The 57,671-nt window shown below is 43.9% G+C and carries 48 protein-coding genes and 1 other annotated feature (2 of these 49 cut by a window edge); of the genes, 39 read left to right on the top strand and 9 right to left on the bottom strand.

Annotation, left to right across the window (positions count from 1 at the left end; all coding sequences use genetic code 11):
- The 14 genes from HMPREF9625_RS04655 to HMPREF9625_RS04585 all read left to right on the top strand — a co-directional run.
- Positions 1-2,080, top strand: the 3' portion of a protein-coding gene (locus tag HMPREF9625_RS04655; RefSeq protein WP_009535839.1) for a right-handed parallel beta-helix repeat-containing protein. The gene continues 146 nt to the left of window position 1, outside the view; only the last 2,080 of its 2,226 coding nucleotides appear in the window; the start codon falls outside the window, past its left edge; it ends in the stop codon at positions 2,078-2,080.
- Between the two features lie 43 nt (positions 2,081-2,123).
- Positions 2,124-2,327, top strand: a sequence feature (ribosomal protein L10 leader region).
- A gap of 72 nt (positions 2,328-2,399) precedes the next feature.
- Positions 2,400-2,897: a 50S ribosomal protein L10 gene (rplJ, locus tag HMPREF9625_RS04650; protein WP_009535838.1), complete on the top strand. Its 498-nt coding sequence runs from the start codon at positions 2,400-2,402 to the stop codon at positions 2,895-2,897.
- A 194-nt stretch (positions 2,898-3,091) separates the two neighbouring features.
- Positions 3,092-3,475, top strand: a complete 384-nt coding sequence (rplL, locus tag HMPREF9625_RS04645; protein ID WP_009428111.1) for a 50S ribosomal protein L7/L12 — start codon at positions 3,092-3,094, stop codon at positions 3,473-3,475.
- A 309-nt stretch (positions 3,476-3,784) separates the two neighbouring features.
- The gene (locus HMPREF9625_RS04635; RefSeq protein WP_009535837.1) at positions 3,785-4,051 is read left to right on the top strand and encodes an AbrB/MazE/SpoVT family DNA-binding domain-containing protein; all 267 of its coding nucleotides are present in this window, start codon (positions 3,785-3,787) and stop codon (positions 4,049-4,051) included.
- Entirely contained in the window at positions 4,045-4,245 is a 201-nt protein-coding gene (locus tag HMPREF9625_RS04630) for a type II toxin-antitoxin system PemK/MazF family toxin (RefSeq protein WP_009535836.1), read from the top strand. The genes HMPREF9625_RS04635 and HMPREF9625_RS04630 overlap by 7 nt, the downstream gene beginning before the upstream one ends.
- A 362-nt stretch (positions 4,246-4,607) precedes the next feature.
- Complete coding sequence (locus HMPREF9625_RS04625) at positions 4,608-4,901, top strand: DUF6110 family protein (protein ID WP_009535835.1); 294 nt, start codon at positions 4,608-4,610, stop codon at positions 4,899-4,901.
- 94 nt (positions 4,902-4,995) lie between these two features.
- Positions 4,996-7,152, top strand: coding sequence for a heavy metal translocating P-type ATPase (locus HMPREF9625_RS04620; RefSeq protein ID WP_009535834.1), 2,157 nt, complete (start codon positions 4,996-4,998; stop codon positions 7,150-7,152).
- 110 nt (positions 7,153-7,262) lie between these two features.
- On the top strand, positions 7,263-7,502 hold the full coding sequence (locus HMPREF9625_RS04615; protein WP_009535833.1) for a hypothetical protein: 240 nt from the start codon (positions 7,263-7,265) through the stop codon (positions 7,500-7,502).
- 231 nt (positions 7,503-7,733) lie between these two features.
- Entirely contained in the window at positions 7,734-8,129 is a 396-nt protein-coding gene (locus tag HMPREF9625_RS04610) for a metal-dependent transcriptional regulator (RefSeq protein WP_009535832.1), read from the top strand.
- A 396-nt stretch (positions 8,130-8,525) separates the two neighbouring features.
- Positions 8,526-8,735: a FeoA family protein gene (locus HMPREF9625_RS04605; RefSeq protein ID WP_009535831.1), complete on the top strand. Its 210-nt coding sequence runs from the start codon at positions 8,526-8,528 to the stop codon at positions 8,733-8,735.
- 117 nt (positions 8,736-8,852) lie between these two features.
- Positions 8,853-9,080, top strand: coding sequence for a FeoA family protein (locus tag HMPREF9625_RS04600; RefSeq protein WP_009535830.1), 228 nt, complete (start codon positions 8,853-8,855; stop codon positions 9,078-9,080).
- 10 nt (positions 9,081-9,090) lie between these two features.
- On the top strand, positions 9,091-11,301 hold the full coding sequence (gene feoB, locus HMPREF9625_RS04595; RefSeq protein WP_009535829.1) for a ferrous iron transport protein B: 2,211 nt from the start codon (positions 9,091-9,093) through the stop codon (positions 11,299-11,301).
- Between the two features lie 400 nt (positions 11,302-11,701).
- A complete protein-coding gene (locus HMPREF9625_RS04590; RefSeq protein ID WP_009535828.1) occupies positions 11,702-11,929 on the top strand; it encodes a FeoB-associated Cys-rich membrane protein in 228 nt (75 codons plus the stop codon).
- Between the two features lie 67 nt (positions 11,930-11,996).
- The gene (locus HMPREF9625_RS04585; protein ID WP_009535827.1) at positions 11,997-12,869 is read left to right on the top strand and encodes an aldose 1-epimerase family protein; all 873 of its coding nucleotides are present in this window, start codon (positions 11,997-11,999) and stop codon (positions 12,867-12,869) included.
- 352 nt (positions 12,870-13,221) lie between these two features.
- On the opposite strand, the gene HMPREF9625_RS04580 is transcribed toward HMPREF9625_RS04585, so the two are convergent.
- The gene (locus HMPREF9625_RS04580) at positions 13,222-14,520 is read right to left on the bottom strand and encodes an MATE family efflux transporter (protein WP_009535826.1); all 1,299 of its coding nucleotides are present in this window, start codon (positions 14,518-14,520) and stop codon (positions 13,222-13,224) included.
- Positions 14,521-14,803: 283 nt separating this feature from the next.
- Here HMPREF9625_RS04580 and HMPREF9625_RS04575 point away from each other — a divergent pair, with 283 nt between their 5' ends.
- The 7 genes from HMPREF9625_RS04575 (at position 14,804) to HMPREF9625_RS04545 (ending at position 22,660) form a co-directional block, all read left to right on the top strand.
- Positions 14,804-16,186: an MATE family efflux transporter gene (locus HMPREF9625_RS04575; protein ID WP_009535825.1), complete on the top strand. Its 1,383-nt coding sequence runs from the start codon at positions 14,804-14,806 to the stop codon at positions 16,184-16,186.
- An 87-nt stretch (positions 16,187-16,273) separates the two neighbouring features.
- Positions 16,274-17,623, top strand: a complete 1,350-nt coding sequence (locus tag HMPREF9625_RS04570) for an MFS transporter (protein ID WP_009535824.1) — start codon at positions 16,274-16,276, stop codon at positions 17,621-17,623.
- Positions 17,624-17,698: 75 nt separating this feature from the next.
- Complete coding sequence (locus HMPREF9625_RS04565) at positions 17,699-18,550, top strand: YitT family protein (RefSeq protein WP_009535823.1); 852 nt, start codon at positions 17,699-17,701, stop codon at positions 18,548-18,550.
- 84 nt (positions 18,551-18,634) lie between these two features.
- A complete protein-coding gene (locus tag HMPREF9625_RS04560) occupies positions 18,635-19,522 on the top strand; it encodes a YitT family protein (protein ID WP_009535822.1) in 888 nt (295 codons plus the stop codon).
- Positions 19,523-19,656: 134 nt separating this feature from the next.
- Positions 19,657-20,283, top strand: coding sequence for a helix-turn-helix domain-containing protein (locus HMPREF9625_RS04555; protein ID WP_009535821.1), 627 nt, complete (start codon positions 19,657-19,659; stop codon positions 20,281-20,283).
- A gap of 104 nt (positions 20,284-20,387) precedes the next feature.
- Positions 20,388-21,446: a putative ABC transporter permease gene (locus tag HMPREF9625_RS04550; protein ID WP_009535820.1), complete on the top strand. Its 1,059-nt coding sequence runs from the start codon at positions 20,388-20,390 to the stop codon at positions 21,444-21,446.
- Complete coding sequence (locus HMPREF9625_RS04545) at positions 21,443-22,660, top strand: pyridoxal phosphate-dependent aminotransferase (RefSeq protein ID WP_009535819.1); 1,218 nt, start codon at positions 21,443-21,445, stop codon at positions 22,658-22,660. The genes HMPREF9625_RS04550 and HMPREF9625_RS04545 overlap by 4 nt, the downstream gene beginning before the upstream one ends.
- Before the next feature lie 310 nt (positions 22,661-22,970).
- On the opposite strand, the gene hydA is transcribed toward HMPREF9625_RS04545, so the two are convergent.
- Positions 22,971-24,383 (bottom strand): dihydropyrimidinase, encoded by a 1,413-nt coding sequence (gene hydA, locus HMPREF9625_RS04540; protein ID WP_009535817.1) that lies wholly within the window; start codon positions 24,381-24,383, stop codon positions 22,971-22,973.
- Between the two features lie 335 nt (positions 24,384-24,718).
- Here hydA and HMPREF9625_RS04535 point away from each other — a divergent pair, with 335 nt between their 5' ends.
- The 3 genes from HMPREF9625_RS04535 to HMPREF9625_RS04525 all read left to right on the top strand — a co-directional run bounded on the left by HMPREF9625_RS04535 (position 24,719) and on the right by HMPREF9625_RS04525 (position 27,356).
- Positions 24,719-25,336, top strand: a complete 618-nt coding sequence (locus HMPREF9625_RS04535; RefSeq protein ID WP_009535816.1) for a DUF3793 family protein — start codon at positions 24,719-24,721, stop codon at positions 25,334-25,336.
- A gap of 166 nt (positions 25,337-25,502) precedes the next feature.
- On the top strand, positions 25,503-25,925 hold the full coding sequence (locus HMPREF9625_RS04530; protein WP_009535815.1) for a flavodoxin: 423 nt from the start codon (positions 25,503-25,505) through the stop codon (positions 25,923-25,925).
- Between the two features lie 384 nt (positions 25,926-26,309).
- Positions 26,310-27,356 carry an NAD(P)H-dependent flavin oxidoreductase gene (locus tag HMPREF9625_RS04525; RefSeq protein ID WP_009535814.1) on the top strand — a complete coding sequence of 349 codons (1,047 nt, stop codon included), beginning with the start codon at positions 26,310-26,312 and terminating at the stop codon, positions 27,354-27,356.
- 35 nt (positions 27,357-27,391) lie between these two features.
- Here HMPREF9625_RS04525 and HMPREF9625_RS04520 read toward each other — a convergent pair whose 3' ends face one another.
- Both HMPREF9625_RS04520 and hcp read right to left on the bottom strand, forming a co-directional pair.
- The gene (locus HMPREF9625_RS04520; protein ID WP_009535813.1) at positions 27,392-27,781 is read right to left on the bottom strand and encodes a DUF488 domain-containing protein; all 390 of its coding nucleotides are present in this window, start codon (positions 27,779-27,781) and stop codon (positions 27,392-27,394) included.
- A gap of 384 nt (positions 27,782-28,165) precedes the next feature.
- Positions 28,166-29,809: a hydroxylamine reductase gene (gene hcp, locus HMPREF9625_RS04515; RefSeq protein ID WP_009535812.1), complete on the bottom strand. Its 1,644-nt coding sequence runs from the start codon at positions 29,807-29,809 to the stop codon at positions 28,166-28,168.
- A gap of 298 nt (positions 29,810-30,107) precedes the next feature.
- Here hcp and HMPREF9625_RS04510 point away from each other — a divergent pair, with 298 nt between their 5' ends.
- Positions 30,108-30,854, top strand: coding sequence for a Crp/Fnr family transcriptional regulator (locus HMPREF9625_RS04510; RefSeq protein WP_009538060.1), 747 nt, complete (start codon positions 30,108-30,110; stop codon positions 30,852-30,854).
- A 78-nt stretch (positions 30,855-30,932) separates the two neighbouring features.
- Here HMPREF9625_RS04510 and HMPREF9625_RS04505 read toward each other — a convergent pair whose 3' ends face one another.
- Genes HMPREF9625_RS04505 through HMPREF9625_RS04495 form a run of 3 tightly spaced genes read right to left on the bottom strand, consistent with a single transcriptional unit; the run spans position 30,933 to position 32,337 of the window.
- Positions 30,933-31,496 carry a hemerythrin domain-containing protein gene (locus HMPREF9625_RS04505; protein WP_009535810.1) on the bottom strand — a complete coding sequence of 188 codons (564 nt, stop codon included), beginning with the start codon at positions 31,494-31,496 and terminating at the stop codon, positions 30,933-30,935.
- Positions 31,497-31,522: 26 nt separating this feature from the next.
- The gene (locus HMPREF9625_RS04500; protein WP_009535809.1) at positions 31,523-32,128 is read right to left on the bottom strand and encodes a hypothetical protein; all 606 of its coding nucleotides are present in this window, start codon (positions 32,126-32,128) and stop codon (positions 31,523-31,525) included.
- Positions 32,128-32,337 (bottom strand): DUF1858 domain-containing protein, encoded by a 210-nt coding sequence (locus HMPREF9625_RS04495; RefSeq protein ID WP_009535808.1) that lies wholly within the window; start codon positions 32,335-32,337, stop codon positions 32,128-32,130. The genes HMPREF9625_RS04500 and HMPREF9625_RS04495 overlap by 1 nt, the downstream gene beginning before the upstream one ends.
- Positions 32,338-32,754: 417 nt before the next feature.
- Here HMPREF9625_RS04495 and HMPREF9625_RS04490 point away from each other — a divergent pair, with 417 nt between their 5' ends.
- From HMPREF9625_RS04490 to HMPREF9625_RS04435, 12 genes are all read left to right on the top strand, one after another.
- Entirely contained in the window at positions 32,755-34,083 is a 1,329-nt protein-coding gene (locus HMPREF9625_RS04490) for a M18 family aminopeptidase (RefSeq protein WP_009535807.1), read from the top strand.
- 82 nt (positions 34,084-34,165) lie between these two features.
- Positions 34,166-35,593, top strand: a complete 1,428-nt coding sequence (locus HMPREF9625_RS04485) for an APC family permease (protein WP_009535806.1) — start codon at positions 34,166-34,168, stop codon at positions 35,591-35,593.
- A gap of 85 nt (positions 35,594-35,678) precedes the next feature.
- A complete protein-coding gene (ppk1, locus tag HMPREF9625_RS04480) occupies positions 35,679-37,733 on the top strand; it encodes a polyphosphate kinase 1 (RefSeq protein WP_009535805.1) in 2,055 nt (684 codons plus the stop codon).
- 6 nt (positions 37,734-37,739) lie between these two features.
- Positions 37,740-39,962, top strand: coding sequence for a spore photoproduct lyase family protein (locus tag HMPREF9625_RS04475; RefSeq protein WP_009535804.1), 2,223 nt, complete (start codon positions 37,740-37,742; stop codon positions 39,960-39,962).
- 46 nt (positions 39,963-40,008) lie between these two features.
- Positions 40,009-40,842, top strand: coding sequence for an SDR family NAD(P)-dependent oxidoreductase (locus tag HMPREF9625_RS04470; RefSeq protein WP_009535803.1), 834 nt, complete (start codon positions 40,009-40,011; stop codon positions 40,840-40,842).
- A 378-nt stretch (positions 40,843-41,220) separates the two neighbouring features.
- On the top strand, positions 41,221-42,663 hold the full coding sequence (locus tag HMPREF9625_RS04465; protein WP_009535802.1) for a carbon starvation CstA family protein: 1,443 nt from the start codon (positions 41,221-41,223) through the stop codon (positions 42,661-42,663).
- A gap of 206 nt (positions 42,664-42,869) precedes the next feature.
- Positions 42,870-43,862, top strand: coding sequence for a hypothetical protein (locus tag HMPREF9625_RS04460; protein WP_009535801.1), 993 nt, complete (start codon positions 42,870-42,872; stop codon positions 43,860-43,862).
- A 155-nt stretch (positions 43,863-44,017) separates the two neighbouring features.
- Entirely contained in the window at positions 44,018-45,454 is a 1,437-nt protein-coding gene (proS, locus tag HMPREF9625_RS04455) for a proline--tRNA ligase (protein ID WP_009535800.1), read from the top strand.
- 273 nt (positions 45,455-45,727) lie between these two features.
- Positions 45,728-46,681, top strand: a complete 954-nt coding sequence (locus HMPREF9625_RS04450) for a diacylglycerol/lipid kinase family protein (protein ID WP_009535799.1) — start codon at positions 45,728-45,730, stop codon at positions 46,679-46,681.
- A gap of 71 nt (positions 46,682-46,752) precedes the next feature.
- Entirely contained in the window at positions 46,753-48,057 is a 1,305-nt protein-coding gene (locus tag HMPREF9625_RS04445) for a CCA tRNA nucleotidyltransferase (protein ID WP_009535798.1), read from the top strand.
- Between the two features lie 199 nt (positions 48,058-48,256).
- A complete protein-coding gene (locus HMPREF9625_RS04440; RefSeq protein ID WP_009535797.1) occupies positions 48,257-49,945 on the top strand; it encodes a phospho-sugar mutase in 1,689 nt (562 codons plus the stop codon).
- Between the two features lie 86 nt (positions 49,946-50,031).
- Positions 50,032-51,213: an acyltransferase family protein gene (locus tag HMPREF9625_RS04435; RefSeq protein ID WP_009535796.1), complete on the top strand. Its 1,182-nt coding sequence runs from the start codon at positions 50,032-50,034 to the stop codon at positions 51,211-51,213.
- Between the two features lie 233 nt (positions 51,214-51,446).
- Here HMPREF9625_RS04435 and HMPREF9625_RS04425 read toward each other — a convergent pair whose 3' ends face one another.
- Positions 51,447-52,814, bottom strand: a complete 1,368-nt coding sequence (locus HMPREF9625_RS04425; RefSeq protein ID WP_009535795.1) for a peptide MFS transporter — start codon at positions 52,812-52,814, stop codon at positions 51,447-51,449.
- A gap of 325 nt (positions 52,815-53,139) precedes the next feature.
- Entirely contained in the window at positions 53,140-54,489 is a 1,350-nt protein-coding gene (locus HMPREF9625_RS04420; RefSeq protein WP_009535794.1) for a uracil-xanthine permease family protein, read from the bottom strand.
- A 489-nt stretch (positions 54,490-54,978) separates the two neighbouring features.
- Here HMPREF9625_RS04420 and xdhA point away from each other — a divergent pair, with 489 nt between their 5' ends.
- Positions 54,979-57,417 (top strand): xanthine dehydrogenase subunit XdhA, encoded by a 2,439-nt coding sequence (gene xdhA, locus HMPREF9625_RS04415; protein WP_009535793.1) that lies wholly within the window; start codon positions 54,979-54,981, stop codon positions 57,415-57,417.
- Between the two features lie 13 nt (positions 57,418-57,430).
- Positions 57,431-57,671 carry the start of a xanthine dehydrogenase subunit XdhB gene (xdhB, locus tag HMPREF9625_RS04410; protein ID WP_009535792.1) on the top strand. It continues 650 nt past the right edge of the window, so only the first 241 of its 891 coding nucleotides appear in the window; the start codon lies at positions 57,431-57,433; the stop codon falls past the right edge of the window.

The raw sequence follows: 57,671 nt of genomic DNA, 5'->3' as shown, positions 1-57,671 counted from the left end.
CGAGGCGGAAGAGGGAGTTGGAAGTGATGCGGTGCTGAAGCACTCCACGACCTACGATGAAACGGAGATGGAGGCTTCCAACCAGAGCTATGTACAGTTGACCAAGGAGGATTCTTCATTACGCTTTACGCTAAAGAAGGCGGCCAATGCCATGACCCTTCGTTTTACCATGCCGGAGAATGCATCCGGAGAGCTGGAGATTTCTGTAGAGAGAAATGGAGAGCTTCTTGGAAAGAAAACGCTGGAGTTGGACAACAGTTCTGCTTGGCAGTATGTGAAGGAAAATGATGTTTTTGATGAAAAGATAGCCGGCTCTCATTCTCGTTTTCGTTTTGATGAGAGACATTTTCTCTTGGAAAATGACAACAAGGAATTAATGGAACTGGAGGAGGGTGACGTACTCACCATCCGCAGAACCGATAAAAAAGCGGATGAACTGGGAATCGACTTTATTGAGCTGGAAGAGGCGCCTGAAGCAAAGGGCGCCCCAAGCAACAGCATTTCCATCACAGACGCTCCTTACAGCGCGGTGCCAAACGATGGACAGGACGATTCCAAAGCATTTCTGGATGCCCTGAAAGACGCGGACAAGGAGAACAAGACCTTATATATTCCGGTGGGAACCTTCGATTTTGACCGAAAGCTGGTGATAAGTGCTACGGATATGCGGATTACCGGTGCAGGAATCTGGCACACACAGCTTCATTTTACCTCTGAGGAGCAGGCCGGAGGCGGTATTGAGTTTCTGGACAGCAGTTCAAATGTTGAGATGGATAACCTATACATGGATTCCGAATTAAAGTCCCGTTTTCATCAGGAGGCAAATTACAAGGGAATCGCCGGTGTTTTGGGAGAGAATTCCAAGCTCCATGACCTCTGGCTTGAGCATTTTGAGTGCGGAATCTGGGTAGGAGACTATGTGGAAGCGGATAAGATGAAATATACCAAGAACCTGACCGTTTCCAACAGCCGTATCCGAAACAACTTTGCGGATGGGGTGAACTTTGCCCAGGGAACCAAGAATTCCAAGGTGCAGAACTCCAATATCCGTGGAAATGGCGATGACGGTCTGGCAACCTTTGCCAGCAAGGCGATTGTGAAAATCAAGGAAAAGGTCAATGGGGTAGAGCGGGTTCGTTATATCCATACGAAATCCAAGCCTGCGGAGAACAATGCCTTTTTAAACAACACGGTGGAGCTGACTTGGCGAGCTGCCGGCATTGCTCTGCACGGAGGTGCGAACCATTGCATTGAAGGAAATCTGGTGAAGGATATCACTTCCGGATCCGGACTTCGTGTCAGCACCGTTTTCCCCGGCTATAACTTTGATGACAACCAAAATATTTCTATTAAGAGAAATCTCTTGATTCAGACCGGAACTGACAACGACTTCTACGGCAATGCCCTGGCTTCTATTCATTTTGAAAAGCTTTACGGAGAAATGAAGAAGATTCAAGTCACGGATAATCGCCTGATTAACTCTCCCCACGGAAAATATTCCGCAAACTTCTATATTCCGGAAGAGGGTACAACAGAAATTACTTTAAGAAATAACGAAGTGAAAAACATTGATTTAGAGCCGATGCTGGCTGAGGAGGAGAAAAACTTCGTGCCTTTATCCGAGGAAGAAAAGCTTGCGGAAGAGCAGAAGAAGGAGGAAGAACTGAAGAAGGCAGAAGAGCAGAAGAAGGCGGCGGAGCAGCAGGCAAAGCATGAGGGCGAACAGTCCGGCCATGACGGCGCCCTGAATATCGAGCTCCACGATCAGGAAGAGATTCCGGTAACTGCAAACTTTAAGCTCTACTGGTTCTCCGGTGAAACTGAGGAAAACGGAAGAACCGTCCGTTACTGGGTGAAGAAGCTGGAAGGCATTCATCTGGACGAGTCCATGGAGTATTCCCTTGAGGACGGCACCAAGGTCTTCAACTTTACCCCGGATGACATCCCGGAGTATATCCCCATTTCCGGAACCGCCTTTGAAGAAGATTATTACTATGAAGGAGAGGACTGGATTCGTTGGGAGAGTCCGGAAGGGGTACAGTATGTGAAGATTCGGTACTGGAGCCCGAAAGAGGCATGAATCGATTTCTAAAAATTCTTGACATTTCTTCGGAAAGATGCTAGTATCTGCAAGGTATTAACCGAAGACAGCAGGTATCTATAGCTTCCATGGTCGTATATCGCAGTTTTTCTGCATCGAACGAAAAGCTAAAGGATCTAAAGAGCAATCGCCCGCCGAGGAAAGAATAAAGGATTGGCTTCAGAAATGAAGCATGGAATTCGTATTTTCATCCCCTGTCTTTGGCAGGGGATTTTTTAATTCTTACGGGAGTTTCGTGGAAACACAAAAGCCCATTCGCGTTAATACTTTCTAAAAATAAAGAAGGAGGAAACCGAAGATGGCAAAGGTTGAATTAAAGCAGCCGATTATCGACGAAATCAAGGGATTTTTGGACGGCGCTGTGGCAGCCACTGTAGTAGACTATCGTGGACTTACCGTTGCGGAAGATACAGCACTTCGTAAGGCTTTGAGAGAAGCAGGCGTGCAGTACAAGGTCTTCAAGAACACCCTGATTAAGAGAGCAGCAGAGGGAACGGACTTCGCTCAGTTGGATCCGGTTTTAGACGGACCTACCGCTCTTGCCGTATCGAAGGATGATGCTACTGCAGCAGCAAGAATTTTTGCAAAGTTTGCAAAGACCTCTCCCAAGTTGGAGTTTAAGGGCGCTGTTGTAGAAGGAAAGTTCTACGATGCAAAGGCAGTACAGGCACTGGCAGAGATTCCGTCCAGAGAAGAGCTTCTGGGAAGACTTCTCGGATCGATCAAATCCCCTGTTACAAACTTCGCTCGTGTGCTTAACCAGATTGCACAGAAGGACGGCGGAGAAGCTGCATAAGGCAGCTTAAAGAAGACGCTGAAGTGCGAATGAATGCATAGAAGTAGGGAGATTCCTGTTTTCGAGCATTCGAAAGAAAACGAATCTTTTTAGGACAAAGTCCTAAGGGCGAGACGCGGATGAAGTGATTCTCGTCAAAACCAAGGAACAGAATATTTCTGTTCGAAAAAATAATATTAATGGAGGAAAATACAATGGCAAAGTTAACTGTTGAAGAGTTTATTGCAGCAATTAAGGAACTTTCCGTAATGGAATTAAATGATTTGGTAAAGGCTTGCGAAGAGGAATTTGGTGTTTCCGCAGCAGCAGGTGTAGTAGTTGCAGCAGCAGGTGCTGGTGCAGGTGCCGGTGCAGCTGAGGAAGAGAAGACTGAGTTCGACGTTGAGCTTACTGATGTAGGACCAAACAAGATTAAGGTTATCAAGGTTGTTCGTGAGGCTACCGGTCTTGGACTGAAGGAAGCGAAGGATCTCGTTGAGGCAGCTCCGAAGGTTCTTAAGGAAGGTGCTTCCAAGGCTGAGGCTGATGATATCAAGGCTAAGCTTGAGGCTGAAGGCGCTAAGATTACTCTTAAGTAATTTATCTGAAAATGGATGTAAGAACGTGCTGCTTAAGAAACAGGACAGCCGTTCCGAAGATGAGAAGGTCAGGGTGCAAGCTCGGGCCTTCTTTTTATTCATAACGAGTATCGTGCGCAAAGCGTGCGATATCTCGTTTTTCTTTTTTGTTTTTTCTATTGTATTCCTGACGGAAAGAATGGCATACGATAAAGTGAGTTATATAATAATATATATTGGATATACAAAAAAGAACATCGAAAAAGATATAGTAGAGAACGGAAATCTCATTTCCGGATAGGCTTCATGTCATGTATACAGGAGGAAAATATGGAGAAGGCTATACATGAATACACAACATTGTCAAAATGGGGGAATTCCAAAGCAACACGAATTCCTGCAAGTGTTTTAAAGTTATTGAATATTGATATCAACCAAAAATTTTCAGTTTCTGTACAAGGTCAGTCCATTGTTTTGACACCGGAAACCAAGAAAGCAAGTAGTATTCATGAACTATTTGCCGATTGGAAGGATGATGGCCTTCGTCATCAAGAGTTGGACTGGGGTGAAGCAGAAGGAGAGGAGATGTCATGGTAGTTTCACAGGGAGATATCTTTTATGTTGATTTTAATCCCAGCCTTGGTCATAAGCAGAAGAATAGGAGACCGGCATTAGCTCTCAGTCATGATTTAGTGGCACACTTTGGCGGTTTAACCATTGTTGCACCAATTTCGTCAACAGAACAAAATTATCTCATGTATCATCTTCTAAAAACGACAAATGCAGTTTAGCTATAAAAGAGAGCAATCTGAGCCTTCCTCCCTCTTGACTTTCTCCATAATCGATGTTAAAAGTTATGAAGAACTAACCATTGTTAGCGTAGACTACATTGTATTAAAAATGGAAATAAAATACAAAAGGGTTAGCCTTGACTTAGTAATAATTCCTATTTTATACTACCGGTAAATTCATTAAACTATTGCTTCTTGGTAGAGAGAGTGAGCCGGTATAGTTGCATATAGGCTGCTTTTTTGATGAGGCAGAGTTTTGAACAGTCCTGTATATGGATTTACCAACTGTTATTATGAGGCAGCTGATAGCTCATTTTACAGAACGGAATAATTAGTAGATTGTATTTTTAAAGGAGGGTTTTATGTTTTTAGCAAATGTAGCATGGAAGAAGATTGGGATTTTTGCAGGCGGAATTCTTTTCGGTACAGCCGGAATGAAGATTTTGGGTTCCAAGGATGCGAAGAAGATGTACACAGAGGCAGCGGCAGCTGTGCTCCGCGGTCAGGACTGTGTTATGAAGGTCAGCACCAGCATTAAGGAGAACTGTGAAGACATTTATGCTGATGCAAAGCGCATCAATGAGAAGAGAGCGGAAGAGGAAGAGAAGTCTTTAATCTGTGACTGCGAAGCAGAGTGTGACGGCAAAGAAGTTTAATATTTAATCTTGGCGTATCGCTTGTAATACGAAATATCGTATGCAAGCAATTCGCTATTTTGTTTAGTTGATGAGTAAGGGAAAGGTAAGGGAAATGAAGTGTAAGATTTTACATGAATCCCGGGGTCGTATGAGGGTTCATGCTTTACAGCCAAGGATGACTGTGGAGCAGGCGGATATTTTAGAGTATTATCTGAAAGCCCAAGAGGGTGTTATTTACGCGAAGGTAAACGACAGAACGGCAGACGCCATTATTTCTTATGAAGGAACACGGGAGGGGATTATTCTTGCCCTCTCCCGTTTTTCTTATGAGGAGAATGTGGCACTTGTGCCGGATCATACCGGAAGGGCATTGAATCGGGAATATGAGGACAAGCTGGTTCTTACGGTGGTAAACCGTGTAGTGAATGTCCTCTTTTTCCCTGTTCCCTTAAAGCGAATACTGACGGGAATAAAGGCGATTCCGTATGTTCTTAAGGGAATGGGAAGCATTTTAAAAGGGAAAATAGAGGTTGCTCTTCTTGATGCGGTAGCGATTTCCGCATCGATTCTCACGGGAGACTATGATACGGCATCTTCAGTAATGTTCCTGCTCGGCATTGGAGAAATTCTGGAAGAGTGGACACACAAGAAGTCGGTGGATGACCTGGCTCGTACGATGTCTCTCGATGTAGATAAGGTTTGGACCTTGGTACAGGGCGAGGAAGTGCTTCTTCCTGTAAATGAAGTACAGGTAGGGGCGGAAATCATTGTCCGCACCGGAAATATGATTCCTTTAGACGGTAAGCTTTCTTCCGGAGAGGCTATGGTTAATCAGGCTTCCATGACGGGCGAGTCTGTGCCGGTTAGAAAAACAAAGGGCAGTTATGCCTATGCGGGAACGGTTGTGGAAGAGGGAGAATGCCGCATTATCGTGGAGAAAGAGGCAGGCTCCGGTCGCTATGATCGTATTGTGAAAATGATTGAGGAGTCGGAGAAGCTGAAGAGCTCTACGGAGGACAAGGCTTCGCATCTTGCGGATAAGCTTGTTCCCTATAGTCTTGGCGGTGCAGCTTTGGCTTATCTTTTTACTCGAAATGTGACGAAGGCGCTGGCCTTTTTGATGGTGGATTTCTCCTGTGCGCTGAAACTGTCTATGCCTGTTGCGGTGCTTTCCGCAATGAGAGAAGCCGGAAAGTATCACATTTCCGTAAAGGGCGGTAAGTTCATGGAAGTGATTTCCGAGGCGGATACCATTGTCTTTGATAAGACAGGTACCTTGACCTATGCAAAGCCCAGGGTAGAAGAGGTTATAACCTTTATGGGGGCTGACGAAGACGAGATGCTTCGTATGGCGGCGTGTCTGGAAGAGCACTATCCTCACTCTATGGCAAATGCGGTAGTAACAGAGGCGGAGAGAAGAGATTTACATCATGCAGAGCGTCACTCCAAGGTGGAGTATGTTGTAGCGCACGGTATTTCCAGCATTTACGAAGAGAAGAGAGTGCTGATCGGAAGCTATCATTTTATCTTTGAAGATGAGAAGTGTACAGTGCCGAAGGGTGAGGAAGCGAAGTTCCATGCCATTCCGGAGGAATATTCTTCCCTTTATCTTGCGGTGAATGGTCAGCTTGCGGCGGTAATTCTCGTATCGGATCCGCTTCGTGCGGAAGCAAAGGATGTTATTCGTAAGTTAAAACACTTGGGCATCAATAAGGTTGTGATGATGACCGGAGACAATAAACACACGGCAAAAGCGGTGGCGAAGAAGGTCGGTGTGGACGAGTTCTATGCAGAGGTGCTTCCGGAGGACAAGGCGAAGTTTATTCAGGAAGAACACAAGAAGGGACGCAAGGTCATCATGGTAGGAGACGGAATCAACGATTCTCCGGCTCTTTCCGAGGCGGATGCGGGCATTGCCATTTCCGCGGGAGCGGCGATTGCGAAGGAAGTTGCCGATATCACGGTGAAAGAGGGAGACCTTTATGAGCTGGTTATCTTAAAGGAAATCAGCAATCGCCTGATGCGCCGAATTAATGATAACTATCGCTTTATTATCGGATTTAACTCAGCACTTATCGGATTGGGATTCTTCGGAGTCATTACTCCGTCCGGCTCTGCACTGTTCCATAATCTTTCGACTATTGCGACCGGATTAAAGAGCATGACCGCACTTCTTCCGAAAGAGAAGAAGGAGGAAGTACAGCTTCTCGTACAGAATGCGAAGGAGCAGAATGAAAGTTTGGCTTTGGAAATGAACAAGTCGGCGTAGGGGGAACAAATTAGCGGCTCAATTAGCAACAGAGAAATAGCTTGACAGTGCTCTACGTGAAACCTACACTATAAGTGTGGGATATCCCACATCTTAAGGGAGGTGATTTTGTGGAAGTAGTTAAAGATTATGATGTTCATATTGATAACAAGAAACGTGTGACTCTTCGCGGTGCCAAATATCAGTATTACAATGTTCGTGAATATGAAAATGGATGTATTATGTTGGAACCAAGAGAACTTACCACTCCGGAAATGATTTCTAAAAAGACGCTGAGAGATATGGATCAAGCGGTTCATAACTTTCGTTTAGGAAAAGTATCAGAGCCGATAGATCTTTCTGACTTTTGAGGTATCAAGGGATGAGGTTCAATATAAGAATGGGTATATGGCCCGGATTCAAAGTCTATAACCATTATTGGTTTGGAACCTCATCCGGAAGATAAGAAGAGTGGAGCCTACGCTAGGATAGTTCTGTCAGACTTGCCACCGCTTGATAGGATATAATAAAGGAACTATTTGTTAAAGGTAAAGCTGATAGGAATAGCTATAGATTAAATAAAAGTATAGCAGGAGGACAGGATGAAACCGTATGAGAGTCATGAATCAGAGGAAAACTACTTAGAGGCAATTTTAATGTTATCTTTGGATCACAGAAAGGTTCGTGCCATTGACATCGCCAATATGCTTGGCTTTTCGAAGCCCAGCGTGAGTATTGCTTTAAAGAGACTGAAGGAAGAGGGTAAGGTGGAAGTGGATGAAAAGGGAGCTCTGACCTTGACGGAGCATGGACTTTCCATCGCGCAGACTACCTATGAGAAACATACAGTTTTAACCGATGTACTGGTGGCTTTAGGAGTAAACGCTTATTCAGCTTCTCAGGATGCTTGTCGAATTGAGCACGTCTTAAGTCCGGAGTCCTTTGGTAAGATTAAAGACTTCTATGTAAAGTGGAAAGAAGGGGCTTACAAAAAGTAGTTCTGAATAGTGGTAGTATAAGAGAGGAGCCGGCAGCTTTGCTGTCGGCTCTTTTTTGCTAAATATTTTTTACACATTTTTACAATATATTCAAGTGATGTTTTACACATTTTTTCAAGAATTCGAGAAAAAAATTACACATTTTTACATAGACTTCAAGCATTTTTGTAGCAGTCAAGAAAAGTAGACAAATTTATTGATAATAAAAGTAGACACCTTGAAATAAAAAAGGAGATTGCAAGAGCCTGAGTGAAAAATCAAGTTCCTCAGTTGACAATTAAGTTAGATGGTGCTAATTTATTAGATGGTTTTTAAATGCTAACCATAGAGTGAGCTTAGTTTGCTCTTGTCTGTTTTGGGACGGAAAAGAGCAAGAATAGCGAAAGGAGGGAGACTATGCCACTTACATTGGCCGGTACCGGTGTACCACTGGAAATCAAAAGAATCGGCGGTTCTGCGGAGATGAAGCAGCACCTGAGTGACCTGGGATTTGTGGTCGGAGGACAAGTGACTGTGATTTCTGCATCTCTTGGAAATGTCATTGTAAAGATTAAGGATGCAAGGGTGGCCATCAGTGAAGAGATGGCAAACAAGATTATAGTCTAGCGTTTCTAACGGGAAATGCTTATGAGTTAGTTCCAGAGTCTGAGTTGGTATTTAGCGGGTTAACACAAAATAATGTGCACTGACTCGTTACAGATAGGAAAGAAGGTGGAGGAGAGTATGACACTGAAAGATTTAAAACCGGGACAGAGTGCTGTGGTGAAGAAATTAACAGGAGAAGGCGCTGTAAAAAGAAGAATTATGGATATGGGTCTGACAAAGGGTGCAGAGATATTTGTGCGTAAGGTAGCCCCCTTGGGAGACCCTTTGGAGATTACCGTTCGAGGCTATGAACTTTCTGTTCGTAAGGCGGATGCGGAGATGATTGAAGTGGAAGAGAAGGTTTAGGAGGAAGAAGATGGCTGTAACAATAGCACTTGCCGGTAACCCGAATGCCGGAAAAACAACATTATTTAACCAGTTAACAGGCTCGAACCAGTATGTAGGAAACTGGCCGGGTGTTACGGTGGAGAAGAAGGAAGGTAAGTTAAAGGGACATAAGGACATCGTGATTGCCGACCTTCCCGGAATTTACTCCCTGTCTCCCTATACCCTCGAGGAAGTGGTTGCGAGAAATTACCTGATTAACAATAGACCGAATGCCATTTTAAATATCGTGGACGGCACGAACTTGGAGAGAAACCTCTACCTGTCCACCCAGTTAAAGGAGCTTGGCGTTCCGGTAATCATGGCCATCAATATGATGGACGTCGTAACAAAGAACGGCGATGTTTTGAACCTGGAAGCTCTCGGTAAAGCCATGGGTTGTAAGGTAATCAGCATTTCCGCACTTCGCAATCAGGGAATTGATGAGCTGATTTCGGTAGCGGTAGCGGAAGCAAACAGCGGTGCAGTACCTGCGATTGAACACCGTTTTTCTGAAAATGTGGAAAAAGCGCTTTCCGAGATTCAAAGTAAGATTAGCGGAGAAGTTCCCGAAGCGCTTGCACGATTTTTTGCTATCAAGCTTTTTGAAAGAGACGACAAGATTCGAAATGAGCTTCCGGAGAAGGCAAAGAATGTCGATGTGGAGAGTATTATTTCCGGAATTGAAAAAGAAGAAGACGATGATGCGGAGAGTATCATCACGAATGAGCGATATAAGTATATTCAGAGTATTATTTCTTCTGCTTATGAGAAGCGTGGAAAGACCGGTCTTACGACATCAGATAAGATTGACTCTATTGTTACGAATCGTTTTATTGCTCTCCCGCTTTTTGCACTCATCATGTTTGCCGTGTACTATATCTCCATTTCCACAGTGGGAACGAAGATGACCGACTGGGTAAATGACGTGCTTTTCGGTTCAGATCCGTGGTCCTTCTTTGGACTGGTTGATCTTCCGTCCATCCCGGGTGCGGTAACAAGTCTTCTGGAGTCCATGAACGTGAACGAGGCTTTACAGGGACTTGTGATTGACGGTATTGTTGCCGGTCTTGGTGCGGTACTCGGTTTCTTGCCGCAGATGCTCACCTTCTTCCTTTTCCTTGCATTCTTGGAAGGATGTGGATACATGGCGAGAGTTGCCTTCATCATGGATAGAGTGTTCCGTAAGTTCGGTCTTTCCGGAAAGTCCTTTATCCCGATGCTGATTGGTACCGGTTGCGGTGTACCGGGTGTCATGGGTTCCCGTACCGTAGAGAATGAAAGAGACCGTCGTATGACGATTATGACGACCACCTTCATTCCTTGCTCCGCAAAGCTTCCGGTTATTGGTTTACTTGCCGGCGCGTTATTCAATAATTCCGCATGGGTAGGCTGGAGTGCTTATTTCCTTGGCGTTTGTGCCATCGTGTTCTCCGGTATCGTATTAAAGAAGACAAAGATGTTCGCAGGACAGCCGGCGCCTTTCGTTATGGAGCTCCCGGCGTACCACCTGCCCCGTCCTATCGATATCTTAAAGAGTATGGCGGAGAGAGGAATGTCTTTCGTAAAGAAGGCAGGTACCGTTATTCTCCTTGCGACCATCCTGGTTTGGTTCTTGTCCAGATTTAATTTCCAGATGCAGTATCTTCCGGAAGATGACATGGATACATCCATTCTTGCCGCTTTTGGTAATGCTTTTACATGGCTCTTTGCTCCTCTTGGTTGGGGCAAGTGGAAGGCTGTAGTGGCAGCGCTTACCGGACTCATTGCAAAGGAAAATGTAGTAGGTACTTTCGGAACCCTCTTCCACTATCAGGGTGCAGAAGAGCTTGCCGAGTCCGGTGATCAGATTTGGGCACAGGTTCGTGAGTATTTTGGAAATGGTATCGCAGGATACAGTTTCCTGGCTTTCAACTTGCTCTGTGCTCCCTGCTTCGCAGCAATCGGCGCCATCAAGAGAGAGATGAACAATGGTCGTTGGACGATGTTTGCCATTGGTTGGGAGTGCTTCTTGGCTTACTGCGTATCTCTCGTAATCTACCAGATTGGCGGACTCATCGCCGGTGTTGTCAGCTTCAATTTCTTCACCATTGTGGCAATTGCGCTGATTCTGATTGGCATTTGGGGACTCTTCCGTCCTTATAAGGAAGCGGATACCCTTTCCGAGAAAGAAGAAAGAGCCGTAGAGAGAGCGATGGCTTAAAGGAATTTGCCTGATATTTCTTGGCATTTCTAATAAATTGAACTGTCCCCCCAGTATATATTGCAATACCCTCTTCCTGCTTCGCTTGAGAAGAGGGTATTGTGTTCTTAAGAAGTATTGCATTCTTAACAAGGCTTGCTTTCAGTGCATGCGATATAGGATTTTTTCAAAAATTTTATTTTTTCTTTCTATTATCTCGAGCGGGAATCCTCTATAATAGGAATTAGTTATTCAAAACTAATTCTTGCATGACTTAGTTTAGAGAAAATATATTTTAGAAAAAAATGATAAAAAAGGAGTGGGGATAGGAGTTTGGAATGCAGATAGAAATATAGAAGGAAGAATCCGGGTCTATAAGTTGAAAGACGGAAAGATAGAGAAATAGAAAGAAGGTAAAATAATGGGAAATATTGTGGTGATTTTGTTTGTGGCAGGCTTGATTTTCCTGATTATTCGCGCTTTACGGAAGGAACACAAGAGAAGCGGTTCTTGTGCTTTTTGCAGTTATGCGAAGTCAGGAAAATGCGATCATGTCGGACATGAAGAGTTGGATCATACGGACTTTCACCTTACGAAAGAGCAGCAGGCTATTCTGGACAGACATAGCAGGAATAGAAAGAAAGCATAGTAGTTTTGCCGGAATTTGGGTACAATACAGATAAGATTGCTGTGGTGGTTTGTAAAAGGAGCAGTTTATGTTGCGTATTGAATCCGATGAACTAAGAGTAGAGATAAAGGAAGAAGGAGCTGAGCTCCACTCTGTTTTTGATAAGACGAGTGGGCAAGAGTTTCTTTGGCAAGGGGGCGCATTGTGGAAGGAACAGGCGCCTGTTTTATTTCCCTTTATCGGACGTCTTCAAGGGAAATGCTATCTCTATAATGAGAAGAAGTACTCCATGGGCTTGCATGGCTTTGCTTGGGAAAATACTTTCCGTGTTGTAGAAAATGAACAGGAAAGCTGTATTCTGGAGCTTAGAGATACGGCGGTGACAAGACAGTCCTATCCCTTTTCGTTTCGCTTAAGAATGTTTTACAGGGTGGAGGGAAAGAGCCTGTTTATGGAGTGCAAGGTAGAAAATCTGGGCGTGGAGACCCTGTATTTCGGACTGGGATTACACCCGGGATTCCGGCTGTTTTCTTCGGAAGAGAAAATATCGGAGTTTGAAGTGTATTTTCCCAAGTTGAGGGAAACAAAAGCGGAACAGATTCTTTTTTCCAAGGACTGTTTCACAAAAAAAGATAGAGGAGAAATTTCCTTAGAGGAAAAAACGCTCTCGCTCACTTCCGCTTTATTTAAAAAGGATGCAGTGGTTTTATCCGGAACGGGATCCGCTCTTTTCTTCAGAAAGAAGGGGACAGAAAGAGGGATTTATATGGAATACCCGGACTATCCCTATATTGGCCTTTGGCAACCCTATGGGAAGGATGCGCCTTTCCTCTGCCTAGAGCCGTGGACCTCTCTTCCCGGAAGAGAAGGTATAGAGGAAGACATCGCGAAGAAAGAGGACTTCCTCTCCATCTTACCGGAAGAGGAAAAGTCTTTCCATTGCTTGATTCAACTGCTGTAGTCTACTCTCTTTACGAGCAATACTCGTGATGAAGAAATCAAAATAATTTTCTAAGCAATATAGGTCTGAACTTGGGGCACGCTCTCGCTAGCTTCGCCTGACTGAGCAGTGGTTTTGTTAACCACTGCTCACTTTGCTTCGCAAAGCAAATTCCTTCGGAAGTTGGTCTCGTACAGGACAACTTTTCTGATGAAAAGTTTGTCCTTACGTAGCGGATACTAAGCGAAAAACTGCGTTTCTCTTGTTTTTCGCAAGTACCGACGGGCTCAGACTACCCCGCATTCAGACCTATATTGCAAAGAATCTATTTATTATTTTGATTTTTTACAGCCCCTTTTGAGAAGAAAGAGCGCTAAGCTCTTTCTTTTGCTTCATTCTGCTCCTTTTTATAGTAATAGAGAATCACAAGGAGAGAAAAGGCTTCCGAGCAAGGGAAGGCAAGCCATACGCCGGTCATTTGCCAGATAGAGGAAAGGACCAAGGCGAAGAAGACGATGGCAAAGGTTCCTCGAATCAAAGAAGTGAGGAAGGCAGGCTTCGGGTTATTCGTTGCGGAGAAATAGGATACCAAAAGGGTATTGATTCCGACAAAGAAGAAAGCCCAGAAGTAAAGGTGGATGCCCTCTGCGGCATACTTGTGCAGACCTGCATTATTTTCACTGTTAAATAGAGAAATAAAGAAATCACTTTTGAAGTTTACGGTAAAGACAATGGTCAGGGAAAAAAGCAATGCGGTTACGATTCCGTATTGCAGATATTTTTTCAGGGCTTTATTGTCTTTTTTTCCGTAGCTGTGGCTCATTAGAGGTTGTACACCCTGTGCAAGACCGTTAAATATGGCGTTGCAGACTGCAGAGACATTGGCAACGACTCCATAGCTTGCTACTCCGATATTTCCGGAGATCTTTAAGATGAGCATGTTAAAGGTGGTAATGGTGACGGCGTTCGCGATTTCTCCGACAAAGTTCGAAAGACCGAGCTGACAGCAGGCGCAGAGATGCTTAAAGCGCGGTGTTTGCCAACCGAAGGGAATGGTATTCTTCTTACTGCAGTAGTGTAAGAGGCAATAGGCGGATCCCACGATAGGGGAAAGTCCGGTTGCCAGCGCTGCTCCGGCCATACCCATGTTCATCGGAAACATAAAGATATAGTCAAACACGATATTAAAAAGACTCGCGATGACAGAACCAATCATAGCATTGGATGGATTGTTGTCGTTTCGCACATAGGCTCCGGTGGTATAGTTGGCCATATAGAAGAAAGCAAAAGGGAGAATCGTCCGAACATAGGGGATTCCCAAGTCCTGAAGCTCCCGGTCCGCTCCCAAAAGCTGTAAAATCTGCCTCGGGAAGAAAAGTCCGCCAATCAAAAAAGGGATGCTGAATACGGCATTCCAGAAAAGGGCTTGTAAAAAGAAGGAGTTTACATCTTTGCCCCTTGCCTTACGGATACTGTATCTTGTTGCGCTTCCGATTCCGAGCATGGAGCCCAGAGCATTCATCATGCCGTAGAGAGGGAGTGCCAGATTTAAGACGGCAAGTCCGTCACTTCCGGAATAAGACGCAATAAAAAAAGTATCTGCCAGGATATAGACGGAAATACCAATCATGGCAGCAACACTATGACTTACATAATGAATAAAACGCTTCATATATTAACCCCTGATTAACTGAAAATAATGGAATGCCTTAACGGTGTTTTTGCAAAATCCCTCTTGCAGTAGTATAATAAAGCACATTTAGACAGTATCTTGCTATCCTAACATAGAATAGAGCGATTTCGCAAGGTTAAGCTTCTTTAGAAGAACTTTGTAAGCGGAAGGCACAGATTTGTGCTTTGGAATAAGCGAATTTTCTAAAAAAACGATGAAATCAATCGAAAGGGATATAGAGTAGTCGGATAGAAGCGGTAGGTTTGGTGAGAGGGAGAAATCAATGAGGAAGATTCTTACGGAGGAAGAAAAGTTCAGGCAGATGATGGAAGAGCCGGTACAGACTCTGATTCCGCGCCTTGCACTTCCGTCTATGGTATCGATGATTGTGGTGGCTGTTTACAATATGGCAGACACTTTTTTTGTGTCTCAGCTCGGGACTTCCGCCTCCGGTGCGGTGGGAATCGTCTATTCCATGATGGCGATTATCCAAGCTATTGCTTTTATGATCGGGATGGGCTGTGGAAATGAGATTTCCCGCCTGCTGGGTGCAAAAAAGCAGGAGGAAGCGGAACGCTTTGTAGCAATCGGTTTTTTTACGGAGCTTTTTCTCGGAACGCTTATCGCCCTCTTCTGTATTATTTATGTAATACCTCTTATTTATGCGCTTGGTTCTACAAAGACGATAGCTCCTTATGCTATAAGCTATGCAAAATATGTTCTTCTCGGGACACCCTTTATTATGGCGTCTCTCGGGATGAACAATATGCTTCGCTTTCAGGGAAACTCCTTCTATTCCATGCTGGGAATTGCTACAGGCGGCATCCTAAATATGTTCTTGGATCCGCTTTTTATCTACGGCTTTAAAATGGGAATCATGGGTGCGGCAGTTGCAACCACACTTAGCCAGATGGTTTCCTTTTTCATTTTACTCTATCAATGCAATAAGATGCCGGCTTGCATCAGTGTTTCCTTAAAAAACTTTAAGCCTAGTTTGAAACGTTATAGTCTGATTTTGCAGTTCGGGCTACCGAGTCTTGCCAGGCAGGGCATTGCCGGGATTTCTACAATCATTTTGAACTTTTCGGCACACCCCTATGGAGATGCCGCGATTGCCGCCATGGCAATCGTCATGCGTATTACGATGTTTTTAAATTCCCTTGTCATCGGTTTTGGACAGGGATTCCAGCCGGTTTGCGGTTATTGCTATGGGGCGAAAAACTACAAGAGGGTAGAACAGGCCTATTATTTTAGCTTGAAGGTATGTTTTCTTATGCTAATTGTTATGGGAGCGGTGGTTTTTTTCTTTGCAAAGCCGCTGATTACCGTCTTTAGAAGAGAGGATGCGGAGGTGATTCGCATCGGCTATCTGGCGCTTCGCCTGCAATGCCTTACCATTCCGCTTGCTGCGCAGATTACCATGGCCAATATGTTTAGTCAGACTACGGGATATCCGTTCCGTGCAAGTATTGTGGCTCTTCTTCGTCAGGGAATCTGTCTGATTCCGGTCCTGCTCATTTTGCCGCCTCTTTTCGGTCTCTTCGGTGTGCAGCTGTCTCAGCCCGTGAGCGATGTTTTTGCGGCATGTATTGCCTTTTTGATTACCGGCGGAATCCTGAAAGAGCTTCGGGCTAGATCGGATAATCCGGTAAAGACACAACAGTAGGACAAATCAGGGAAAAGGGGCGAAAGAACTGCTTTTGTAGCTTGTTCTTTTCAGAAAAAGTGATGTTTTTGGGAAATAGGGGGAATGATGTTTTCGTTTTTACTGCTAATCATTTATCTTTCGTTTATCAGTCTGGGGCTTCCGGATGCTTTACTCGGCTCCGCATGGCCGATTATGCATGAGGAGCTGAAGGTTCCTCTTTCCTATTCGGGTAGTGTGTATATGCTGATTTCCTGCTGCACAATTCTGTCCAGTCTAAAGAGCGAGAGCTTAAATCGGCGCTTCGGAACAGGTAAGATAACCGCATTTTCCGTATTGCTCACCGCTTTGGCCATCTTTGGATTTTCGATGAGTCGTTCTTTCTATATGCTGCTTCTTTTTGCCATTCCCTATGGGCTTGGAGCAGGTTCGGTAGATGCGGCTTTGAATCATTATGTTGCTTTGCACTATTCCAGCAGGCATATGAACTGGCTACACTGTATGTGGGGAATCGGTGCTTCAATCGGTCCCTACATTATGGGCTTTGTTCTGCAAAGGGGTTTTTCTTGGTCTAAAGGCTATCTTTTAATCGGGATACTCCAATCGGGTCTTACATTTTTGCTATTCCTAAGTCTTGGACTTTGGAAGGAGAAAGAAGATGCGAATGGCTTAGCAAAAGGAGAACTGCATGATGGAGCAGAAGTGCATTCGGAAGTAGAAACGAAAGAGAGAGCAGAAACAACTCCGGAAGCAAAAACAAATTCACTAATGATGGATACAGAATCGGAAGAAGGGAAAAAAGCAATGTCTTTTCGAGAGATTCTTCGGATTCCCGGTGCGAAGGAGTGCATTGCGAGCTTCTTTTTCTACTGTGCGATTGAGCAGACTATCGGACTATGGTCCGGCTCCTTTATGGTTTATTCCTTGCGTATTGATGCCAAGCTTGCAGCATCTTTTGTGGCTTTGTTTTATTTCGGAATCACCTTCGGGCGTTTCTTGGCCGGTATTTTTTCTGCAAAATGGAAGGACGAGGAGCTGATTTTGGGAGGAATCGCGATTCTTTTTCTGGGGATTGCCCTTCTTTTTCCGGCCGGTCTTTCTTCCGGAAAGCAGCTCTTCGGTATGGAGCTTCGACAAGTTTTTGTTATTCTCAGCCTCCTTTTTATGGGACTGGGCTGTGCACCGATTTATCCTGCCATCATTCACTCGACCCCCTATAATTTTGGAGCGGAAAATACCTCTGCCTTAATTGGAAAGCAAATGGCTTCGGCATACATCGGGAGCCTGAGTCTGCCTCCTGTTTTCGGTGTTCTGGCAAAGAACTTCGGAACGGGCCTTTTTCCGTTTTATGCTGTGGTTTTGGGGATTGCCATGCTATATATGTATAAACAGCTTCTCAAAAAGACAAAAGAGGCAAAAAGAAAGAGGAAGAAGCCGATTGTATCAGATGAAGCGTAAATATAGAATGGAAAGCGGAAGGGAAAATATAGAAAGTGGAAGAGTAAATATAGAAAGAAAAGTGGAGGAGTCAAAATGAATAAAGATTTAACTGCGAAATTAAAAGATAGTTTTATGGTGAATCTGGGAATTGTGATTGTGGCGGCGGCCATCTTCTTCTTTCAGGTGCCGAGTCATGTTGCGGTTTCGTCCATTTCGGGTCTGGCGATTATCCTGAATCATTTTCTGCCTCTCTCTGTTGCAACTTTGACCATGATTATGAATGTAGTGCTTCTGCTCGTTGCCTATTTCTTCTTAAGTCGCAGCTTTGCCTATAAGACGGCTTATGCGACGATTGTGCTTCCGGCCATTATGCTTCTTTTTGAGAAGTTGTTTCCAAACAATCAGTCTTTGACCGGAGATGTGCTTTTAGACGTGATTGCGTATATTTTCTTTGTAAGTATCGGTCTTGCGATTTTATTTAACCGAAATACCTGTTCGGGCGGTCTGGATGTTGTAGCAAAGCTCATGCAGAAATACCTTCACATGGAACTTGGGAAGGCTCTGGGACTTGCAGGACTCTTTATTGCTGCCCTTTCTATCTTTGCCTTCGATAAGAAAACGGTTATTTTATCGATTCTCGGGACGTACTTTAACGGGATTATTCTGGACCATTTTATCTTCGGACAAAGTATTAAAAAGCGGGTATGTATTATCACGGATAAGGCGGATCTGATTACGGATTACATCTTACATCGCCTGCATAGCGGAATGAGTGTTTATGATATTGAAGGGGCCTACAGTCATGAACGAAAAAAGGAGATTGTAGCGGTAGTGGACAGGCAGGAATACCAGAAGCTGATGAGTTTTTTAGAGAAGGAAGATCCGAAGGCTTTTATCACGGTGTATAATGTAGCGGAAATTCATTATACGCCAAAAAAATGGTAGAGCGGTCTTGTTTTCTCCTCTGCTTTGTCAGTATAATAGTCGGCGGTATTTTTAAGATGCATATCCGACAGAAGGAGCAAAAAGATGGAAGTGCTTAAGAAGAACAAGGGAAGAATTTTAAATTATTTGCAGATTATTTTGGGATGCTTTATTACGGCGTTCTCTGTGAACTGTATTCTGGTTCCCAACAAATTGTCCACCAGCGGAGTGACGGGTCTTTCCCAGATGGCGGAACGGTTCACGGGAATCAATTACAGCTATATTTATTATGTCTTTAGCATTACCATTTTGATTATTGCCTTCTTTACCTTAAGGCGGGAAGAGTTTATGAAGATTATCTTTGTCTCCTTCCTCTACCCGACACTTTTGGTTTTGACCGGGATGTTTCACTTTGTATTCGTGCAGGGGGAAATGTTTTTGGTTTGCATTTACTTTTCCATTTTCTATGGTTTGGGGTCAGGCCTTGTGCTTCGTGCAGGGGTGACCTTTGGCGGAACGGATACCATTGCGAGAATCCTGAATCGAAAGGTGTTTAAGGGAGTTGCTCTTAGCCGTGTTATGTTGTTTTTGGACGGCAGTATCCTGATTTCTTTGGGGTTTGTATTTAATAAGGATGTTGCTCTCTATGCATTGGTGAACCATGTCATCTGTATTTACATTATGGACTATATGCTTTTCGGTTTCCGGCAGAAGCTCTATAAAACGAATATCATTCCTGCGAGTCAGGATGACAGTGATGATATTACCCGTTATATCTTAAGCCTTGGCAGAGGCGTGACGATGTATAAGGCTGTGGGTGCTTATACGAAGTCGGATAAGATCATGCTTTCTTCTATCATATCACCCAGACAATCCGCGCTGATTCGGACTTATCTTGCGGAGCATTTTCCAAATGCATTTATGGAAGTTTCTCCCATTGTTACGGTTTACGGTACCGGAGAACGCTTTGTAAGGATTAAAGGGGAAGATTAATTCTACTTGTCGGGAAATGAATCTACATTTCCCGACATTCTTATTTAAACAGAAATAAAGCTACTATAGCCGGTAGAAGGAAGGATGAAGCGTTAGCTTCGATTTTCGGAGATTGGCTATAGGAGAACGAAAACATGGGGACGGAAAAGGCGCGTGGAGACGGCGAGGCGAAAAATAGTTGGAAAAACAATCAGCTGAATTATGCGCAGCTCGGAAGGCAGATTAAGAAATATCGCATACAGAAGAAACTCAGACAGAAGGACTTGGCAAGCTTGGTATATACAACGACGAATACTATTTCCCGCTTGGAAATCGGAAGTGTAGGATGTAGCTTGGAAATGTTACTTTCTATTTCCAATGTTTTGGAGGTCAGCCCGGATGTCTTACTTTTTGGAAATTTCAACCCTATGTTCAGCCGTTTTTATCCTTTCTTTTGGGAAATGAAGGATGCCATTTCCCAAAAGTTAGAAGAATCTCTGGGAGAAATATTTCAAAACTTGGATGAGAAAGAACAACTTTCTTCCGTGGAACGGGATTTTCAAGATTGGATTGGGCAATTCTCTGTAGCGGAGGGGGAAGCGATTGGAAAAGAAAATCCGGAAGGGGGATTCGGAAAAGAACAGTTTTTTACTTATGCTGCAGATGCTTTTTTATTTCCGAAAAAAGGGATAGAGAAAGAACGGGAAGAAAGAGAGGAAAAGCCGGAAACAGAGAAGAGAATTCGGCAGAGAATTCGTGTAAAAGGAGAGGAAAAGGACTAAAACCGGACTAAAACCGGATAGAGTTTTGCAGTGTACAATTTGTAAAAAAGCCTGCTTTGTGCTAGTATATAACCTTGGAATTGGACGTTTAGAGGGATATTCTTATGGGGTCGTATACTGTGTTACAGTGGGCTACTTTTTTTATGCTCTACTGTATTTTTGGATGGTGCTATGAGTGCACCTATTGCTCCGTTAAATCGGGACATTTGCAAAACAGGGGCTTCTGTCATGGCCCTTGGATTCCTATTTACGGGGTAGGATCTTGCTTGCTGGTTCTTTTAACGCACGGACATGAGGAGAATCTCCTCTACCTGTTTTGTGTGGGATTTATCGGAGGAACTTGTTTGGAGCTTGTCACGGGGGTGACGATGAACAAGCTCTTTCACATGAGGTGGTGGGATTATTCTCAGAATCCCTTGAACTTTCACGGCTATATCTGTGTACCTGCCTCGATAGGCTGGGGATGCGCTGCCATTTTTTTGATGCGGGTTTTACATCCGAGGATTTCCGCTATACCTGCGGATTGGAGCTATATTACTTTCGTGATTATTAATACGATGTTCTATACCCTTTTTGTGGAGGATGTCATCCTTTCCACAATCGGAGCCCTGGAACTCAAGGAAAGAGTTGCGCGCCTTGCCGCGAATTCAGAAGAGATACAAAATCTTCGGAAGTCAATTGCGGAGGTCTATGAGAGGCTCGCGGATGCAAGGGCGGAGCTGGAGCTTTCTGCTGAGGAATTTCGGACTGTACAAAAAACGGAGGGAAATGTTGCTGCGGCAAAGTTTATGGCCAGTACCGTGAAAGATTCCACTTTGGCTGTAGCCGGTACAGTGAAGGACTCTACTTTGGCAGTGGCAGACTCTGTAAAGAGTTCCGTTTCGGCAATGGCAAGTTCGGTAGGAGGAGCACTTTCCTTCCCCTCGACAAGAAAACTTAGAGACTTGGAAGCAAATAGAGAAAGACTGGAAGAGCGACTTGCTCTTTTGGAAGATGGAGGAAATGAGCATAGCGGCAAGATGCACTGGTGGATTAAAACCATGTTGCGCAACAATCCCGAGGCGGTTTCCGAGGATGCGGGATTTAACGACTTAAAGACAGCGGCTCTTAAACCTTTGCATGAAAAGAAGCAGAATGAGTCTTCTTTGGGAGGAAAAGCATGACTTTGGCACGAAGCATGAAGAGTCTTATGGAGGGAAACTCCGTAATTCGAAAGATGTTTGAACTGGGTCAGGAAATGGCGGAGAAATACGGAAAGGAACAGGTTTATGACTTTAGTCTTGGAAACCCGGTTGCTTCCGTGCCTTATGAGGTAAAGAATGCCATTATCAGCCTTTTGGAGAATCAGGACCCGCATGAGATTCACGGATACATGAAAAATGCCGGTTTTCCCGATGTCAGAAAGCAGGTGGCGGAGCATCTTGAAAAACGCTTTGGATTAGCTTATTCGGCAGAGAATATCTTGATGTGTAACGGCGCTGCGGGGGGCTTGAATATCCTGATGCGTTGTCTTCTGGATGAAGAGGATGAGGTGCTTTGCTTTGCTCCGTATTTTACGGAATATAAGGCCTATGTTTCGCATTACAAGGCGAAGCTTACCGTGGTTCCCATGAGAAAAGAGGATTTCTCCTTGAATCTGGACATGGCGGAGCAGATGATTAAGAGAAGAACCAAGGCTGTCATCCTGAACAACCCCAACAATCCGAGCGGAATCATTTACAGTGAAGAGGATCTGCGTGCTCTCACTAAAATCCTTAAGAGTGCAGAGGAAAGGCTGGGACACCCGATATATCTGATTTGTGATGAGCCTTATAGAGAACTGGCTTATGACGATAGAGAAGTGCTGTTTATGCCGGAGATTTATGAGAACAGCATTTACCTTTACTCCTTCTCAAAGACCTTGTCTATTCCGGGAGAGCGTATCGGCTATCTGGCTATCTCGGATAGAGTAGAGGAGGGAAAAGAGCTGATGGCTGCGGCGGTGATTGCCGGAAGAACCCTGGGATTTGTGAATGCACCTTCTTTATTTCAAAAGGTCATCGGACAATGCCTTGATGTAAAGGTGGATTTGAGTTTTTATGATAGAAATAGAAAACTGCTTTATACGGAGCTTAGCGAAATGGGCTTTTCATGCGTTCCGCCGCAAGGTGCTTTCTATCTCCTTATGAAGTCTCCTATGGAAGATACGGATGCATTTTTAAAGCTTGCAGAAGAGGAACATATCATTTTGGTTCCTACAGACGGCTTTGGCCTTCCGGGTTATTTCCGTCTTGCCTATTGTCTACCCTATGAAAAAATAGAAGCGTCCATCCCTGCATTCCGAGCTTTGGCAAAGAAGTGTCAGGAAAGAGTTTTACAGGACAAAGAGGAGCAGTAGAAAAGCAGAAAAACGAATAGGATTGTGGAAAGTTTGATAGGATATTGAAACGGCAAACAGAATTTTGGAAAAGACTATAGAACAGCAAAAGAGCAAGGCCTTCGCCTTGCTCTTTTCGCTATCATTTTGAAGGGGGCTCCGAAACCCTTATTTACAGGAGAAGGTCCCGGAGTTGAGTATGAAAAGCTTTTTTGTAGTTACATCTTATGTAACTGTGTATAGGATACTTCCCTTCTGTGATGAAATTATGTTTTATGACTTAAAGAAAAATAAAATATATAAAGAAAAGATTAGGGAAGTTAAAAAATTCTTACACTACGGATTGAAATTTTTTTCGTTTTAAGTACCTGCCTCGATTCTCCTTCACTACCTTCCCTTCCTTTGCGACAAGCTGTCCTCTTAAGTAGACTTCCTCGATCACACCCTGTACTTCTAAACCTTCCAATGGTGCATAGTCGGAGCGAGAAACCTGAGTTTCTTTGGTGATGGTCTTCTTTTTATTCGGATTAAGTATCACGATATCTGCATCGGATCCCTCCAGAAGAACACCCTTTTCCGGATACATGCCATAGAGCTTTGCCGGATTTTCGGAAAGAAGAGCACACATTCTTTCCTTTGTAATCCGTCCCTTTACCACGCCTTCGGAGAAAATCACTTCGCCTCTGGTTTCTACACCGGGCATTCCGCCGGGGATTTTTCGGAAGTCCTCCTTCCCCAAGCCTTTTTGTTCAAGAGTAAAGGAACAGTGATCCGTGCAGACCGTTTGGATTTCTCCGTCTGCAAGCGCCTTCCATAGAGCTTCCTGATCGGATTTCTTTCTAAGAGGCGGTGCAATGACATAGCGGGCGGAGGTCAGGAAATCTTCCGACTTATATAAGTCTTCTGTCATGGTCAGGTACTGAGGACAGGTCTCGGCAAAAACGGTCTGTCCTCTTTTTCTTGCTTCTCGAATCTCATTCAGTCCTTTTTCACAGGTAAGGTGAACATCAATAATCGGAGTATCCACTACATTGGCAATGTAGAGCATACGGTTAATGGCTTCAGCCTCTGCATCATCCGGTCTGGAAAGATAATGGGAAGAAACCCTTGCTTTCGTTTTGGGGTCGGAAATCAGTTCTTTTTGCAAAGCGGCAATCATGCCCGTATTTTCACAATGAACACCGGTAATGCCGCCTACCCTTTTCAGTTCCTCCAGGATTTCAAACATTTCTTCATCATCTACCTGAATATCGTAGGTCATATAGATCTTGAAGGTGCTTAATCCTTCATCCATCATTTTTTGACATTCCTTCTTGCTGCTCTCGTTCCAGTCCGTGATGGACATGTGAAAACCGTAATCACAGGAGGCACCCTTATCCGCCTTCTTCTGCCAGTTATGGAAGCCCTCCATGAGCGTTTCACCCTTATACTGTGTACCAAAGTCTACGATACTTGTGGTTCCGCCGGCTATAGCGGCCTTGGTTCCGGAAGGGAAGTCATCGCAGGTTACCGTTCCTGCAACATGCAGCTCAAAGTGAGTGTGACAGTCGATAAATCCCGGAAAGAGAAGCCTTCCTTCGGCATCAATCCTCTCGGGCTCTTCTTGCAGGCTTTCTAAAAAAGCCGTTTCTTCCTTCTGCTCTGATTCTCTGAAAATTCTTCTGATTTTTTCTCCTTCTATATAGAGATTGCCCTTAAAACTCTCTCTGGGGCTTACAATTGTTCCCTTTTCAATGCAAAGCATAATGCCTCCTTTTTCAGTTATCACTTTTGTTTCAAGCCGGGCCTACAGAAGCTCGGATATAGCACATTGTGTTTCATACATCGTATAACAGCTAAGATTCCGTAGATCATCGGTCTATACAGCGCTTTTCCACAAACCAGTATAACACTCCTCCCTGGAAGAAACAGTGGATTTATAAAGTATTTTTTACCGGATATAAATAGAGTAAAGATTTTATCAGTTAATAAAGAAATAATCAGTTGATAAAGAAATAAAAAGCACTGGACAAAGTTAGCTATTACTAATATAATCAGCATTATAGTTAGTTATTATAAACTAACTAAGAAAGGGAAAGTATGGAATGGAACGGATTTTTTTGTAGAAAAAAAAGCTCTGTCGAAGATTATGTGCGCGAGCATCTCTGCCTTAATGCTCCGGTGATTGCAGGTCTAAAGCCTGCGGCAATCTTTACGGTGAGCTATGAAGAAAAGAAAATGCTGGAGAGTTTATTTTCTCGCTACAATGATTTCCGAATAGAAACGCTTCATTCCGGAAAGAAGGAAAGCATCTTCTTGTATAGAAAGTCTGTGTTTTTTCAACATTTACAGAATAGGAACTTGCGGAGATTTCTTTCTTCTTTGGACTTGGGATATAAAGAGGATAAGACAGGGAACTATTTGTTTCTCTTTAAAGAGCGTTTTCGAAAGTACAAGGATTGTGGAGCGACTTTCCCCCATGAGGTGGGTATCTTTTTAGGCTATCCTCCTGAGGATATTCGCATATACATGGAAGATCCGTACCGAAAAGCCAAGTTAACAGGCTACTGGAAGGTGTATTCAAACGAAGAAGCGGCTTTACAGCTTTTTCGTGCTTATGACTCTTGTATTCAGAAATTTTTACAGTTATTGGAGGACGGCTTTAGTCTACGGAGTATCGTGGAAAGCTACGGCTTGAGAAAGGATAAGGCGGCCTAGAAGCGATAGCTTTTAAAAATGAGTAAACTTAGCAAATCGAGAGCCTTGAAAAGAAAAGTATAGATAAGAGAAACGTTGCTATTGCAACAAAACAATCCTAGTAAAATAATAGGATATAGTTAAAGGAGAAGAAAATATTCTTCTACATATATAAGGAGGACATAAAATGATTAAAGTTGTATTTTGGAGTCAGACAGGGAACACGGAGGCTATGGCTGAGGCAGTGGCAGAGGGGGTTAAGGCAGCAGGAAAAGACGCAAAAGCAGTGAGCGTTTCCGATATTTCCGCGAAAGAGCTTTCAGGAGAGGAAGTATTTGCTTTAGGATGCCCTGCTATGGGAGATGAAGTCTTGGATGAAGGAGAGATGGAACCCTTCGTAGAGGAACTGATTCCGTCCATTTCCGGAAAGAAGATTGCTCTCTTTGGCTCCTATGACTGGGGTGATGGCGAGTGGATGCGCAGCTGGGAGGCAAGAATGAAGGAAGCAGGGGCGGTTTTGGTTGCTGAGCCGGTAATCTGCAATCTCACACCGGACGAAGAAGGGCTTGCAAATTGTAAGGCTCTTGGAGAGGCACTTGCAAAGGCTTAATGATTCCTTGAAAATAGAAAATTATAATCCTCCGACAAACGGGGGTACCTTTGGGATATAAGTCCTTGAAATTGGCTAAAGTCTATTAACAAGAGGGGTTCTGTGTATGCAGAGCCTCTTTTTTATTCATAATGGATATCGTGTGATATCTCGCTTTTGGACAAGTATCCATAGAAAAACGGAAAGGAATTGTTCGGACTGAATAGCCTGTGTTGTAGTGCAAGAAGACAATTATTTCAAAAAAATTAATAAATATACAAGAAAGTTCCTACAAAAATCTCTTTACTGCCTTTTTCAAAAGATTTAAGATTAAGTATCCATAAGATTAAAAATATTTAATCATATAAAAAGGGATTCCTTTTCGATTACAGAAAGGATGGAAAAATGGATCAGTTAAAAAATAGAGGTTTGGCCATTCCTTTGATTCAGGGAGGAATGGGGGTGGGTGTTTCCCTTTCCGGCTTAGCAGGCGCAGTGGCAAAGTCCGGTGCTATGGGCTGCATCAGTACTGCTGACTGCGGATATAAGGAAGAGGACTTTCGTCGTTCTCCGGAGGAAGCCAATCTTAGGGCTTTGCGGAAGGAAATCCGAAAGGCAAGAAAATTGAGTGAGGGAAGAGGACTACTCTCCATCAATGCCATGGTTGCCACAAAGCAGTGGGAGGATGCAATAAAAACAGCTGTAGAAGAGGGAATTGATGCCGTGATTTCCGGAGCGGGTCTGCCCTTAAGTCTTCCGGAATTTGTACCGGAGGGAAAGACTATGATTGCTCCGATTGTTTCCAGTGGAAGAGCGGCAAAGGTCTTACTGAAAACCTGGAGTCAAAAGTACAAGAGAACCGCGGATTTTATTGTCTTGGAAGGCCCTTTGGCAGGAGGGCATCTGGGATTTAAGGCGTCTGAAGTGGAGGAAGGGAAGGCAAAGTCTTTAGAGGAACTGATTCCGGAGGTCTTGTCCGTATTGGAGGGTTTTGAAGAAGAATATGGCAGGAAGATACCGCTTTTTGCCGCGGGAGGCATCTGGAGTAAAGAGGATATTATCCGGATGCAAGAGGCCGGATCTTACGGAGTTCAGATGGCTACCCGCTTTATCGGTACTAAGGAATGTGATGCAAGCGATGCTTATAAAGAATACCTACTCTCCAAAGAAGAAATGGATCTTAGTATAATTCATAGTCCTGTAGGGATGCCGGGGAGAGCGGTGCACAGTCCCATGCTGGAAAAGCTGGGACTGCTTGGAAGGATTCCGCCGAAACATTGCTCCCGCTGTATTCATTCTTGTGATCCCGGAACAGTAAAGTATTGCATCACCCATGCCCTGATTTCTGCTGTGGAAGGAAATATAGAGGAGGGACTCTTTTTCTCGGGAGCAAATATCGGAAAGCTTCGAGAAATTGTGACGGTACAAGATATTGTAGAAGAGCTTTTTTAGAAATCTCTTTTCCCTTCTGCTCTCCACTTTGCGCATTAAGCGGAATGTTCCTTTGTGTTCTCCGAAAGCTGTTCCTTCAGCCATTCAGCAAGAACTGTAGCCTGATTCAGTTTTTCTTCTTTTGAAGCAAAGAGGAGAGTAACCGCTTCTTTTTTTAGCTCTTCCTTCACGAGCCGGATAAAACTGTCTTTTTCCGGATTTTTTTCCAACTCTTCTCTGTAAAGCTCACGAAAACGGGTAAAAAGCTCCTCCTTGTGGTCGAACCATTTTCTTAAATAAGTGGAGGGGCTGAGTTCTTTGGCCCAGAAATCAATGGCAGCTTTTTCTTTAGCTATTCCTCTTGGCCAAAGTCTGTCGGTTAATATACGAAAGCCATCCGTGTCGGACTTTTCTGTGTAAATTCGTTTAATTTGAATTTGGTACATACTACACTCACTTTCTCCCGTTTTGGGAAAGATGCCGTGGAATGCATAGGAAAAACAAGTACCCAAGTGAATTCCGGAAAGTTTGTTTTCCTAAGAACTACACTGCTTAAATCGAGTATTATGTAAAATTTATTGTATATATAAATATATCATATGGAAAAACTATTTTCTACTTAATTTTTGGAGTGAAAGAAGAATACAAATTTTAAAAATTAAGCTTTTCTTGGAAAGAAAAAAGAACTGTAAAAAATCAAAGTGTAAAGAAATTTTGATTTTTACAGCTCTTTTTTCTGTTCTTACGTATTATGGCAAAATGGAGATTTACATACTTTCCACCCTGCTTTATGCATTACAAACTGTTTTGAACAACAATGAATTATAGGTTTAGGCCGTCTCCGGGAAGAAGAGCTTCATGTCGTCTTCTACGGTTCCGATTCCGGCAATACCGAAGTTTTCTACGAGAACCTTTGCTACATTCGGAGAAAGGAAGGCGGGAAGGGTTGGTCCAAGGTGAATGTTCTTTACCCCTAAGTAGAGAAGGGCAAGGAGAACGATAACGGCCTTCTGCTCATACCAAGCGATATTGTAAGCAAGCGGAAGCTTGTTTACATCATCTAAGCCGAACACTTCCTTCAGCTTCAAAGCGATTAAGGCTAAGGAATAGGAATCGTTACACTGACCGGCATCCAGTACTCTTGGAATTCCGCCGATATCTCCAAGCTCCAGTTTATTGTACTTATACTTTGCGCATCCTGCGGTTAAGATGACAGCATCCTTCGGAAGAGCCTTGGCAAATTCGGTATAGTAATCTCTCTTCTTCTGTCTTCCGTCACAACCTGCCATAACGACAAACTTCTTAATCGCGCCGGACTTTACAGCTTCTACTATCTTATCGGCAAGAGCAAATACCTGCTCGTGCGCAAATCCACCTACGATGGTACCTGTCTCGATTTCCGTCGGAGCCGGGCAGGACTTAGCTTGCTCAATAATAGCAGAGAAATCCTTAATCTCGCCGTATTTTCCGCCGATGTGCTTGCAGCCCGGGTATCCTGCCGCACCGGTAGTCCAAAGTCTGTCCTTGTAGCTGTCCTTGGGAGGCACAATACAGTTTGTAGTCATGAGGATTGGTCCGTTAAACGGCTCGAACTCCTCCTTCTGCTTCCACCATGCATTTCCATAGTTTCCTACAAAGTGCTTATACTTCTTAAAGAAAGGATAGTAGTGTGCAGGAAGCATCTCGGAGTGGGTGTAAATATCTACGCCGGTTCCCTCTGTCTGGTCGAGGAGCATTTCGAGATCCCTAAGGTCATGTCCGGAAACGAGAATTCCCGGATTTTTTCCAACACCGATATTGACGCTGGTGATTTCCGGATTTCCGTAAGTGGAAGTGTTGGCACTGTCCAGAAGAGCCATACCCTCTACGCCTGCCTTACCGGTCTCTAAGGTAAGGGCTACCAAATCGTCAACAGAAAGACTGTCGTCCAATGTTTTTGTAAGAGCCTTCTGGATGAAAGCATCAACATTGCTGTCATCCTTTAAAAGTGCATTGGCGTGCTTGGAATAAGCTGCAAGGCCCTTAAGTCCGTATGTAATCAATTCCCTTAAGGAACGGATATCTTCGTTTTCAGTAGATAAAACACCGATGCTCTGGGCAAAGATTTCGTAATCCTTCTCTGCAACTTCTACAGTTGCGGCCTTTGGAAGCTTAGAACTGTCGGAAAGAGTCGCTCTTACGGCATCCCTCATGGCGAAGGTTTCCTTGATATTTTCCACAATCGCATCCTTATCAAAGTTCGCATTGGTGATGGTGATGAAAAGGTTCATCGTTACACGGTGATTTAAGTCCGGAGAAACTTCCTTTCCTTCCGCTCTTGCCTCTTCGGCTACAGCAGATAAGCCTTTGGTGGCATAAACCAGAAGGTCCTGCATGGCTGCGACATCCGGCTTCTTTCCGCAAACACCGGATACGGTACAGCCGGAACAGTTGGCTGTTTCCTGACACTGATAACAAAACATCTTATTCTCCATTTTTTCCCTCCTAAGAAAAACAATGACTCAAAATAACTTTGTAGCGGAGCGAATATTTCACAGAATAACTCTGAAAATCTGCCCCTCTCACTCGATGCATTTCATTTTGCTATAAAGGGGAGAAAAAATGTGTTGCATGCGCAACAAACTAGAATTAGACTATGCATTAATTAAATACAATTTGAGATTGTCGAGTTATAAGTTTATTTTTTTCGGGGAGAAAGTTAAGGCGATAAGAAAGGAAGTCTATACCGGGATACCGATATTCGATTATGGGAGATGCTGTAAAGGAGAGACTATGTCAGAAGAAATGAAGGCCTGCTGTAATTGTGGAGGCGGATGTCAGATCATGGAAGAGAGAAAGAAACTGAATAAAGAGGAGGTACTCCGCTATTCGGATATGGAAATATTTAAGGGCATTGAGAAGGAAAATCTGAATGCTTTGCTTTACTGTATGAAAAGTTATGTGCGTTCGTATAAAAAGGGAGAATTGATTCACTTGGAGGAAAATCATGAAAAGCATGTGGGAGTAGTTCTTTTTGGCAGCATTCATATGATTAAGACGGATGTATGGGGAAGAGAAACTCTGCTCACTTATATGGGGGAGGGGGAAATCTTCGGAGAAACATTTGGAAACAGTGCATCCGAGGACGAATATCTTTCCTTTCTTTCCGCAACGAAAACGGAGGTGCTCTTCCTGTCATTTGAAAAGGCGATTCATGTCTGCAAAAACCAATGCGGCTTCCACTTCCGTCTGATAGAGAATCTCTTTGACTTAATCAGCAAGAAGAATATTCAGCTTATGGAAAAAATAGAGGTCACTTCCCGCGGAAGCTTACGGGAAAAGATTCTTGCATACCTCTCTTTGCAGGCACAGAAGCAGAAGTCAAAGTACATTGAGCTTTCCTTAAGTCGTACGGATATGGCACAGTTCCTCTGTACAAATCGTTCCGCAATGACGAGGGAGCTGGCTTCTTTAAAGGATGCAGGTATCATTGATTTTGACAGGAATACCTTTATTTTAAAGACGCAGAGAGAGATTTAAGAGATAGGATAAGCGTCACGCAATACACATTTGTATAAAAAAAGAAGGGGCACTACTGTTGTGGCGCCCCTTCTCTATTTAGTGAAGATACTTCTTTTCAAGGATTTCCAAAGCATTCAGGTACTTATCCTGTACACCTTCTTTCTTTTTCTCCGCCTCATAGACCTCACTCTTATCGTTGATAACTTGGAAGTCCTCTGTGCTCAGGCTTCGTTCCGCGAAAGGATAAACCACACTGTTTTCCTTTTCAATGTGAAGCTGTAAGAGGTGGGCATAAGCCATCGCGTAGGAGAGAATATCCAGCTTTAACTCCGGAGTCGGGGTTTTCTGATACTCATTTAAGGCTGTTTCCAGAGCAAGTACATCCGCTCTTCCAAGGTCATGCTCTACGAGCATTCCGTGGGTAACAAGCTTATCTGCTACGGGTCCCATCTTTTCCACCATAACCGGGAAGAGGAATTTTTCCTCCTTACCATGGTGATGTTTATCCGCATAGCCTCTGATGAAATCAATAATCTGTCGTAAATCGCTGTCCGGCACCTCTGCTCCGCCCATAAGCTGTAGGCAAATCTTGCGAACCACTGCAAGGGCTCTGTTGATATTGCTGTGCTCTTCTTCCATAATGGCAATACTTCTATTCATCTCTGTCCTCTTTCTTGTGGATTTGCCTATTGATACAGGCTGTAGTGCCATTCCTCGTCCGTGTCGAAGTGAAGGGCAGTTTCGGAGAGCATTCCCTCCATGATTTTCTTTCTAAGCTGATAGTAAACGGAAGGATCTCCGTTTACGGCAGTCCAGAAGGGAGCATGAATATCTTCTTCCTGTACCCAAGAGGTGCGAGCCGGATCCTGCTCCGTGATGACATTGACTCTGTCACAGGGCATACCGTTTAAGAGGGAATCGTCCATCTTCCTGTAAGCATCGGCCGCATCGGATTCAGGAGCAAGTGCCCGCTCTTTTCCAAACTGAAAGGCAATTTTTTCCAAATCGGAAAGTCTTTCCGGGTTTTCTGCCAGAATGCTTGTTACCAAAAGGGCATAACGTGCTTCTGCATCCTGTACTCTTTCCTGTAGCCAACCGTGGATATTCATTACATCAATCAGTTCATTTAAGGGACGAAGCTCCTTGTTTACCGTCTTCTCCTCCAAGTGCTTCTCGGAAAATACTGCCCAGCCGGATTTTTCACCATACTCCGCAATTTTCCGAATTAGCTCTTCCTGCAGCTGGATTTTATTATAAAGCCAATAGTGAATCGGTCCTAAAAAAGCACTCATTATTCAGAAACCTCACTTAACTTTGCGTTCAGGGTAGCCAGTACCGCATTCGGGTTTAAACCGTGTACCATGCAAGCGTCCTCCAGAGACTCCATCTGAGAGCTGGGGCAGCCTAAGCAGTGCATTCCTACCTCCAGTAAGGTGTCGATTAACTCCGGGTGCTCGTTTACAATTTGTCCTACTAACATATCGCTGGAAATCTTTGCCATTTTATTTTCCTCCTAAATCTTTTGTTCTGCTCCGTTTTTCTCCAAAGACTCATTCTGAGCAAAACTATTATTCTTTAAAGAGAGCAAAGGCATACAATGTCTGCCTTAGGTTGTTCTTCTAAAACCTGAAAACTCTCGATTACGGGAAACAGTATAGCAAATTCATATAAATTGTGGTGTTGCAAATGCAACATTTATAGTCTGCTGAAAATCACGATTGTAAAAAAGAAAAAAGGATGTCGAAAATTTGTGAAAAATAAAACCTAGTAAAACATCCTATTTTTTTACTTCTCAAGTATGAAGCTTTCCTGTATAATGCTTGAGGGCAAATAAAAGAAAATCATTATAGATATAATCGGGAGGGCTTCCCCTCCATAAGAATATGTATAGAGAAAGTGGATAGAGAAAGGAGTTTGTATGGCAAAAGCAGCAGAGGTAAAGAAACTGAACAGGAAGCTGATGGACTTTCTTGACGGAAGTGTCAATGCCTTCTTTGCAGTGGAAAATATGAAAAACATCCTTGTAGAGGAAGGATTCCTTCCTTTGTACGAGGGAGAGGACTGGAAATTAAAGAAGGGCGGAAAGTATTTTGTGACAAGAAACGGCTCTGCACTCATCGCCTTTGTCCTTCCGGAAAAATCCTTTAAGGGCTTCCAGATGATGGCAAGCCACAGCGATTCTCCCGTGTTTAAGATAAAGGGAGATCCGGAACTTGAAATCGACAAGGCATACATTCAGCTCAATGTAGAAAAGTATGGCGGAATGATTTGTTCTCCGTGGCTGGACAGACCTTTATCCGTTGCGGGAAGAGTGCTGGTTAAGAGTGTGAAGGGAGTAGAGACAAAACTTGTAAACATCGACCGAGACTTACTCATTATTCCGAATCTGGCGATTCACATGAATCGGGAAGTGAATGACGGCTACAAGTTCAATGCACAGAAGGATATGCTGCCTCTATTTTCCACTATCGAAGGAAAGGGAAGTTTCAAGAAGATTGTCGCGGATGCGATTTCCGTAAAAGAAGAGAGCATTCTGGATTGGGATTTATTTCTCTACAACAGACAAAAGGCAACGATTTTGGGCGGAAAGGAAGAGTTCATCGCAAGTGGAAGACTGGATGATCTGCAGTGTGCCTTTTCTTCCTTACAGGGAATTCTTGCCGCTAAGCCGAAGGAGAGCGTGGCACTCCACTGCGTTTATGACAACGAAGAGGTAGGAAGCGGTACGAAGCAGGGTGCGGATTCAAGCTTCTTAAAAGATGTACTGCATAGAATTCTCTATGCTTTCGGTATGGGAGAGGAAGAGTATATCAAGGCTTTACAGAACAGTTTCCTTGTTTCCGCAGACAATGCACATGCCGTGCATCCTGCACACCTCGACAAGGCGGATGCTTTAAACAGACCGTATATGAATAAGGGAATTGTACTGAAGTACAGTGCGAACCAGAAGTATACTACGGATGCCGTATCCGCTGCCGTGTTTAAGAGCTTCTGTGAAAAGGCGAAGGTGCCTTACCAGAGTTTCGCAAACCGTTCCGATATGCTTGGAGGTTCCACACTGGGGAATATCTCCAACAGTCAGGTGGCATTAAACACCGTGGATATCGGACTACCTCAGCTTTCCATGCATTCCCCGTATGAGACGGCGGGTGTAGAAGATACCTACTATCTTGTAGAAGTGGCTAAGCTGTTCTATTCTTCTTCCGTACTCGGAAGAGGAGACGGGAATTTGGAAATTAAGTATTAAAAATGAGTAAAAGGGTGTTTTTACAGGAGAGGAGCAGTCCTTTACTGAAGAAACTATATATTTAAGAAATAAAGGAGAGAGTATGGAACAAAAAAAGATTAGTTGGAAATTGCTCGCATTTATGGCATTTTCTACGGTTTGGGGCTTTGGTAATGTGGTAAACGGCTTCGTTTGGTTTAATGGAATTCAGGTTATTTTCAGCTGGATTTTCATGTTTGCCTTATACTTCGTGCCCTATGCATTAATGGTTGGAGAACTTGGTTCCGCATTTAAGAATGCAGGTGGAGGAGTGAGTTCCTGGATTCGCGAGACCATGGGAACCAAGATTGCGTACTATGCAGGTTGGACTTACTGGGCTTGTCACATCACCTATATTGCCAGTAAGCCGAGTGGCGGTTTGAAGGCATTGTCTTGGGTGATTTTCCGTAGTGCGGAGCTCTATGATCGTTTGCCGAGTATTTACATTCAGCTGATTACCTTTGCCCTTCTTTTAATCTTCTGCTATGTAGCAAGTAGAGGTTTAAATCCTTTGAAGAAGATGGCAACTTTGGCAGGTTCCAGTATGTTTGTGATGTCTTTGCTTTATATCGTGATGATGTTTGCAGCTCCGGCAATCAATCCGAAGGCAGACTATGTGAGCCTTGATTTCAGCTTAAAGAACTTGATTCCGAATTTCCGTTTGGAATATTTTACCTCCCTTTCCATCCTGGTTTTTGCGGTTGGCGGATGTGAGAAGATTTCTCCGTATGTAAATAAGGTAGAGAACCCGAGTAAGGGATTCCCGAAGGGAATGATTGCGCTGGCTATCATGGTTGTGGTTTGTGCTATGCTCGGAACCATTGCGATGGGTATGATGTTTGATCCGACTGTGATTAATGCTTCGGAAGAGAGCTTTAACTCTTATGCGGCAAACGGTGCTTACTGGGCATTCCAGCGTCTGGGACAGTACTATGGCATTGGCGATACTCTTTTGGTGATTTATGCACTTTGCAATATGATTGGACAGTTTGCAGTTCTCATTATGAGTATCGATGCACCTCTTCGTATGCTTCTCGATAATGAAGATACAAAGCAGTTTATTCCGAAGAAGCTCTTAAAGCAGAATGATGTTGGGGCTTACACAAACGGTATCATTATGGTAGCTGTACTGTCCGGATCTATCATCTTGGCACAGTCCTTTGTTCCGGGCGCCGCAGCGGTATTAAAGCAGCTCACTAAGTTGAACTCCGTATGTATGCCTCTTCGTTACCTTTGGGTATTTGCTGCCTACATTGCTCTTCGTAAGGCCGGAGATAAATTCCATCCGGAATATCGTTTTGTGAAGAATGATGCTGTGGCTCTGGCTTTCGGCGCTTGGTGCTTCTTGATTACTGCCGCAAGCTGTCTCTTAGGGATGCACTCCAAGGATACATTTACCATGGCATTGAATATAATCACTCCCTTGGTGCTTTCCATTCTGGGTATCATCATGCCGCTTTTGGCAAAAAATGAAAAACAAGCGAATGCTTAATTCGACTTTGCGGAAAAATATTATATTTTTCCGCAAATTTGTCGTTATAGACCTTTAATACAAGGATGTAGAAAGGATTTTGGCCATGAAGGAAAATCGGGAATGTTATCAAAATCGAGAGCTGTCTTGGCTTTTGTTTAATGAGCGTGTTCTAAATGAGGCAGCCAATCCTCGTGTGCCTCTTATGGAACGTCTGCAGTTCGTCTCCATTTATCAGACCAATCTGGATGAGTTTTTTATGGTTCGTGTGGGCACACTCATGCAGCAGATGGAGAATAAAAAAACAGTCAAGGACAATAAAACAGGCTTAAGCAGTAAGGAGCAAATCAAGCTTATCTTAAAGGAAGTGGAGAGGCTTGAGCAGAAACGAAAGGAGATATATACCCAGCTTATGGGGGAGCTTGAGCCGGTAGGCATTCATATTATCAACTTTCAAAAACTGTCCAAACAAGAGCAGAGCCAGCTTGAGGCATACTTTGATAAGGCAATTCGTCCGTATCTTTCTCCTATGATTGTAGGGAAACAGCAGCCCTTCCCCTTTTTACAAAACAGTGAGCTTTATGCGGTGGCCCGTCTGGAAACAAAGGGCGGAAAGAAAAGAATGGGGATTGTTCCCTGCTGGAATCCGGTTTTTAAGAGATTGATAGAGATTCCGGGAAGAAAGGGCTACCACATGCTTTCCGAAGAGCTGATTCTCCACTTTGTTTCGAAGCTGTATCCGGCGTATACCATTCGGGAGAAATCCATCATCCGCATTACAAGAAATGCGGATATTGATGCAGGAGACGTGTACGATGAGGATATGGATTACCGAGGAATGATGGAGCAGCTTTTAAAGAAAAGAAAGCGCTTAAATCCGGTAAGACTGGAACTTAGTAGGGAGCTCCATAAGTCGGTTAAGAAGAAGCTGGCTACGTATTTAGGGATTTCGGAAGACCATGTTATCCATTGTGAAACGCCTCTTGACCTGTCCTTCCTCTTCACTCTGCAAAATGCCAAGAGAGAACATCAGGAGATGTTTTATCCTCGCTACAGCCCGAGAATGAGCGGAAAGATTCGAAAGGATGAAAATATCATTCATCAGATTGAAAAGAAAGATATCCTTCTTTCTTATCCGTTTGAGAGTATGAAGAATTTTATCGGTCTTTTACAGGCTGCGGCAGTGGATAAGTCGGTTCACTCCATAAAGATTACCCTTTATCGTATGGCGAGCCACAGTCAGATTGTGGATGCGCTTTGTGAGGCTGCGGAAAATGGAAAGGAAGTCCTTGCTCTTGTGGAATTAAGAGCAAGGTTCGATGAGGCGGCGAATATCGAGATGTCAAGACGCTTGGAGGATGCGGGATGCCAGGTAATCTACGGTCTTCCAGCTTATAAGGTGCATTCCAAGCTTTGCCTTATTACGAGAAAGACCGAGGAAGGCGTCTCCTTCATTACCCAGATTGGAACGGGAAATTATAATGAAAAAACGGCCACTCTCTATACTGACCTTTGCCTTATGACGGCCAACAGAGAGATAGGAGAGGATGCACAGGAAGTTTTCCGTACTCTGCTTCTTGGAGAAACAGTAGAAAAGAGCTCTGCCCTTCTCGTTGCGCCAAAAGGCTTGCAGAATGCCATTTTGGAAAAAATAGAAGCGGAAGGCAGAAAGGCGGAGGAAGGAAGAGGCGGTTATATCGGTTTAAAGCTAAATGCACTGACAGACAAAGACATTATCGATGCTTTGATTAAAGCCTCTCAAAAAGGGGTAGTGATTCAGCTGCTGATTCGAGGAATCTGTTGCCTCATTCCGGGTATTCCCGGAAGGACGGAGAATATCCGGATTCACAGTATAGTGGGAAGATTCCTGGAGCACTCCCGCATCTATCGATTCGGGCAGGGGGATGAGGAAGAAATCTATATTGCCAGTGCGGATTGTATGACCAGAAATACGCTCCGAAGAGTGGAGGTTGCAGCGCCGATACTCGATGAAGAAAATAAGAATCGTGTGCGGGAGATTTTCGACCTTGGCTTTAAGGATACGGAGAAGGGGAAATGGCTTCTTTCCGACGGTTTCTATCATGACCCGGAGGGCTTGGGAGAGGAGCGCTTTGACTCGCAAGACTACTTCTACAGAGAAGCTTACAGAAATGCGGAGTAGGACAGAATGCTATTTATTTTTGCAGCACACTACGGAGAAGTAGAAAATATAATTCAAGCATTGAAGATGGGGAAACGAAAAACTTCGTTTCCCTTTTTGCAGTATTGTACGAGTGAATTTAGCGAATCCGAAGGAAGGATATTGCTGACTATCTGCGGAGAAGGGCGAAACAATGCAGCGGCAGCAGTTTCCGCGACCTTGGCAAAGGAGGGAGCAAAGAGAGGGGATATTCTCTTATCCTTGGGCAGTGCTGCAATCCTGAAAGCACCACATACCGCCGAGGGAAGCTGTTTAGGAAGCTGGTTCTTGATTCATGCCCTTCAGGAATGGGCAACGGGACGACAGTTCTACCCGGATATGCTTTACGCCTTTTCCTTTCCGGAGGCAAGACTTATCACCGGAGACCAAAGGCTTTCTTGGAAGGATGCGGAGATATTAGGGAGAGGTCTGCCTTACTTGCCTGACAGAGGGGAATTAAAGGCTTCTCCGGCAAATGCTTCAAAGAAGAGAACAAAAGGAAGTTCTATAAAATTCTCTAAAGAAATACCCTATCCGGAAGAAATTTTTCTTTATGATATGGAATCGACTGCGGTTTTCCAAAGCGGATATAGCTTTCTTTCTACGGAAGATATGTTCATTCTTCGCTGTGGAACGGATTTTGGGCTGAATTTTGCAGGGAATACAGCGGAAGAAAGCGAGAAAGAGCAGTCACAGAAGCAAATAAACAAAGTGAAAGAAGAATTTCGGAAACTTCTGAAACGGGAAGAGGAACAAGTTCTTTCTTTTATCCGGATTTTGGATGAAATCAGTCTGAAAAAAGAGAAAGAAAGACAGAAAGAGGAGGCGTTTTTGTCTGAAGTGCAGCTTCTTTCTCAAGAACTTCGCCTCTCCTTTGTCTTGGAAAAGAAACTGGAAAAATTGCTTCACTATGGAAAGAGCATTCATTTTTCTTGGAACAAGTATTTTCAGAAGAAAAGACAGGAAGGCTTTCTTCCTGTTCGGGATAAGCGAGGGGGACAGAAGATTTTGCAGGAGCTGGAAGACGATTTACTCCATTTCTCCTCCACTACCGAAGAGGACTTTCCTTGCTTATTGGAGACGAAAAAAGAAGTGGAAGATAGAGGAGGAGAGGAAAGAAAAATTCCATATGCTATATCGAAAGAGGAGGATCCTCTTCCTTTCCACCCGCATTTTTCTCATATTTATGTAGAAAGGGAAATATGGGGACATGCGGATGTAGAGACAATACTGAAGAAATTCCCCAAGGCTAAAATCATTCTCATCCGGCATTATAAGGATCTCTTTAACAGAAAAAAACAAAGTCGATTTATGCAGGAGCGGAGCAAAAAGCTTATATTGGCAACAAAAGAAGGGCAGAGAATCTATCCCGGTGCGCCGGTTTGTCAAAGTTTTAGTGAGACACAGTTTTGCTACAGTTCTTTGATTATGAACTGCCCATTCCACTGCGAATATTGTTATTTACAGGGAATGTACCCTTCCGCAAATCTGGTCCTTTTTCTGAATATAGAAGATTATTTTCAGGATTGCAGAAAGTGGATTCGAGAAAAGGGAAGCTTATATCTTTGCATTTCCTATGATACGGACTTGTTGGCCTTAGAGGAGATTTTCCCCTATGTAGAAAAGTTCTCCCGTTTTTTGGAAGGAGAGGAGAAACTTCGCATTGAAGTGCGGACCAAGGCGGGTGGAGAAGCCTTATTTCGGAAAATCAAGAGAGCACAGCTTTCTGCCGAGGCAAGGAAAAGACTCATCTTTGCTTTTACAGTCTCTCCGGAGGAAATAGTACAGAGAGCGGAGCACAGTTCCGCAAGTCTTGAAAGTCGTCTAAGGGCTGCAAAATTGTTGATAGAGGAAGGATATTCTATTCGACTCTGCTTTGATCCGATGATTTACCATGAGAAGTGGAAGGAACTTTATAACGTGTTTTTGGATACTGTTTTCCGAGAAATTCCGATGGCCAAGCTCTACGATTGCAGCGTGGGGAGCTTCCGCATTTCAGAGACCTACCTTAAGCCTATGCTGAAAGCCTTTCCTCAATCTCCGTATACTGTATTTCCTTATGAAAATACGGGAGGGTATTATCATTATCCGGAAAAAATAAAGGAAGAGATAGAAGGATTTCTCCTTCATAAGCTGGAAGAAAACATGCCGAGAGAGAAAATATTCAGATGGAGCGAAGATGTTGAAGTAAATCACGAACAAGAGCAATAAAGCTTGTCTATGAAGATTGTTTACAGGGTGGAATGGGGAGTAAAAAATGACAGAGAAAAAAGAAAGCGTGGAGAATCGAGTTGCTTTAGTGACGGGAGCTTCCGGCGGGATAGGCTATGCTATTTCGGAAAAACTCTGTGAAATGGGCTATCAGGTCTATGGGATAGGCAGAGATTTTGAAAAGCTATCGGAAGAGCAGGAAACCCAATTATCTAAAGAGCAAGCCTCTAAGCTATTTGATGAGCAAGATGAGAAGCAAGCAAACAACAAGCCGGAGGACGGGCCATCTAACAAGATGGAGCTTCCTTTTATTCCCGTAAAACTCGACTTACGGGATAATCAGGCGGTACGGGATTTTTGTCGTTCGTTTCAGGAGAAGAAGCCGGAGCTTCTTATTCACTCCGCAGGAGTAGCCTACTACGGCTTTCATGAAAGCTTGAATCAGGAGAAGATTTCGGAGATGATGAAAGTGAATTTGGAAACACCTCTGTTCCTTAGCCAATTTTTTCTTAGAGACATCAAGGAAAAAAGAGGGCATATCTTCTTTATATCTTCTGTGACCGCCCTTCATGAAAACAGCTACGGGGCAGTTTACGGAGCAACAAAGGCGGGGCTTCTTTCCTTTGCAAGGAGTCTTTTTGCAGAAAATAGAAAGTCGGGACTAAAGGTGCACAGCATTTTACCGGATATGACGGATACCGATTTATACCGCAATGCGGATTTTACGATAGGAGAAAACAGAGCGAGCTATCTCCTTCCCTCCGATGTGGCATCTGCCGTGGAAACAATTCTTAGACAGAGAGAGGGTGTGGTGCTGGGAGAAGTCCATTTACGCCCGCAGCTTTTTCAGGTAACGAGAAAGCCCGCAGATAAAAGATAGAAGAGCCTTGAAATTGCAATTTTTTTCAATTTGTAGAAATTTTTCAATTTGTAGAATTTTTTATCTATAGAATTAAGAAGGATGTTGCAGGAGGGAGTACTTCCCCGGATTTTGTAATACTACATACTGAATACAATATTTTTTTAAAATTGCTTATCATTCTTGAGGCTAGTTTTAGAGCGTTCATTTCCTTGTTTTATATTGAAAATTGTTGAAACATTCATTAAACAGAGCGATATTTTTATGCAAAATAACGATAAAAAGAAAAAATAACCTAATTCAGTACCCTTTTTCCGTGAAATCTTCTTCTTGCGAGAGAAAAACCGAAAATTTATAATATTTGCAGTAAAAACAGGAGAAAAAGAGTGGAGGCGAATTATGGTTAGTTTTTTTGTATGTCTTTTTATTCTGATTATCGGATATTTTACCTATGGTAAGTTCGTAGAGAATACCTTCGGTCCGGACGACAGAGAGACGCCGGCAGTGCGCATTAACGACGGTGTAGACTATGTCGTCATGCCGGAATGGAAGTTGTTCCTTGTACAGCTCTTAAATATTGCCGGTTTAGGACCGATTTTTGGAGCTTTGACAGGTGCTGAGTGGGGGCCGGTTGTATTTTTATGGATTACCTTCGGTACGGTTTTTGCCGGCGGTGTGCATGACTATTTTTCCGGAATGCTCAGTGAGAGATCAAACGGTGCATCCATTTCCGAGGTTACCGGTAACTACTTGGGACTCGGTATGAAGAATCTGATGCGTGTGTTCTCCGTAGTGCTTTTAATTATGGTAGGTACCGTATTTGCTGTAGGCCCTGCAGGACTGATTGTGACCTTGATTAAGTCCGGCGGTTCTGCAAATGCTTTACTTACTAGTAAAGAAGTTTGGCTGTGGATTATTCTGCTTTACTATTTAATTGCAACGTTCTGTCCTATCGATAAGATTATCGGAAAGATTTATCCCGTTTTCGGTATTTGTCTGATTGCCATGGCAGTCGGAGTGGGAATCGGTATCTTCTCTCACGGTTTTGTGATTCCGGAGATTTTTCAGCATTTTAGAAATGAGCATCCGAGCGGTCTTCCGATTTGGTCTTTTATGTTTATTACTGTAGCCTGCGGTGCTATTTCCGGTTTCCATGCAACACAGTCTCCGCTTATGGCACGCTGCATGAAGAGTGAGAAGCAGGGACGAATGGTTTTCTATGGTGCCATGGTTGCAGAGGGTATTATTGCGCTCATCTGGGCAGCAGCAGGCTGTGCCATTTACGGCGGCGCGAAGCTCTTGGAAGCAGGTGGAGGAAATTCCACTACCGTTTACGACATCTGTAAGACTACCATGGGATCCGTGGGAATGCTGCTTGCCATGATGGGTGTTATCGCTTGCCCGATTACTTCAGGAGACACGGCTTTCCGTTCCGCTCGTCTTACTGTTGCGGACTGGTTCAAGATTGACCAGAATGATTTCAAGAAACGTGGTCTTTTGACCCTTCCGATTCTTGGTGCCGGTGCAGTTATTTCTCACTTGGATTATGCGATTGTTTGGAGATACTTCAGCTGGACCAACCAGACATTGGCTATGATTGTTCTCTGGGCTGCGTCCATGTATCTCTATAGAGAGAAGAAGAATTATTGGATTACGGCAGTTCCTGCAGTGTTCATGAGTGCGGTTTCCATGACCTATTTCTTCTGTGCACCGGAGTGCTTGGGTGCTTTTGGGCTGACCACTACTGTGGCTTATCCGGTAGGAATTATCCTTGCGGCAGTTTTCCTCATTCTCTTCTTAAGAGCAACGAAGAAGCCGGTTTCCGGAGAAGCTAAAGCATAAGGGATTTCCGGACTTGCTGCTTTTCGGAGTTTCTTTTAAGTGAAAATATCTAGAAGGAGCATGGTTTACAGGAAATATTGAATCAATAGTAAAATTTTCACCTCGCTTTCTTTAGAGGAAGCGGGGTATATTTTTCTTTATCTATAGAATTGTATTCGGATAGAAAAGTGATGAGATATTGTTTCATGGTATAGAAAGGTGAGGCTATGAATTTTCCCCTAAGTGAGAAAAAGTTGGAAAAGGATATTTTAAAAAAGGATAAAAGGGAGGCACTGCGTATCGGAGCGATAGGAATCGGAGAGAAAGCCCTCTATTTAAACTCCTTTTATATTGACAGGATGTACTACATACCGATAGAGGCGGTAGAGCGTGTGTATAAACGTGTTGCCATGAGTAAGGGCGGCTTTTCCGGAAAGGGAATCTTTGCAAGCTTGTCTTATCTTGTTGTGGAGTATGACGGAGGAAAAGAAAAGGCCTGCCTCATTCGAAAGGAGTGGAGGGTGGATGAAGCCCTTTCTGAAATAAGGAAACGTTTTCCGGCAATTCCTACCATGAGCAAACGTGCGGAAGAAAAGCTTCGTGCAGAGGAAGCGGAAGAAAAAGCGAAACTCCTTCCGAAGCTTTCAGAAGAAGCGGAAGGAGCCCTTTCGGAAATAGAAAAGGCAGAGGCGATTTTACTAAGACGGGAAGATTTATATCAAAGCCTTGCCGTGCAGGCAAAGCGGGAAAGAATGGTACAAAGTACAAACCCCTATTATGGACATTTTGCTTTGCTTCTTTTTCTGGGAGCGGTATTGTGTCTTTTTTCGGCATTTTTCCTTTATAAAAATGGAGAGCAAAGTCTTGCAATCGTCCTTCTTGGTTTTGCTTTGATGCTTCTTATGATGGGACTTCGCGTCCGACCGACCGGAAAAAACAATCGGGAAGCGGTGAAAAAGGAGTATGAAGAATCGATTCGAAAAATGAAAGACTATCTGTCCGTAGACTTTCCTCTTCCTCCGCAGTATGCCCATCCTTTTTGTCTGGAGTGGATGCGGCAGAGTATTCTGGAGGGTAAGGCAACAACCGTGCAAGAGGCATATTTGCTTCTAAAGAAGGAATTAAAAGAGCTCGACAGCACAAAGCAGGTTTCTCAAAAGGTCTATGACCGTATTATCATAATTAAACCGATGTTTTTGGCGGCGGGATATGAAGATTAATTTTAGGCATGGAAAGAGCCAAATCAACCCTTGCGATTCTGATTTTCATGGGGTAAAATCAATAGATAGTTTTTTAACAGGATATATTCTAAGGAATATATAGGGAAAATGTGTTTAAAGAAAAGACGAAATCGCTTTTTAATAGAGGGGGGACTATGGCGGATAAGAAATTGGTGGAGCAGATTACTTCCAGAGAGGAAGATTTTGCGCAGTGGTATACGGATGTAGTGAAGAAGGCGGAGCTGACAGATTATTCTTCCGTAAAAGGCTTCATGGTAATTCGCCCTGCAGGCTATGCCATCTGGGAGAGAATCCAGTACGAATTGGATACCCGTTTTAAGGCTACCGGCGTGCAGAACTGCGCGATGCCCTTACTTATTCCACAGTCTCTTTTAGAGAAGGAAAGCGAGCACGTGGAGGGCTTTGCTCCGGAGGTTGCATGGGTAAGCTACGGCGGTTCCAAGAGACTGGAGGAGAGACTCTGTGTTCGTCCGACCTCTGAAGTACTTTTCTGTGATTACTATTCCAAGGTCGTAAAGTCCTATAGAGATTTACCCCAACTTTTAAACCAGTGGTGCTCCGTAGTGCGCTGGGAGAAGACAACAAGACCCTTCTTAAGAACGAGAGAGTTCCTTTGGCAGGAGGGACACACCGTTCATGCTACAGCGGAAGAAGCGGAAGAGAGAACCCTCCTTATGTTGAACATCTATGCGGATGTTTTGGAAAATGAGCTTGCTATTCCGGTAGTAAAGGGCAGAAAGACCGACAAGGAGAAGTTTGCCGGTGCTATTGCGACCTATACGGTAGAAGCACTGATGCATGACGGACAGGCTTTACAGTGTGCGACCTCTCATAACTTCGGAGACGGCTTTGCAAAGGCCTTTGATGTGCAGTATTTAAGTAAGGAAAATAAAATCGAAGCAGTTCATCAGACTTCTTGGGGAATTACAACAAGGACCATCGGTGCACTGATCATGGTTCATGGAGATGATTCCGGACTTGTCATTCCGCCAAGAATTGCTCCGGTACAGGTTGTTATCGTGCCGATTCAGCAGAACAAGGAAGGAGTACTGGATAAAGCTTATGCTCTTAAGGATGAGCTCCTTAAGGCGGGTATCCGTGTCAAGGTGGATGATTCCGATAAGACTCCGGGATTTAAGTTTGCGGATGGAGAGGTGCGCGGTATTCCGCTTCGTCTGGAAATCGGGCCTAAGGATATTGAGAAGGATCAGGCTGTACTGGTAAGAAGAGACAATCGGGAAAAGATTGTAGCAGAGCTTTCCGGACTGACCGTTGAGGTAGAGAAACTCTTAAAAGCGATGCAAAAAGATATGTATGACAGAGCGCTTGCTTTCCAGAAGGAAAGAACCACCGATGCGAAGAACCTGGATGAGCTAGTAGCGTCCCTCGATAAGAAGCCGGGCTTTGTACGGGCTATGTGGTGCGGATGCAGAGATTGTGAGGATAAGCTGAAGGAGTATTCCGGCATTACCTCCCGTTGTATTCCTATGGAGCAGGAAGAAATTTCCGATAGCTGTGTTGTTTGCGGAAAGAAAGCGACAAAGATGGTTTATTGGGGAAGAGCCTATTAAGAGAGTTTTTTTGAGGGGCTGTAAAAAATTAAAATAATTTTCTAAGCAATATAGGTCTGAACTTGGGGCACGCTCTCGCTAGCTTCGCCACGTAACGGATACTAAGCGAAAAACTGCGTTTCTCTTGTTTTTCGCAAGTACCGACGGGCTCAGACTACCCCGCATTCAGACCTATATTGCAAAGAATCTCTTTATTATTTTAATTTTTTACAGCCCCTTTTTCAGTATATAATGACGAAATAAGCAAGGGGAAAATGGAGAGTGGAGGGAGGAATGATGGAAAAAAAGGTGCTTTTGTTGATTAACAGCAGTAGTGGGCAAGAAAAGGGAAAGACTCTTCTTTACAATATTGTGGAGGAGTTTGCCAAGAAAAATTGTGAGTTGACTGTTTTTCCGATTCTTCCAAAATCCAAAAAACTGAATACAGAAAACATTGTGCATAAATATAGAGATAGATTTGATCTTATCGTTTGTGTCGGAGGAGACGGAACCTTGCACTATCTGGTGAACAGCCTGATGGTGGAGAAGATACAGACTCCGATTGGCTACATTCCGACAGGATCAACCAATGACTTCGCGGCTTCTCTGGGAATTCCCAAGGACCTTAAGGAAAATATAGGAGGTATCGTCAAGGGAGAGCCCTTTCAGTATGATATTGGGAAGTTGAATGACTTGTATTTTAATTATATTGCGGCATTCGGTGCGTTTACCAAGGTAAGCTATGGAACCAATCAGGAATTAAAAAACAACTTGGGGCATATGGCTTATATTCTGGAGTCGATTCGTACGATGCCGGAGAATTTGAGTAAGAGCTATTCTTTGAAAATCACATCGGGGGGTTCTTCTTTTTCGGGTGAATACATTTTTGGTGCTATTTTCAATTCCCGCTCCGTTGGAGGCTTTACCGGTTTCCCCGGAAGTTCTTTAGAAGAAAAACTGGCTGTGGATTTACAGGATGGAGAATTTGAGGTTTTACTGATTCGTGCACCGAAAAATATTGCGGATTATGGGGAGATTATCAGTACCGCTCTGAGCGGAAATATTCCGGAAAACAATCCACAGGTACAGTTCTTTAAGACTAAGAACCTTAGTATAGAGGCGGAAGAAGAGCTTGGATGGACGCTGGACGGAGAGTTTGGCGGAGCTTATAAAGAGATGCATCTGGAAATCCTGAAGCGTGCCGTATCCGTCATGCTTCCAAAGAAGGATAGCATAGAGAAAGAATAAGCTATCGAATTATAAAGTCATGATTTGAAACAGTAAATAATCTTGAGGTATGAACAAGAGTGAAGATTACGATGCCAAAGGGAGCGGAATTCATTATCCGTTCCTTGGAAAATGCGGGTTTTGAGGCCTATATCGTGGGAGGCTGTGTCCGGGACGGAATTCTCGGGCGAGATCCCGAGGACTGGGATATCACGACCATTGCCAAGCCGGATGAGATAAAAAGAATTTTTTCACATACCGTGGATACCGGAATTGAACACGGGACGGTGACCGTTCTTGTGCCGCCGGAGGAAGTGGAGAGAGGGATTCGGAGCTTTGAAGTGACGACCTATCGGATTGACGGAGAATACACGGATCACCGACATCCGAATGCAGTGTCCTTTACAGGCTCTTTGGAAGAAGATCTGGCAAGACGGGATTTTACGATTAATGCGATGGCGTATCACATGGAGAGAGGAATTATAGACCCTTTTCACGGACAGGAAGATTTGGAAAAGAAAATTGTTCGTGCAGTAGGAAAGGCGAAGGACCGTTTTGCGGAAGATGCCCTTCGGATGATGCGCGGAATTCGATTTTCCGCACAACTTGATTTTTCTTTGGACGAAGAGGCTTATCTGGGAATCGAAAGCTTAAAGGAAAGCTTGGAAAATGTCTCCAAAGAGCGTATTGCAGTAGAGCTGTGGAAGCTTTTGGCCAGCGCACATCCGGATAAGGTAGAAATGTTTTTCTCTACAGGACTTGCCCCCTATATTACGGAGGACTTTCCGAAGATTCAGGAAAGCGGGATTCCCAAGTTGCTTCCCTTTGCTCCGGTAGAAAAAATTGTTCGATTTGGCCTGTTTCTTCGAAATGTACCGGACCTGGCTCGTAAAATTTTAAGAGATTTAAAGCTTGATAGAGAGAGTATAGAGGGAGGCAGCCATTTTGCAGCTTTATTTTCCGAAGAGGAAGTGGAGAGCCCTTATGCTTTACGAAAGCGTATCGCAAGATACGGCTTAAAGATGGTTCGGGATTTTTATGAGATGCGTCTTGCGTTGCTGCATCAGGATGAAGCAGAGTTGTATTCTCCATTGGAAAGCGATTTATTGGAATCGAAAAGACGAACAGGAGAAATAATCACTACAAAAAAACAAGCTGAATCCATTGTGAAAGAGCGCCTTTTGTGGATTACGAAGGTGGAGTCGGAAAAGAATTGCGTGTCTTTGTCCGAGCTTATGTTAAGCGGAAAAGACCTCATTTCTTTAGGTGTTTCTCCGGGAAAGAGGATGGGAGAGATTTTACAGCTTGCCTTTGACCGGGTCTTACAAGAGCCGAAGGAAAATGAAAAAGAGAAGTTGATTTCTTATCTACAGGAATCAGGACTCTTAGATAGCTGAAAGCAGCTATAAAATTCTTTGTATCATCCTATTTCATTGTTAGAAAGAGGCGTTTTTAATATTGAAAGAAGCGTATTGATACGGCTATAAAAATATTACTTATAATTTGGCGGAAGCCTCTGCAATTTTGAGAAATAAAGTAGTAGAATAAGAAAATAATGAGTAGCGGAGTATTATGGCAAGAAAATGGAGGTTTAGTATGTTGGACTACAAAAAAGAGTATGAGCGCTGGGCAAAGGCGGATTTATTGGATTTTGACCTGCGTAGAGAGCTGAATCTGCTTTCCGGAAAAGAGGAAGAGATTAAAGAGCACTTCGGCGTAGCCTTGGAGTTCGGTACGGCAGGGATTCGCGGAACCTTGGGTGTAGGAACCAATCGCATAAATATTTTTGTGGTTCGACAGGCAACGGAAGGCTTGGCAAGATATATCCTGGAGGAAGGACTGGAGAAGCTGGTGGCCATCAGCTATGATTCTCGTTTAAAGGGCTGGACCTTCGCAAAAGAGGTGGCTCAGGTTCTTGCTGCAAATGGAATCTCCGTTCGCCTTTATGATGCTTTGATGCCTGTTCCGGCACTTTCCTTTGCGACAAGATATTATCATTGCAGTGCAGGAATTATGCTCACAGCTTCCCATAACCCTGCAGTATATAACGGTTACAAGGCGTACGGCAGTGACGGTTGCCAGATGACGGATGAAGCGGCGGATAAGGTTTATGCCAAGATTAAAGAGACGGATGTCTTAAGCGGTGCTAAGACCATGTCCTTCTCCGAAGCGGTAGATCAGGGATTGATTCGTTTTGTAGAAGAGGAATGTAAGGAGGCTTTTTATCAGTCCGTGCTTTCCCAAAGTGTGCATCCCGGCGTGTGCAAGGATGCAGGGCTTTCCTTGGTTTATACCCCGCTAAACGGAACCGGTCTGGAGCCGGTTACCCGGATATTCCGGGAGCTCGGCATATCCGATGTTACGATTGTGCCGGAGCAGGAATATCCGAATGGATACTTTACCACTTGTCCTTATCCCAATCCGGAGATTTTCGAAGCGATGGAAAAGGGACTTGCTCTTGCGAAGGAGAAAAATGCGGATTTGCTTCTTGCGACAGATCCTGATGCAGACCGTGTGGGAATTGCCATGCGAACGGAAAATGGAGAGTATGAGCTTGTCAGCGGAAATGAGATGGGAGTACTCCTCTTAGACTATATTGCAGCAGGAAGAACGGCGGAAGGAACACTTCCGAAGAATCCGATTGCGGTCAAGTCCATTGTCAGCACACCGCTGGCAGACAAGGTGGCTGTAGACTATGGAGTGGAGATGCGCCACACCTTGACCGGATTTAAGTGGATTGGAGAGCAGATTAAATTCTTAGAGGAGAAGGGAGAACAGGAACGCTTCCTTTTCGGTTTCGAGGAAAGCTATGGTTACCTTTCCGGTACAGCGGTAAGAGATAAGGATGCGGTTGTGGCTTCCATGCTCATCTGTGAAATGGCTGCCTATTACAGAAAGAACGGCTCTTCCATCAAGGCTCGATTGGAAGAAATATATGCAAAATACGGTTATTATTTGAATGCGGTAGACAGCTTCTCCTTCCCGGGACTTTCCGGCATGGATAAGATGAAGGGGATTATGGAAACGCTTCGGAAAGACAGTCCGAAAGAATTTGCCGGTATTGCCGTAAAAGAAGCTTTAGACTACCTGGATAGTGAAAAAACCGGACTTCCGAAAGCAAATGTGCTTCTTTATACTTTAGTGAATGGGGAAAGCATTATTGTCCGTCCTTCCGGAACAGAGCCGAAGATTAAGGCCTATTACACAACCTTGGGAAAGACAAAGGAAGAAGCAAAAAAAGAGAAAGAGAAGCTTGCAAAGGCATTGCAGCCTATTTTCAGCTGATAAGGAGAGTCTTACAGCGGAAAGAGACAGTAATTGGTGGATAATTGCTTTTGTAGTAAAGAATGAAAAAAGGGGGAAGAGTCACTTTGCGAGAGAGTATACGAAAAGAGGAAAGGAAGGAAAAGGGAAGAGACAAAACAAAGAAAAGAGTGAAGGAGCTCGACAGTTTTAAGGGATTTCTCATCTTTTTGGTTGTACTGGGACACTTTCTTCTTCCGCTTAGCGATAGCCCTTATCCTCTGTTTAACCGTAGCTTTTATCTGATTTACAGCTTTCATATGCCGGCATTTCTCTTTCTTTCCGGCTACTTTGCTTATGGAAAATGGAAAAAAAGAGGGACGAGTTTTCGTTCCCTCTTTTCTTATCTTCTCTTATATATATTGATGAAATTCATGTTACATCGTGCTGACATCCTCTTCTATGATGTGCATACGACTTGGCCGGATTTCTTTCATGAATCTTCTACACCATGGTATCTTCTTGTCCTTTTCTTTTTGGAGCTGACTCTCCTCCCTATGGAAATTTTTCGTAGAAAAAAGACGGGAGAGCAGGTCATCAGCTTTTATTTTTTATGCTTGATTTTACTCTCTATCCCTTTGTCCTTTATGAAAATCGGCGAAGAATGGAAGGATTTTCTGGCTTCAGACAGAATTCTGGGCTTTGCCCCTTTTTTCTATCTGGGAATGCTTGCGAAACTCGGCGATTTTTCTTTTCAAAAAATACATAGGCCCCCTTTCGTTTTGGGATTTTGTTTTACCCTGATTATAATTCTATTTTTGCCAAAACTTCTTCCCTATACCCGCGTTTTTTACGGTACCTGGGGCTACCGTATCGAGGGCGAAGCGATTCTGCCTTTCTTTAAAAAACACCCGACCCTGATAAGAATCGCTTTTATTCCCTTTTCCCTTTGCATTGCTTATTTCTTTTATGGGCTCCTGATTTTTCTTCGGCAGAAGAAGGAGAGTATTCAACCGGAAATTACTTCCAGGGGAAGTCAGATTTACTTTGGAATGGAACGAGTATTTCAGGATAGAGAGACTTTTCTTATGAAAATGGGTCACTATTCAATGCCGATTTATGTATTCCATCGCCCTTTCCGAGATGCTTTTTTTGCCGGAGGACTGGAACAGCCGTTCTGGCACGAGGGAATCCCTTTTTGGCTGATTCTTCTCTTCTATATCTTTTTGCTCCTCTTATCCTTGCTTCTTCTTTTTGTATTAGGGAGAAAGACGCTGGACAATCTTTGCCGTTTTCGTTTTACAGGATAAAAAGTCCGTAGAAGAGATGTTTTGCAGTATAAAAACGAGCAGGGGCATTCCTGATGGTATATTTATCTATCTGTAGAGCGGTTTTTATCAACCCGTTTTGTCCTATAAGCTTATATTCAAAAAGGTGCTCAGATGGGAATCTGAGCACCTTTTTTGTTCTGAACGAGAGTCGTGCGCAAAGCATACTGTCTCTCGTTTGTACTGTTTCTTTATAGCCCTTTTGCTTTCATTTATTAGTCTTTCTTATCTTCGATAACAAGACTTCTTAACTTACCGTCCATACCCCAAAGGATTGCAGCAACAACAATTAAGATTGCAGCAATACCGAAGCTGGATGTAGCAAAGGGGATCTTGGAAATTGCGTTATACAGTGCACCGTAGGAAAGTCCTGCAATAAAGATTGCACAAGTCCATACCGCCATCATTGCGGAAAGCAGTCTTTTCGGAGCAAACTTGGAAATGAAGGAGTTACCAAGCGGGGAGAAGGTCATCTCACCGAAGGATAAAACAAATCCGAAGAGAACTACCCAGAGCAAGTTTGCAGGCTGTCCGCCTCTTGTAATATCCGCAAAGGCAAAAACGGCAAAAGCAACTCCCAAAAGGCCGAGACCTAATGCAGTGTGCTTAAAGATAGTCAATCCGCCATTCGGTCTTCTTGCATCCATCTCCCAAAGTATACCGAGAATTGGGCCGAGAGCGATACATACTAAACCGTTCAAGGAATCGAAGAAGGAAGTCGGAACCTGGAAGCTTCCAATCTGCCAGTTCATACGATACACTTCTTTTCCTGCTTCCTGAATTGCAGTTCCCCAGTAATCATAAACCGGAAGATAAGCCATATACCAGAAAATCCAGAAAATAGCGGAGAAGGCGGATACGAATACGATAGCTGCGATTCTCTGCTTCTCAATCTTGGTGAGCGGCTTTTTCTCCACTGTTTCAGAATCTGCTGCGCTTGTATCCTTCTTTTCATTCTCTTTGAAGGGTCTTGCACCGACTTCGCCGAGAGATTTCCAAGAACAAACGAACAAAACAGCGTTAATCAACATAGCAACGGCACAAACCAAGAAACAGATTCTGTAACCGTAGCTTCCTGCAATCAATCCGATAGAAGTTGTTCCGATAAAGCTTCCCAAGTTAACCATGGAGTACTGTGTGGAGAATGCTTTGTCGAGCTCCTTCTTATCAGAGAAAAGAAGGCCGGTGATAGAGTTGGTCTGTGGCTTAAAGAGACCGGTTCCGATGGATACAAGACCGATCATGAGAGCCATTCCGCCTAAGCTGTGTGCGTTAAAGCCTACAAAGTAACCAAGGCTCATCAGAGCCATTCCGATTGGAACGAGGTACTTTGCACCGAAGAAACGGTCGGAAAGAACAGATCCGAAAAGTGGTGCCAGGTAGGTAAAGGCAACGAAAAAGGACTGATAAACCGCATTGGAACCATCCGTGATGCCTAAGCCACCCTTAGCTGCTTCCAACGCAATAAACTGGATGATTAACCATTTTGCGGAGTAGTAGCTGAAACGCTCCAAAGTGAAGGCGAAGTTACAAAACCAGAAGCCTGCTTTGGGATTCGCTTTTGTTTGAACTGTGTTGGTCATTTGAAATCCCCCTCCTAAAAGGACTTAAAAATTAGTAACAAGGAAAAACAACTTCTTTTGTTGCAAATTCCTTCCCCCCTATCTTTCTTTATAATTGTTTACAAAAAAGAAAGATATTAGTTCGAGTTCTGTAATTATATTCTTTTATCTTTCAGGATTCAACGGGGAAATGCGGAATAATGTTTATTGTATCGCTAAAATAAATATATTTTATTAATTCAAGTACTTATATTAGATAAATTAATATTTGCCAAAAGAAGAATTAAAAAAGCCGGCAATAAATTTATAAGTCTTGATTTTCTAATATATATTTCTAAAACATTTTTTACTCAACAGAGATTTTTTTCACATCCATATCCTTCGGAAGGATAAAGCTTAAAAGAAGGGCTACTACGAATACTACCGCAACGACGTTGGCACCGAATACGATCTGCACAATGGACGGGAAAATGTGCCAAATTTCAGCTTCCGTGCTGGCGGTAAAGCCTACACCGATTGCCAAAGAGAGGGAAGCAATCACGATATTTCTCTGTGAAAATCCGCAGGAAGCAATCATTTGCATACCGGAAACAACGATGCTACCGAACATCATGATGGTGCAGCCTCCCAATACACACTGGGGAAGGGAGGAGAAGAACTGTCCTACAGGAGGAAGCAGACCTGCGAGCATCATAGCAGCAGCGCCGGTTGCGATAGTGAAGCGATTAACAACCTTGGTCATGGCAATTAGACCGACGTTTTGGGAGAAGGAAGTAACCGGAGCGCATCCGAAGAGAGAAGAAATGGAAGAAGCATATCCGTCACATGCGAGTGAACCGGAGATTTCTTTCTCCGTAATGTCTCTATTGAGTCCCGATACAACCATGGCAGTGGTGTCACCGATGGTTTCGGTTGCGGATACCAGGAAGATGATGCAAACAGAAACGATAGCCCCGAGGTTAAACTTCGGCATATAAGGAAGAATCTTCGGAAGAGAAACGAAGCCCTTGGAAAGTAGAGTACTATAGTCCACCTTTCCGACAAAGATAGATAGAATGTAGCCGACTACAAGACCGGCCAAAACGGAAAGCTGCTTCATATAGCCTTTTACAAAAATGCTCCATATGATGCAGGTCAGTAAAGTAATACTTGCAATGGCTAGGTTTGTTGCGGAACCGAAATCTTCGGCATAGCCGCCTCCGAAGGATCTGGCACCCACCGTAAAGAGAGAAAGGCCGATAGAGGTTACTACGGTTGCGGATACGATGGGAGAAATCAGTTTCTTCCAGTACTTTGCCAAAAGTCCCAGAGTTCCTTCAAAGATGCCGCCTACCAATACGGCGCCGATTACGGTCGGGTAGCCATAATTTGCGGCAATGGTGGATAAAATGGTTACAAAGGTGAAACTCACACCCATAATGATGGGCAGTTTTGCGCCAACCTTCCATATAGGAAAGAGCTGAATCATGGAAGCGATTCCGGCGACGAACATCGCGTTTTGAATCAGAGATGCAATCTCCTGTTGAGAAAGTGCGGGCTGTGCCGCTCCGGCAATGATGGTAATGGGAGCGAGGTTAGATACGAACATGGCAAGTACGTGCTGCAGGCCGAAAGGGATTGCTTTTCCAACAGGTACACGGCCGTCCAGACGGTAGATGTTCTCCATAGAGACATTTCCTGCTTTTTCTTGACTCATTTGTCCTCCTTCTTTATGGAAAAGGAACGTTCCTCTTCCATAAATATAAAATATTTATAAATTTACTTAAGCTGAAGTGTAGCACTTGGTTAAAATAATGTCTATCTTGGAGAAAATGGAATTAAATTAAAACTTGGAATAAAAAATATTTGTATTTTGCACAAAATATAGCAGATAATAAGGGGTATATTTCAGAAAGTTGAAGTAATAAATCGAATTTGTAAAGGAAGGCATAGAAAAGGGAAGAATATAGAGAAAGGAAGGGAAAATCTAAATAATTTTTTGGTATATAATGCATGATAAAATCCAAAAAATACTGTTTATTTTTGTGAATAGACGCTAGAAAAAACAAATTTTATACTATATTAAGGAAAGTTGGGAATTTATATTCTTTTTTAATTAAAAGAATAGGATAGCCCATTCATCAGTTTGTGAAATAAAAGCTTAGGATAGATTGCTTTTGGTAGTCAGGAGGTCAGGAGGATTTCTATGAGAGAGGTAGGACAAGACAAGATTCGAGTAGATGCCTATGGCAAGGTAACGGGTGAAGCAAAGTATACTGCGGACTTGGAGCCGAAGAATATTTTGCATGGCAAGGTTTATCATTCCACGATTGCAAACGGTTTGGTAAAGAGCATCGATACGACAGAGGCGGAGAAGGTTCCCGGAGTGGTAAAGATTATTACCTGTTTTGATGTACCGGATATCCAGTTCCCGACTGCCGGACATCCTTGGTCCGTAGAGAAGGCACACCAAGATATATGCGACAGAAAGCTCTTGAATCAGAGAGTTCGTATCTATGGAGATGATATTGCCTGTGTTATTGCGGAAAATGAAGTAGCCTGTTCTCAGGCGCTTCGCCTTTTGAAGGTGGAGTACGAAGAGTATCCTGTAATGACAACCGTAGAGGAAGCCTTAAAGGAAGGGGCAACTCCGCTTCATCCGGATCTTCGTAAGGACAATGTCATTGTGCACAGCCATATGACAATGGTGGAAAAGGACTTTACCTATGAAGAAGGGGTAAAGAAAGCAAAAGAACAGTATGGAGAGGATAATATCGTAGAGTTTTCGGAAGTCTATGACACGCCGAAGATTTCCCATTGTCATATCGAACTTCCGGTTTCCTTTGCCTATGTGGACGTAAACGGAAAGATTACCATTGTCAGCTCCACCCAGATTCCGCATATTGTGAAGCTCTATGCCTCCATGGCGCTCGGCGTTCCGGCGGGAAAGGTGCGGATTATTAAGCCCTATATCGGAGGCGGCTTTGGAAACAAGCAGGATATGCTCTATGAGCCGTTGAATGCTTATATGTCCATGCAGGTTGGCGGTAGACCGGTTCGCCTTGAGATTTCCAGAGAGGAAACCATTTACGGAACCAGAACGAGACACCAGATTACGGGACACACGAAGGCGGTGGTGACGAAGGACGGACAGTTCCTCGCAAGAAAGCTGGAGGCTTTTTCCAACAACGGCGGTTATGCTTCTCACGGGCATGCGATTTGTGCCAACTGCGGAAATGTCTATAAGGAACTGTATCAGGATAAACTCGGTACGGAGGTGGATTGCTGGACAGTCTATACCAATGCACCTACAGCAGGTGCGATGAGAGCTTACGGTATTCCGCAGTCGGTTTGGTTTACCGAGTGTCAGACGGACGATATCGCAAAGAAGCTGGGAATCGATCCCTTGGAGCTTCGAATGAAAAACTGCATGCCGGCAGGCTTTAAAGACCCGCATAACGGCATTACCTTCCATTCCTACGGTTTAAAGCAGACCATGGAAAAGGGCGCGGAACTCGTGCACTGGAAGGAAAAGAGAGCGGAGTATGATAAGCCGCAGAGTGGAGAGAAGCGCAGAGGTATCGGCATGGCTATTTTCTGTTATAAGACCGGTGTGTACCCCATTGCTTTGGAGACAGCTTCTGCCCGTATGGTATTAAATCAGGACGGTTCCGCACAGCTCTTTATGGGAGCAACGGAGATCGGGCAGGGTGCGGATACCGTATTTGTGCAGATGGCAGCAGAGTCCTCCGGACTTCGATTCGAAGATATTTATATTGAATCCACACAGGATACCGATACGGCACCCTTCGATACCGGGGCTTACGCGTCTCGCCAGACCTATGTTTCCGGTAAGGCTTGTAAGAAGGTTGCGGAAGAGTTTAAGAGAAAACTCATCGACTATGCCGTGTATATGGTGAATCATGCAGTAGAGGATTTCTCTAAGACCGTATACTTAAATGAAGTGACAGCTGCCGCTAAGGCAATCCGGGAAGCGTATGGCTTAAAGGAAGACGAAGAAATCACCAAGGAGATGTTAGATGTTCTGGAGTCGGAAATCATCGAGAAGAAGAACGGAAAAGCCGTGCTTCCTCTTCGGATCTTGGCGGACACCGCATTCTATTCCCTGGATCGTTCCGTACACATTACCGCTGAGCTTACGAACCATTGTAAGGAAAACAGCTTTTCCTCCGGTGCTTGCTTTGTAGAGGTAGAGGTGGATATTCCGCTTGGACTTGTAGAAGTAAAGAATCTTGTGCAGGTGCATGACTCCGGTGTGATTATCAACCATGCAACCGCAACGGGACAGGTACACGGCGGTATCGCACAAAGTATCGGTTTCGCTCTTTCCGAGGAGCTTCTTGTAGATGAGAAGACAGGAAGAGTCTTGAATGACAATCTTTTGGACTTTAAGATTCCTACCGCTATGGACGTTCCGGACATGCAGGTGGATTTTGTGGAATTGGATGATCCCACAGGCCCCTACGGGAACAAGAGCTTGGGCGAACCTCCTATTATTCCGGCAGGACCTGCCATTCGAAACGCCATTTTACAGGCTACCGGTGTAGCAATGAACACGGCGCCGATGACTGCCCAGAGACTTACCGATGCTTTCAGAGAAGCCGGTTTACTTGAGACTATTTAAGGGAGGGTGAGTAATGTTCGATATTCAGGAGTTTTACGAGGCAAAGAGCGTAGAAGATGCGGTGAAGGCGTTGTCGGAAAATGAAAATGCGGAAGTGATTTCCGGCGGAACCGATGTGCTCATTCGTGTCAGAGAAGGAAAAGATGCGGGAAAAGCATTGGTTTCCATTAAAAATATAGAAGAAATCAAGGGTGTGAAGATGCTGGAGAACGGGGACCTCTTTATCGGTGCCGGAACAAGCTTCACTCATATTA

It is taken from the genome of Oribacterium parvum ACB1 (assembly GCF_000238055.2).
GTDB classification, from domain to species: Bacteria; Bacillota; Clostridia; order Lachnospirales; family Lachnospiraceae; genus Oribacterium; species Oribacterium parvum.
Note: the sequence above shows the minus strand (reverse complement) of the source record. Positions and strands in the feature narration are given on the sequence as shown.

What these genes read in the sequence shown, in the direction of transcription:
- rplJ (WP_009535838.1), top strand. Translation starts at nt 2,400, where the DNA reads ATGGCAAAGGTTGAATTAAAGCAGCCGATTATCGACGAAATCAAGGGA.
- rplL (WP_009428111.1), top strand. Translation starts at nt 3,092, where the DNA reads ATGGCAAAGTTAACTGTTGAAGAGTTTATTGCAGCAATTAAGGAACTT.
- HMPREF9625_RS04635 (WP_009535837.1), top strand. Translation starts at nt 3,785, where the DNA reads ATGGAGAAGGCTATACATGAATACACAACATTGTCAAAATGGGGGAAT.
- HMPREF9625_RS04630 (WP_009535836.1), top strand. Translation starts at nt 4,045, where the DNA reads ATGGTAGTTTCACAGGGAGATATCTTTTATGTTGATTTTAATCCCAGC.
- HMPREF9625_RS04625 (WP_009535835.1), top strand. Translation starts at nt 4,608, where the DNA reads ATGTTTTTAGCAAATGTAGCATGGAAGAAGATTGGGATTTTTGCAGGC.
- HMPREF9625_RS04620 (WP_009535834.1), top strand. Translation starts at nt 4,996, where the DNA reads ATGAAGTGTAAGATTTTACATGAATCCCGGGGTCGTATGAGGGTTCAT.
- HMPREF9625_RS04610 (WP_009535832.1), top strand. Translation starts at nt 7,734, where the DNA reads ATGAAACCGTATGAGAGTCATGAATCAGAGGAAAACTACTTAGAGGCA.
- HMPREF9625_RS04605 (WP_009535831.1), top strand. Translation starts at nt 8,526, where the DNA reads ATGCCACTTACATTGGCCGGTACCGGTGTACCACTGGAAATCAAAAGA.
- HMPREF9625_RS04600 (WP_009535830.1), top strand. Translation starts at nt 8,853, where the DNA reads ATGACACTGAAAGATTTAAAACCGGGACAGAGTGCTGTGGTGAAGAAA.
- feoB (WP_009535829.1), top strand. Translation starts at nt 9,091, where the DNA reads ATGGCTGTAACAATAGCACTTGCCGGTAACCCGAATGCCGGAAAAACA.
- HMPREF9625_RS04590 (WP_009535828.1), top strand. Translation starts at nt 11,702, where the DNA reads ATGGGAAATATTGTGGTGATTTTGTTTGTGGCAGGCTTGATTTTCCTG.
- HMPREF9625_RS04585 (WP_009535827.1), top strand. Translation starts at nt 11,997, where the DNA reads ATGTTGCGTATTGAATCCGATGAACTAAGAGTAGAGATAAAGGAAGAA.
- HMPREF9625_RS04580 (WP_009535826.1), bottom strand. Translation starts at nt 14,520, where the DNA reads ATGAAGCGTTTTATTCATTATGTAAGTCATAGTGTTGCTGCCATGATT.
- HMPREF9625_RS04575 (WP_009535825.1), top strand. Translation starts at nt 14,804, where the DNA reads ATGAGGAAGATTCTTACGGAGGAAGAAAAGTTCAGGCAGATGATGGAA.
- HMPREF9625_RS04570 (WP_009535824.1), top strand. Translation starts at nt 16,274, where the DNA reads ATGTTTTCGTTTTTACTGCTAATCATTTATCTTTCGTTTATCAGTCTG.
- HMPREF9625_RS04565 (WP_009535823.1), top strand. Translation starts at nt 17,699, where the DNA reads ATGAATAAAGATTTAACTGCGAAATTAAAAGATAGTTTTATGGTGAAT.
- HMPREF9625_RS04560 (WP_009535822.1), top strand. Translation starts at nt 18,635, where the DNA reads ATGGAAGTGCTTAAGAAGAACAAGGGAAGAATTTTAAATTATTTGCAG.
- HMPREF9625_RS04555 (WP_009535821.1), top strand. Translation starts at nt 19,657, where the DNA reads ATGGGGACGGAAAAGGCGCGTGGAGACGGCGAGGCGAAAAATAGTTGG.
- HMPREF9625_RS04550 (WP_009535820.1), top strand. Translation starts at nt 20,388, where the DNA reads ATGGGGTCGTATACTGTGTTACAGTGGGCTACTTTTTTTATGCTCTAC.
- HMPREF9625_RS04545 (WP_009535819.1), top strand. Translation starts at nt 21,443, where the DNA reads ATGACTTTGGCACGAAGCATGAAGAGTCTTATGGAGGGAAACTCCGTA.
- hydA (WP_009535817.1), bottom strand. Translation starts at nt 24,383, where the DNA reads ATGCTTTGCATTGAAAAGGGAACAATTGTAAGCCCCAGAGAGAGTTTT.
- HMPREF9625_RS04535 (WP_009535816.1), top strand. Translation starts at nt 24,719, where the DNA reads ATGGAATGGAACGGATTTTTTTGTAGAAAAAAAAGCTCTGTCGAAGAT.
- HMPREF9625_RS04530 (WP_009535815.1), top strand. Translation starts at nt 25,503, where the DNA reads ATGATTAAAGTTGTATTTTGGAGTCAGACAGGGAACACGGAGGCTATG.
- HMPREF9625_RS04525 (WP_009535814.1), top strand. Translation starts at nt 26,310, where the DNA reads ATGGATCAGTTAAAAAATAGAGGTTTGGCCATTCCTTTGATTCAGGGA.
- HMPREF9625_RS04520 (WP_009535813.1), bottom strand. Translation starts at nt 27,781, where the DNA reads ATGTACCAAATTCAAATTAAACGAATTTACACAGAAAAGTCCGACACG.
- hcp (WP_009535812.1), bottom strand. Translation starts at nt 29,809, where the DNA reads ATGGAGAATAAGATGTTTTGTTATCAGTGTCAGGAAACAGCCAACTGT.
- HMPREF9625_RS04510 (WP_009538060.1), top strand. Translation starts at nt 30,108, where the DNA reads ATGTCAGAAGAAATGAAGGCCTGCTGTAATTGTGGAGGCGGATGTCAG.
- HMPREF9625_RS04505 (WP_009535810.1), bottom strand. Translation starts at nt 31,496, where the DNA reads ATGAATAGAAGTATTGCCATTATGGAAGAAGAGCACAGCAATATCAAC.
- HMPREF9625_RS04500 (WP_009535809.1), bottom strand. Translation starts at nt 32,128, where the DNA reads ATGAGTGCTTTTTTAGGACCGATTCACTATTGGCTTTATAATAAAATC.
- HMPREF9625_RS04495 (WP_009535808.1), bottom strand. Translation starts at nt 32,337, where the DNA reads ATGGCAAAGATTTCCAGCGATATGTTAGTAGGACAAATTGTAAACGAG.
- HMPREF9625_RS04490 (WP_009535807.1), top strand. Translation starts at nt 32,755, where the DNA reads ATGGCAAAAGCAGCAGAGGTAAAGAAACTGAACAGGAAGCTGATGGAC.
- HMPREF9625_RS04485 (WP_009535806.1), top strand. Translation starts at nt 34,166, where the DNA reads ATGGAACAAAAAAAGATTAGTTGGAAATTGCTCGCATTTATGGCATTT.
- ppk1 (WP_009535805.1), top strand. Translation starts at nt 35,679, where the DNA reads ATGAAGGAAAATCGGGAATGTTATCAAAATCGAGAGCTGTCTTGGCTT.
- HMPREF9625_RS04475 (WP_009535804.1), top strand. Translation starts at nt 37,740, where the DNA reads ATGCTATTTATTTTTGCAGCACACTACGGAGAAGTAGAAAATATAATT.
- HMPREF9625_RS04470 (WP_009535803.1), top strand. Translation starts at nt 40,009, where the DNA reads ATGACAGAGAAAAAAGAAAGCGTGGAGAATCGAGTTGCTTTAGTGACG.
- HMPREF9625_RS04465 (WP_009535802.1), top strand. Translation starts at nt 41,221, where the DNA reads ATGGTTAGTTTTTTTGTATGTCTTTTTATTCTGATTATCGGATATTTT.
- HMPREF9625_RS04460 (WP_009535801.1), top strand. Translation starts at nt 42,870, where the DNA reads ATGAATTTTCCCCTAAGTGAGAAAAAGTTGGAAAAGGATATTTTAAAA.
- proS (WP_009535800.1), top strand. Translation starts at nt 44,018, where the DNA reads ATGGCGGATAAGAAATTGGTGGAGCAGATTACTTCCAGAGAGGAAGAT.
- HMPREF9625_RS04450 (WP_009535799.1), top strand. Translation starts at nt 45,728, where the DNA reads ATGATGGAAAAAAAGGTGCTTTTGTTGATTAACAGCAGTAGTGGGCAA.
- HMPREF9625_RS04445 (WP_009535798.1), top strand. Translation starts at nt 46,753, where the DNA reads ATGCCAAAGGGAGCGGAATTCATTATCCGTTCCTTGGAAAATGCGGGT.
- HMPREF9625_RS04440 (WP_009535797.1), top strand. Translation starts at nt 48,257, where the DNA reads ATGTTGGACTACAAAAAAGAGTATGAGCGCTGGGCAAAGGCGGATTTA.
- HMPREF9625_RS04425 (WP_009535795.1), bottom strand. Translation starts at nt 52,814, where the DNA reads ATGACCAACACAGTTCAAACAAAAGCGAATCCCAAAGCAGGCTTCTGG.
- HMPREF9625_RS04420 (WP_009535794.1), bottom strand. Translation starts at nt 54,489, where the DNA reads ATGAGTCAAGAAAAAGCAGGAAATGTCTCTATGGAGAACATCTACCGT.
- xdhA (WP_009535793.1), top strand. Translation starts at nt 54,979, where the DNA reads ATGAGAGAGGTAGGACAAGACAAGATTCGAGTAGATGCCTATGGCAAG.